Annotated in this window: 53 protein-coding genes (2 of these 53 running past the window's edge); 28 read left to right on the top strand and 25 right to left on the bottom strand. The window is 62.5% G+C overall.

The window, feature by feature from the left end; translation table 11 throughout:
* From ACTXGA_RS12640 to ACTXGA_RS12630, 3 genes are all read left to right on the top strand, one after another.
* On the top strand, positions 1 to 437 hold the final stretch of the coding sequence (locus ACTXGA_RS12640) for a bifunctional folylpolyglutamate synthase/dihydrofolate synthase (protein ID WP_443394157.1). Its footprint begins 847 nt before the window's first position; only the last 437 of its 1284 coding nucleotides appear in the window; its start codon lies beyond the left edge, outside the window; its stop codon occupies positions 435 to 437.
* Between the two features lie 191 nt (positions 438 to 628).
* A complete protein-coding gene (locus ACTXGA_RS12635) occupies positions 629 to 1258 on the top strand; it encodes a rhodanese-like domain-containing protein (protein ID WP_443394155.1) in 630 nt (209 codons plus the stop codon).
* Positions 1259 to 1295: 37 nt separating this feature from the next.
* Positions 1296 to 2195 carry a LysM peptidoglycan-binding domain-containing protein gene (locus ACTXGA_RS12630; protein WP_443394153.1) on the top strand — a complete coding sequence of 300 codons (900 nt, stop codon included), beginning with the start codon at positions 1296 to 1298 and terminating at the stop codon, positions 2193 to 2195.
* An 82-nt stretch (positions 2196 to 2277) separates the two neighbouring features.
* On the opposite strand, the gene zapE is transcribed toward ACTXGA_RS12630, so the two are convergent.
* The gene (zapE, locus tag ACTXGA_RS12625) at positions 2278 to 3333 is read right to left on the bottom strand and encodes a cell division protein ZapE (RefSeq protein ID WP_443394151.1); all 1056 of its coding nucleotides are present in this window, start codon (positions 3331 to 3333) and stop codon (positions 2278 to 2280) included.
* Positions 3334 to 3444: 111 nt separating this feature from the next.
* On the opposite strand from zapE, the gene ACTXGA_RS12620 reads away from it, so the two are divergent.
* Together ACTXGA_RS12620 and ACTXGA_RS12615 are read left to right on the top strand one after the other, a co-directional pair.
* A complete protein-coding gene (locus ACTXGA_RS12620; protein ID WP_443394149.1) occupies positions 3445 to 4173 on the top strand; it encodes a leucine-rich repeat domain-containing protein in 729 nt (242 codons plus the stop codon).
* An 89-nt stretch (positions 4174 to 4262) separates the two neighbouring features.
* The gene (locus ACTXGA_RS12615) at positions 4263 to 5504 is read left to right on the top strand and encodes an MFS transporter (RefSeq protein WP_443394147.1); all 1242 of its coding nucleotides are present in this window, start codon (positions 4263 to 4265) and stop codon (positions 5502 to 5504) included.
* 74 nt (positions 5505 to 5578) lie between these two features.
* Here ACTXGA_RS12615 and ACTXGA_RS12610 read toward each other — a convergent pair whose 3' ends face one another.
* From ACTXGA_RS12610 to ACTXGA_RS12585, 6 genes are read right to left on the bottom strand one after another with little or no spacing between them, the layout of a single operon-like run.
* Positions 5579 to 6499 carry an alpha/beta fold hydrolase gene (locus tag ACTXGA_RS12610; RefSeq protein WP_443394145.1) on the bottom strand — a complete coding sequence of 307 codons (921 nt, stop codon included), beginning with the start codon at positions 6497 to 6499 and terminating at the stop codon, positions 5579 to 5581.
* On the bottom strand, positions 6496 to 7404 hold the full coding sequence (locus ACTXGA_RS12605; protein ID WP_443394143.1) for an ornithine cyclodeaminase family protein: 909 nt from the start codon (positions 7402 to 7404) through the stop codon (positions 6496 to 6498). Before ACTXGA_RS12605 ends, ACTXGA_RS12610 begins: the two co-directional genes overlap by 4 nt.
* A complete protein-coding gene (locus ACTXGA_RS12600; protein WP_443394141.1) occupies positions 7401 to 8021 on the bottom strand; it encodes an HAD family hydrolase in 621 nt (206 codons plus the stop codon). The genes ACTXGA_RS12605 and ACTXGA_RS12600 overlap by 4 nt, the downstream gene beginning before the upstream one ends.
* A complete protein-coding gene (locus ACTXGA_RS12595) occupies positions 8018 to 8473 on the bottom strand; it encodes a YaiI/YqxD family protein (protein WP_443394139.1) in 456 nt (151 codons plus the stop codon). Before ACTXGA_RS12595 ends, ACTXGA_RS12600 begins: the two co-directional genes overlap by 4 nt.
* A 20-nt stretch (positions 8474 to 8493) precedes the next feature.
* A complete protein-coding gene (fghA, locus tag ACTXGA_RS12590; RefSeq protein ID WP_443394137.1) occupies positions 8494 to 9324 on the bottom strand; it encodes an S-formylglutathione hydrolase in 831 nt (276 codons plus the stop codon).
* A 36-nt stretch (positions 9325 to 9360) separates the two neighbouring features.
* Positions 9361 to 9975, bottom strand: coding sequence for a TetR/AcrR family transcriptional regulator (locus tag ACTXGA_RS12585; protein WP_443394136.1), 615 nt, complete (start codon positions 9973 to 9975; stop codon positions 9361 to 9363).
* Positions 9976 to 10376: 401 nt separating this feature from the next.
* On the opposite strand from ACTXGA_RS12585, the gene mbfA reads away from it, so the two are divergent.
* From mbfA to ACTXGA_RS12555, 6 genes are all read left to right on the top strand, one after another.
* Positions 10377 to 11351 (top strand): iron exporter MbfA, encoded by a 975-nt coding sequence (mbfA, locus tag ACTXGA_RS12580; RefSeq protein WP_443394192.1) that lies wholly within the window; start codon positions 10377 to 10379, stop codon positions 11349 to 11351.
* A 203-nt stretch (positions 11352 to 11554) separates the two neighbouring features.
* On the top strand, positions 11555 to 13288 hold the full coding sequence (gene ilvD, locus ACTXGA_RS12575) for a dihydroxy-acid dehydratase (protein WP_443394134.1): 1734 nt from the start codon (positions 11555 to 11557) through the stop codon (positions 13286 to 13288).
* A gap of 3 nt (positions 13289 to 13291) precedes the next feature.
* The gene (locus ACTXGA_RS12570; RefSeq protein WP_443394133.1) at positions 13292 to 14017 is read left to right on the top strand and encodes a dihydroxy-acid dehydratase; all 726 of its coding nucleotides are present in this window, start codon (positions 13292 to 13294) and stop codon (positions 14015 to 14017) included.
* A gap of 101 nt (positions 14018 to 14118) precedes the next feature.
* Positions 14119 to 14880: a DUF6478 family protein gene (locus ACTXGA_RS12565; protein WP_443394131.1), complete on the top strand. Its 762-nt coding sequence runs from the start codon at positions 14119 to 14121 to the stop codon at positions 14878 to 14880.
* Positions 14881 to 14896: 16 nt separating this feature from the next.
* Entirely contained in the window at positions 14897 to 15274 is a 378-nt protein-coding gene (locus ACTXGA_RS12560) for a hypothetical protein (RefSeq protein ID WP_443394129.1), read from the top strand.
* Between the two features lie 63 nt (positions 15275 to 15337).
* On the top strand, positions 15338 to 16249 hold the full coding sequence (locus ACTXGA_RS12555) for a DMT family transporter (protein ID WP_443394128.1): 912 nt from the start codon (positions 15338 to 15340) through the stop codon (positions 16247 to 16249).
* A 26-nt stretch (positions 16250 to 16275) separates the two neighbouring features.
* Here ACTXGA_RS12555 and ACTXGA_RS12550 read toward each other — a convergent pair whose 3' ends face one another.
* From ACTXGA_RS12550 to ACTXGA_RS12530, 5 genes are read right to left on the bottom strand one after another with little or no spacing between them, the layout of a single operon-like run.
* A complete protein-coding gene (locus tag ACTXGA_RS12550; protein ID WP_443394126.1) occupies positions 16276 to 17598 on the bottom strand; it encodes an NAD(P)/FAD-dependent oxidoreductase in 1323 nt (440 codons plus the stop codon).
* Positions 17595 to 18410: an ABC transporter permease gene (locus ACTXGA_RS12545; protein ID WP_443394124.1), complete on the bottom strand. Its 816-nt coding sequence runs from the start codon at positions 18408 to 18410 to the stop codon at positions 17595 to 17597. The genes ACTXGA_RS12550 and ACTXGA_RS12545 overlap by 4 nt, the downstream gene beginning before the upstream one ends.
* Complete coding sequence (locus ACTXGA_RS12540; protein ID WP_443394122.1) at positions 18407 to 19297, bottom strand: ABC transporter permease subunit; 891 nt, start codon at positions 19295 to 19297, stop codon at positions 18407 to 18409. Before ACTXGA_RS12540 ends, ACTXGA_RS12545 begins: the two co-directional genes overlap by 4 nt.
* Positions 19297 to 20700 carry an ABC transporter ATP-binding protein gene (locus ACTXGA_RS12535; RefSeq protein WP_443394120.1) on the bottom strand — a complete coding sequence of 468 codons (1404 nt, stop codon included), beginning with the start codon at positions 20698 to 20700 and terminating at the stop codon, positions 19297 to 19299. The genes ACTXGA_RS12540 and ACTXGA_RS12535 overlap by 1 nt, the downstream gene beginning before the upstream one ends.
* Before the next feature lie 60 nt (positions 20701 to 20760).
* The gene (locus ACTXGA_RS12530) at positions 20761 to 21846 is read right to left on the bottom strand and encodes a polyamine ABC transporter substrate-binding protein (protein WP_443394118.1); all 1086 of its coding nucleotides are present in this window, start codon (positions 21844 to 21846) and stop codon (positions 20761 to 20763) included.
* Positions 21847 to 21998: 152 nt separating this feature from the next.
* Between ACTXGA_RS12530 and ACTXGA_RS12525 the strand changes: the two genes are divergently transcribed.
* Together ACTXGA_RS12525 and ACTXGA_RS12520 are read left to right on the top strand one after the other, a co-directional pair.
* Entirely contained in the window at positions 21999 to 22685 is a 687-nt protein-coding gene (locus ACTXGA_RS12525; RefSeq protein ID WP_443394117.1) for a GntR family transcriptional regulator, read from the top strand.
* A gap of 254 nt (positions 22686 to 22939) precedes the next feature.
* A complete protein-coding gene (locus tag ACTXGA_RS12520) occupies positions 22940 to 24334 on the top strand; it encodes an aspartate aminotransferase family protein (protein WP_443394115.1) in 1395 nt (464 codons plus the stop codon).
* Between the two features lie 51 nt (positions 24335 to 24385).
* Here ACTXGA_RS12520 and ACTXGA_RS12515 read toward each other — a convergent pair whose 3' ends face one another.
* Both ACTXGA_RS12515 and ACTXGA_RS12510 read right to left on the bottom strand, forming a co-directional pair.
* Positions 24386 to 24760, bottom strand: coding sequence for a rhodanese-like domain-containing protein (locus ACTXGA_RS12515; protein ID WP_443394113.1), 375 nt, complete (start codon positions 24758 to 24760; stop codon positions 24386 to 24388).
* Between the two features lie 10 nt (positions 24761 to 24770).
* Positions 24771 to 25667, bottom strand: a complete 897-nt coding sequence (locus tag ACTXGA_RS12510) for an MBL fold metallo-hydrolase (RefSeq protein ID WP_443394112.1) — start codon at positions 25665 to 25667, stop codon at positions 24771 to 24773.
* 513 nt (positions 25668 to 26180) lie between these two features.
* Between ACTXGA_RS12510 and mutL the strand changes: the two genes are divergently transcribed.
* From mutL to lpdA, 5 genes are all read left to right on the top strand, one after another.
* A complete protein-coding gene (mutL, locus tag ACTXGA_RS12505; RefSeq protein WP_443394110.1) occupies positions 26181 to 28031 on the top strand; it encodes a DNA mismatch repair endonuclease MutL in 1851 nt (616 codons plus the stop codon).
* On the top strand, positions 28028 to 29200 hold the full coding sequence (locus tag ACTXGA_RS12500; RefSeq protein ID WP_443394108.1) for a DNA recombination protein RmuC: 1173 nt from the start codon (positions 28028 to 28030) through the stop codon (positions 29198 to 29200). The genes mutL and ACTXGA_RS12500 overlap by 4 nt, the downstream gene beginning before the upstream one ends.
* Positions 29201 to 29699: 499 nt before the next feature.
* Entirely contained in the window at positions 29700 to 32357 is a 2658-nt protein-coding gene (gene aceE, locus ACTXGA_RS12495) for a pyruvate dehydrogenase (acetyl-transferring), homodimeric type (RefSeq protein WP_443394106.1), read from the top strand.
* 25 nt (positions 32358 to 32382) lie between these two features.
* Positions 32383 to 33645, top strand: coding sequence for a dihydrolipoyllysine-residue acetyltransferase (aceF, locus tag ACTXGA_RS12490; protein ID WP_443394104.1), 1263 nt, complete (start codon positions 32383 to 32385; stop codon positions 33643 to 33645).
* Between the two features lie 10 nt (positions 33646 to 33655).
* On the top strand, positions 33656 to 35392 hold the full coding sequence (gene lpdA, locus ACTXGA_RS12485) for a dihydrolipoyl dehydrogenase (RefSeq protein ID WP_443394103.1): 1737 nt from the start codon (positions 33656 to 33658) through the stop codon (positions 35390 to 35392).
* A gap of 181 nt (positions 35393 to 35573) precedes the next feature.
* Here lpdA and ACTXGA_RS12480 read toward each other — a convergent pair whose 3' ends face one another.
* Genes ACTXGA_RS12480 through ACTXGA_RS12465 form a run of 4 tightly spaced genes read right to left on the bottom strand, consistent with a single transcriptional unit; the run spans position 35574 to position 39900 of the window.
* A complete protein-coding gene (locus ACTXGA_RS12480; RefSeq protein ID WP_443394101.1) occupies positions 35574 to 36809 on the bottom strand; it encodes a Tm-1-like ATP-binding domain-containing protein in 1236 nt (411 codons plus the stop codon).
* 3 nt (positions 36810 to 36812) lie between these two features.
* Entirely contained in the window at positions 36813 to 38333 is a 1521-nt protein-coding gene (locus ACTXGA_RS12475) for a tripartite tricarboxylate transporter permease (protein ID WP_443394099.1), read from the bottom strand.
* An 11-nt stretch (positions 38334 to 38344) separates the two neighbouring features.
* Positions 38345 to 38884: a tripartite tricarboxylate transporter TctB family protein gene (locus tag ACTXGA_RS12470; RefSeq protein ID WP_443394097.1), complete on the bottom strand. Its 540-nt coding sequence runs from the start codon at positions 38882 to 38884 to the stop codon at positions 38345 to 38347.
* Positions 38885 to 38937: 53 nt separating this feature from the next.
* On the bottom strand, positions 38938 to 39900 hold the full coding sequence (locus tag ACTXGA_RS12465; protein ID WP_443394095.1) for a tripartite tricarboxylate transporter substrate binding protein: 963 nt from the start codon (positions 39898 to 39900) through the stop codon (positions 38938 to 38940).
* A 105-nt stretch (positions 39901 to 40005) separates the two neighbouring features.
* Between ACTXGA_RS12465 and ACTXGA_RS12460 the strand changes: the two genes are divergently transcribed.
* Together ACTXGA_RS12460 and ACTXGA_RS12455 are read left to right on the top strand one after the other, a co-directional pair.
* Complete coding sequence (locus tag ACTXGA_RS12460) at positions 40006 to 40800, top strand: IclR family transcriptional regulator (protein ID WP_443394093.1); 795 nt, start codon at positions 40006 to 40008, stop codon at positions 40798 to 40800.
* A gap of 15 nt (positions 40801 to 40815) precedes the next feature.
* Positions 40816 to 42171: an aminotransferase class III-fold pyridoxal phosphate-dependent enzyme gene (locus tag ACTXGA_RS12455; protein ID WP_443394091.1), complete on the top strand. Its 1356-nt coding sequence runs from the start codon at positions 40816 to 40818 to the stop codon at positions 42169 to 42171.
* 9 nt (positions 42172 to 42180) lie between these two features.
* On the opposite strand, the gene ACTXGA_RS12450 is transcribed toward ACTXGA_RS12455, so the two are convergent.
* Complete coding sequence (locus ACTXGA_RS12450; RefSeq protein ID WP_443394089.1) at positions 42181 to 42990, bottom strand: ABC transporter permease; 810 nt, start codon at positions 42988 to 42990, stop codon at positions 42181 to 42183.
* Between the two features lie 117 nt (positions 42991 to 43107).
* Here ACTXGA_RS12450 and ACTXGA_RS12445 point away from each other — a divergent pair, with 117 nt between their 5' ends.
* On the top strand, positions 43108 to 43701 hold the full coding sequence (locus ACTXGA_RS12445; RefSeq protein ID WP_443394088.1) for a GcrA family cell cycle regulator: 594 nt from the start codon (positions 43108 to 43110) through the stop codon (positions 43699 to 43701).
* Positions 43702 to 43756: 55 nt separating this feature from the next.
* Here ACTXGA_RS12445 and ACTXGA_RS12440 read toward each other — a convergent pair whose 3' ends face one another.
* Positions 43757 to 44653 carry a mechanosensitive ion channel family protein gene (locus tag ACTXGA_RS12440; RefSeq protein ID WP_443394086.1) on the bottom strand — a complete coding sequence of 299 codons (897 nt, stop codon included), beginning with the start codon at positions 44651 to 44653 and terminating at the stop codon, positions 43757 to 43759.
* A 79-nt stretch (positions 44654 to 44732) separates the two neighbouring features.
* Here ACTXGA_RS12440 and rimO point away from each other — a divergent pair, with 79 nt between their 5' ends.
* Positions 44733 to 46091, top strand: coding sequence for a 30S ribosomal protein S12 methylthiotransferase RimO (gene rimO / locus ACTXGA_RS12435; RefSeq protein WP_443394190.1), 1359 nt, complete (start codon positions 44733 to 44735; stop codon positions 46089 to 46091).
* 287 nt (positions 46092 to 46378) lie between these two features.
* On the opposite strand, the gene ACTXGA_RS12430 is transcribed toward rimO, so the two are convergent.
* The gene (locus ACTXGA_RS12430) at positions 46379 to 46774 is read right to left on the bottom strand and encodes a DUF6524 family protein (protein ID WP_443394084.1); all 396 of its coding nucleotides are present in this window, start codon (positions 46772 to 46774) and stop codon (positions 46379 to 46381) included.
* Positions 46775 to 46916: 142 nt separating this feature from the next.
* Between ACTXGA_RS12430 and ACTXGA_RS12425 the strand changes: the two genes are divergently transcribed.
* Positions 46917 to 48212 carry an adenylosuccinate synthase gene (locus ACTXGA_RS12425; RefSeq protein ID WP_443394082.1) on the top strand — a complete coding sequence of 432 codons (1296 nt, stop codon included), beginning with the start codon at positions 46917 to 46919 and terminating at the stop codon, positions 48210 to 48212.
* Between the two features lie 9 nt (positions 48213 to 48221).
* The gene (locus ACTXGA_RS12420) at positions 48222 to 48443 is read left to right on the top strand and encodes a DUF2842 domain-containing protein (RefSeq protein ID WP_443394080.1); all 222 of its coding nucleotides are present in this window, start codon (positions 48222 to 48224) and stop codon (positions 48441 to 48443) included.
* A gap of 27 nt (positions 48444 to 48470) precedes the next feature.
* On the opposite strand, the gene ACTXGA_RS12415 is transcribed toward ACTXGA_RS12420, so the two are convergent.
* Complete coding sequence (locus tag ACTXGA_RS12415) at positions 48471 to 48929, bottom strand: phage regulatory CII family protein (RefSeq protein WP_443394078.1); 459 nt, start codon at positions 48927 to 48929, stop codon at positions 48471 to 48473.
* A 211-nt stretch (positions 48930 to 49140) separates the two neighbouring features.
* Between ACTXGA_RS12415 and ACTXGA_RS12410 the strand changes: the two genes are divergently transcribed.
* Entirely contained in the window at positions 49141 to 49728 is a 588-nt protein-coding gene (locus ACTXGA_RS12410) for a thymidine kinase (RefSeq protein WP_443394076.1), read from the top strand.
* A 139-nt stretch (positions 49729 to 49867) separates the two neighbouring features.
* Here the strand turns inward: ACTXGA_RS12410 and ACTXGA_RS12405 are convergent, their stop codons facing one another.
* Complete coding sequence (locus tag ACTXGA_RS12405) at positions 49868 to 51556, bottom strand: flotillin family protein (protein WP_443394074.1); 1689 nt, start codon at positions 51554 to 51556, stop codon at positions 49868 to 49870.
* A 24-nt stretch (positions 51557 to 51580) separates the two neighbouring features.
* The gene (locus tag ACTXGA_RS12400) at positions 51581 to 52336 is read right to left on the bottom strand and encodes an OB-fold-containig protein (RefSeq protein WP_443394073.1); all 756 of its coding nucleotides are present in this window, start codon (positions 52334 to 52336) and stop codon (positions 51581 to 51583) included.
* Between the two features lie 230 nt (positions 52337 to 52566).
* On the opposite strand from ACTXGA_RS12400, the gene ACTXGA_RS12395 reads away from it, so the two are divergent.
* Both ACTXGA_RS12395 and ACTXGA_RS12390 read left to right on the top strand, forming a co-directional pair.
* Positions 52567 to 53358, top strand: a complete 792-nt coding sequence (locus ACTXGA_RS12395) for a glutathione S-transferase family protein (RefSeq protein WP_443394071.1) — start codon at positions 52567 to 52569, stop codon at positions 53356 to 53358.
* A gap of 234 nt (positions 53359 to 53592) precedes the next feature.
* Positions 53593 to 53724: a hypothetical protein gene (locus tag ACTXGA_RS12390; RefSeq protein ID WP_443394069.1), complete on the top strand. Its 132-nt coding sequence runs from the start codon at positions 53593 to 53595 to the stop codon at positions 53722 to 53724.
* Between the two features lie 96 nt (positions 53725 to 53820).
* On the opposite strand, the gene ACTXGA_RS12385 is transcribed toward ACTXGA_RS12390, so the two are convergent.
* On the bottom strand, positions 53821 to 54387 hold the full coding sequence (locus ACTXGA_RS12385; protein ID WP_443394068.1) for a TlpA family protein disulfide reductase: 567 nt from the start codon (positions 54385 to 54387) through the stop codon (positions 53821 to 53823).
* A gap of 21 nt (positions 54388 to 54408) precedes the next feature.
* Here ACTXGA_RS12385 and argH point away from each other — a divergent pair, with 21 nt between their 5' ends.
* Positions 54409 to 55770, top strand: the 5' portion of a protein-coding gene (argH, locus tag ACTXGA_RS12380) for an argininosuccinate lyase (RefSeq protein ID WP_443394066.1). The gene runs 30 nt beyond the window's last position; the window shows 1362 of its 1392 coding nt (coding positions 1–1362); the start codon lies at positions 54409 to 54411; the stop codon falls past the right edge of the window.

Below are 55770 nucleotides of genomic sequence, written 5' to 3'. Positions count from 1 at the left end.
GGGCCGAATGGCCTGCGCGGATGCAGCGGTTGCGCAGGGGGCCACTGGCAGAGGCCGCACCGCAGGGCGAGCTTTGGCTTGACGGTGGCCACAACCCGGCAGCGGGAGAGGCGCTGGCCACGCATCTGGCGGGGCTTTCGGGCCGCAAGATGCATCTGATCTGCGGCATGCTGAACACCAAGGATGCGCGCGGTTTCCTGCGGCCCTTGGCAGCGGTGGCCGAAAGCCTGACGGCGGTGACGATCCCGGGAGAGACAAACACCCTGCCCGCGGAAGAGACCGCCCGTCTGGCCACGGAGGTCGGTCACTCGGCCATCGTCGCCGGTGACGTTCAACAGGCCATGACAGCCATCCTGTCAAAGGATCCGCAGGCCCGCATCCTGATTTGCGGATCGCTGTACCTTGCCGGTTGGGTGCTGCGTCATCACATGGCCTGACCGTGGCTTTGCGCTAAGTGTCTGAAAAACGAATCGCTTTCTGCGAATCGGATTGATTTCCCCAGAAAAAAACAGGTTGCGAATCGCTTCTCCTTGACTGATTCGCGGCGCCCCAGCTATATTTGGTCAAGCTGCTACGTCGGAACACATCAGGCTGCCGTGTTCTGCCGTATCTTGGGGGACTTTTCGCGATGCTATACCAGATGCGCTGCGCATTTGCGCTACTGCTGTGTCTCACGGTGGTGCCTGCTGCAGCGCAGGAGGTCAAGATCACGCCGGAGACTGCTTCGCGCTCGATCTGGCTCAATGGCGAAAACATCGTGATCGAACGGATTCAGGAGACCTCGAACCGGCTGGACCCTGAATTTTCCAAGACATCGCGCCCCTGTCCGCCCTTCTGCATCCACCCGATCAGCGCCGCCGAGGGCGTTATGACGGTCGGGGAAATCGAGGTCATCGATTTCATTGAAAACACGGTCGCAGAGGGCAAGGGCCTGCTGATCGACAGCCGCATGCCGGATTGGTTCCAAAAGGGAACGATCCCCGGGTCGGTAAACGTGCCTTATCCCACCCTTGAGGCCAGCAACCCCTACCGCGACCAGATCATCGAGGCCCTGGGCGGGGTCAGGGATGGTGCGGGCTGGGATTTCAGTAATGCGCTGGACCTGCTGATGTTTTGCAACGGGCCGTGGTGCGATCATGGCCCGCAGGCGATCCGCAACCTGACTGATGCAGGCTATCCACCTGAAAAGATTCTCTATTATCGGGGCGGCATGCAGGTTTGGCTGCTGTTGGGGCTGACCGTGAAGGTGCCGGCGTGACGCGGGACGGGAAAGGGAGGCAGACAGGGTGATTCGGATGATCCTGATGGGAGTGGCCTTCCTCGGCATTTCGACCGCGCTGATTGTCCTTCAGCCCGGTTCCAGACAGGCGCGGGACAGCATGGCGGGCGCTGCCGCCCCGACAGCCGTGACCCGTGCTGCCGCAACGCCGGATTCCTTTTCCCGAACCGCCTCTCCTGACGTAGCTCCCCGGGTGAATGCTGATGTTTCCAGCGTTCTGGCGGCGCTTGTGCGGGAGCCGCAACAGCCTGCGGAGCGCTTCAGGGCCGACGCGCAGGACAATCCGGCACTGGCAATCACGGCGGCTATCAAGGCTTCACAGCAACCTCAGGACGGGGATCTGGCGCAGACGACCAGAGCCATCGTTGCGGAGTTGAACCGGTTTTCGTCCCGCGGGGCCGAAGACGCCGCCCTGCTAACCATGACACAGGGCGTGCTGAGCAAATTGTCCGGCGCGACGATCGGTGACAGCGGGACGGCACAGGGCCGCCTTCGGGCGCTGGTGGCGCAATCCCTGCGCGCAGGGCAGTCGGACGCCTATCTGGACGCCGTGCTGAACGAGGCCCGCGACTCCGGGCAATTGGTGGTGCACGAAGCGCTGATCACCTCCAACGGCAAGGTCGATACGACGACATTACTGGCATCACTGGTGCAGCGATCACTGGTGCAGCGATCACTGGTGCAGCGATCGGTGGGCGTGGCGCCATCGGCAGTTGTGGCCTCGCCGCCGCGCGTGCGGTCATCCGGCCAGACTGAAACCTACATTGTGCAGCCGGGCGACAGTCTGGCGGCAATTTCCTATCGCTACTACGGCGACACACTTCGGTACACGGTGATCTTCGATGCGAACCGCGACAAGATCAGCGCCCCGGACAAGATCCGGATTGGCCAAAAACTGGCCATCCCGGTGCTCTGAATAATCAACAGGCAAGCAACGAGCATAAAACTGGGGCCGGTTCTTCCGGCCCCTTCTTTTTTTGTCCTGTGCTGTTGGGCCCTTACAATGCCCAGTCTGCCGATTGCATTTCGCGCAGGCGCGACGCGGTGCGTTCGAATTCGAAACTGCCCGACCCTTCGACATACAGCATCTCTGGCTCCGCGGCGGCAGAGGCGACAAGTTTGACCCTTGCCTCGTACAGCGCGTCGATCAGGGTGACAAAGCGCTTGGCCTCGTTGAAGTTGTGCCGCGAAAGTTGTGGGATGTTTTCCATGATCAGCACGCGGACACTATCGGCCAGCTTGAGGTAATCCGCCGGGCCCAGCATCCGCCCGCAAAGATCAAAGAAAGAGGCCCGCGCCACACCGTTGTGATAGCGCGGCAGTTCGACCTCGCGGCCCTTGACGTGCAGGGTCAGCGTTTCTTCCAATCCGTGGGTCAGTTCTTCCCACAGGGCGTCGAGCTCGGCCCGGGCTTCGGCATTGGCGGGCGTGAAAAAGACCTTGGCCCCGGCCAGCCGATCCTGCCGGTGATCGCGGTCAGAGGCCAGTTCGCGCACCTCCATCCGCTCTTTCAGCAATGCGATGAAGGGCAGGAACAACTGCCGGTTCAACCCGTCCTTGTAGAGGTCATCCGGCACCCGGTTCGACGTGGTGATCACGGTGGTGCCAGCCTCGAACAGGTTTTCGAACAGCCGCCCGACGATCATGGCGTCGGCGATATCGGTGATCTGCATCTCGTCAAAGGCGAGGATGCGCACCGCGTCGCTGACCGATTTGGCAACCGGCTTGATCGGATCTTCGACGCCGTCCTTGCGCAGGCGGTGAATCTCGGTCTGAATTTCCTGCATGAAGGCGTGGAAGTGCACGCGGCGGGCGGGTACTTCCAACGTTTCGACGAACAGGTCCATGACCATCGACTTGCCGCGCCCGACCCCGCCCCAGAGATACAGCCCCTTGGGCGCCTCGACGCTGCGCCGGAAAAAGCCGCGTTTCACCGGCTGTGAAAGGTCCGCACGCAGGCGCTCCAGTTCTGGCAGCACGGCTTGCTGCGCCGGATCCGGCTTGATCCGGCCTTCGGCGACTCGGGTTTTGTAGAGGTCTGTGACGCTTGGCATGCCTTCGCATACCGAATGCGTGGACCGTTGTGTAGAGCAAGCTTGCAGTCGGGCGCTTGAACGGGCCTTGGCGGCATGCCAGTCTGTCCGGCGGGCAATTTGCGAGGGTGCATGGCGCAGGGCGGAAACGACGCAGAATTGGACGCCGAGGTGCGGGACATCATCCAATCGGTCAAGCTGCACCGCGGCGAGGGGCTGTCCTTTCTGTACCTGGAACATCCGGGACCGTTGCGTCGGCTTCCGCCAGAGATCGGACGATTGGATTGGATGACGTGGCTGGATCTGGAGGGAACGCAGATCGCTGATCTGCAGCCGCTGGCGCCGCTCACACAGATAGAAAAGCTTGACCTGCGCATGACACGGGTCACTGACCTTTCACCCCTTTCCGGGATGCGCAGGCTGCGCAACCTGTATCTGGAAGGATCGCCAGTTGCGGATCTGTCACCGCTGGCGGGGCTGACGCGGCTAAAGGACCTGTGGTTGAACGGCACCAAGGTCACGGATCTGTCGCCGCTGGCAAGCTGCAAGGGGCTGCAGACGCTTTCACTTCGCCGCACAGAGGTGACGGACCTTTCGCCGCTGGCGGACCTGCCAGAACTGGCCATTCTGGATATAACCGAAACACAGGTTTCCGATCTGTCGCCGCTGCTGCGCCTGCCCAGTTTCTGCGAGGCCGAGGGCGACGTCGGTTTTTCATTCGAGGACACGCCCGCAGTTGCGCGCAGCAAGGCGCTGGCAAGGATTGCCGAGGAAGAGGATGATCCGACAAGGCGTGCCGAACTGGTCTTGGATCACCTCATGGGCGGGACGCGTACCAAGACTTGGCGCGGCGACGCATAAATAAAACTGAGCTGAAACATCATGTATTCGCGTTTGACGATCATGGTCCAAGAGGGCAGAAACTGCGCGTTCTGTCAGGAGCTTGTTCCATGTCCGCGCGTGCGTCTCTGTTCAATCCGGTCCTGATCACCGGCTGTGTCATCATCATGGTGACCTTTGCCGTGCGCGCCAGCTTTGGCGTGTTCCAGATCCCCATTGCCGAGGAATTCGGCTGGGCACGGGCGGAATTCAGCCTTGCCATCGCGATCCAGAACCTTGCTTGGGGCATTGGTCAGCCGCTGTTCGGTGCCTTTGCCGAACGGTTGGGGGATCGGCTGGCCATCGTACTTGGCGCGGTTCTCTATGCCGTCGGGTTGGTGCTGTCGGGGTTCGCCACTGATCCCTTCACCATGCAGGCGCTTGAGGTGCTTGTGGGCTTTGGCATCGCAGGCACCGGGTTTGGCGTGATCCTTGCGGTGGTCGGGCGCGCCTCCAGCGATCAAAACCGGTCCATGTCATTGGCCATTGCCACGGCGGCAGGCAGTTCCGGCCAGATCATCGGCGCCCCCGTGGCCGAGGCGCTGCTGTCCATCATGAGCTGGCAAATGGTGTTCTTCATCTTCGCGGCGGCGGTTCTGTCGGTGCTGTTGACCCTGCCGGCCATGCGCGCGCCTGTCGCGACAAAGATGGAACTGGAAGAGAGCATGGGCGTGATCCTCGGCCGTGCGTTCCGTGATCCGTCGTTTTCGCTGATCTTCATCGGGTTCTTTTCCTGCGGCTATCAGCTTGCCTTTGTCACGGCGCATTTCCCGGCTTTCGTGACAGAGATGTGCGGACCGATCATGGCAGGCGGGGTGCTGCATTCCATCGGGGTGACGACGACCTCTGCACTGGGGGCGTTTTCCATCGCGCTGATCGGGGTGTTCAACATCGCCGGGACGCTGACCGCGGGGTGGCTGGGCAGCCGGTTTTCCAAAAAATATCTCTTGGCGCTGATTTACACCGCGCGGACCGTCGCGGCGGCGGTGTTCATCTTGTTGCCGATCACGCCGGGCAGCGTGTTGGTGTTCTCGGCGGTCATGGGGTCGCTCTGGCTGGCGACGGTGCCGCTGACCTCAGGCCTTGTCGCGCATCTCTACGGGCTGCGCTACATGGGAACACTGTATGGCGTGGTGTTCCTCAGCCACCAGATCGGCGGCTTCATGGGGGTTTGGCTGGGCGGGCGTCTGTATGACATCTCCGGCGATTACACGCTGGTCTGGTGGATCGGCGTGGGTGTCGGTGCGCTGAGCGCGCTGGTGCATCTGCCGATCCGCGAAAACCGGACCGGCCCTGTGGCTGTGGCGGCGTAGGGCAAGGGGGCTCTGCCCCCGTCTCCTTGCGGTCGACTTTCCCGAGGTATTTGAAAGCTCAAAGAAGGACGGGATCAGTTCATCCGGGCGATGGCCTGCGCCAGTTGGCGCGTATGGGTGTATGGCAGGCCGTGGCCCGCGCTGTCGATGACCTCTTGTCGGGCATTGCGGTTCCACAGGGCGAGGGTGTCCTTGGCGCGGATCGGGATGGTGCGGTCCTCGCGGCCCCAGATGGCCGTGACTGGCGTGCCGTTGGCGGCAATCCGGCGATGCTCAACCTCCAGCGGGCGACCAAGCTGGCCGCGCAGGGAGGAAAGGACAGAGCGCAGGTAGCCGCGCCGGTCGAGTTGCGCGAGTTGCCTGTCGGCGATGTTCTCCACCGATCCGGGCTGGTCGCGTTCGGCCTCGATCCCCGTGCGCAGTTGCGACGGGTAACCGAGGTGAAAAGCCCAGTCGCCCAGCAGCGGCACGTCGCGTGTGAAGCGGGCCAGCTGCCCGAGGTCGTGTCCCATCCCGGCCGGAGCAATCAGTATGACGCGTTCTGTGCGTTCGGGGTGTGCCGCGGCAAAGCTGGCGGCGATGGCGCCGCCCATGGAATAGCCGATCAGGGTCACAGGAGCGTCCACGCCCTGATGGTCCAGCAGATCGCGCAACTGCCGGGTAAAGAATTGCGCCGTGTTGCGGGCGCATGGCGCATCCGAAAACCCGCGTCCGTACAGATCATAGGTCAGGACCCGATAGCCAGCGGTGAGCAGATGAGGGGTCAGCCCCTCCCAGACGAATGAAGGCGTCGTCAGCCCGTGGATGCACAGCGCCACGGGTGCCTCTTTTGGCCCGGACCATCGGTAATGCGTCTTTCCTTGCGACAGATCGGCGAATGCGCCGGTCGCCTTGTCGCGGAGGGCGGCGATGGGTTTGCGCCGATATTCGAGATATCCGGGTAGGGCGGTGGCGGAGAGACCAGCCAGGGTCAATGCGCCGCCAAGAAAGGTCATGCCGCCCGCCAGGCGTCGAGGATGTAGCGCGCGCACATCAGGTCCAGATGCGCGCCGCCGCCATTCTTGAACAGGGTGATTTCATCGTCGTTCTGCCGCCGAAACCGGCCGGGGGCGTAATAGTCGGCGATGATGTCATCACTTGTGATCACCCCATTGGCGATAGGGATTTTCAGCTCTCCGATATGGCCAACAGTGGTGTCGAAGCTGTCCACGAAGAGGCGGCAGCGTTGGATGGCTGTGTCGTCAGCCTCTCTCATGTCGGGGCGATAAGCGCCAATGAGGTCGATGTGCTGGCCGGGCTGAAACCAATCGCCTTTCAGGACCGGGTCGGTCGACATGGTGGCGGAGCTGACGATATCTGCATCCCGCACGGCCTGTTCCAGATCTTCGGCCCATTTGATCCCGCGTTCATTGGCAAAGGCGCGGGCCTTGTCGGGAGTGCGATTCCAGACGGTGAATTCGGCCTTGGGGAAGCCCGCCGAATAGGCCTCGATCAGCGAGGCGCCAACGGTGCCTGCGCCGACGATCAGGATCTTGCGGCTGTCCGGTCGGGCGAGTTTGAGCGCCGCGCAGAGACTGTCGCCCGCGGTCTTCCACTTGGTGACAAGGTGGAAGTCGACCACAGCTGACAGGCTGCCATCCCAGTCGTCGAACAGGTTCACGGCACCGCCGATCATCGGCAGGCCCCTGGCCGGGTTGCCCGGGAAGACCGTGGCGGCCTTGACCGCGATGCCCAGCCCGTCGATCCATGCAGACCGATTGAGCAGGGTGTCATCGCCGCGGTAGAGAAAGACATCCTCGATTTCCGCCTTGGGGCGCTGGTGGCCCGCATCGAAGGCGCGGGTCAGGGCAATCCAGTCCAGGTGTTTCTCACCTTCGTCAAAGGGGATGATGGTGGTCATCGCGCCTCGCTTTCGGTCAACAGGCCCTCTGCGACCAGCCGATCCGCCCAGCCGTCCGGCCCGGTGAAGAGATGCCCATTCCAGCCGCGCGCCTCTGCCGCGGCGATGTTGTCGGCGCGGTCGTCGGCAAAGAGCAGCGCCTCTCCCGGCAGGCCAAGATGCTCCTCGACCATTTCGTAGATGCGCGCCTCTGGCTTGATGACGCCCATGTGGCCGCTGACAAAGGCGTGGTCGAATTCGTTCAGGAAATCATAGGCCGGGGTGGCGATGGTCCATGTGCCGATGCCGAAGTTGGTCAGCGCGTGGACCGCGTGCCCCTTGGCGCGCAATGCCCGCAGCAGGCGGACAGATCGGGGGATCGCGGGTTTCGCCATTTCCAGCCAGTCATCGTGCCAGAGCCGGATTTCTGCGGCCCAGGCGGGGGTTTTCTGTGCCCAGTCATAGACGGTCTGTCGGAAATCGCCGCCGCGGTCGATGATGTCGTTCATGCCGTGCAGGTCGAGTTCGGCGAACATGGCGCGGCGGCGGTCCTCGCCGATTTTCGCGTCGTAATAGCGTTCCGGTTGCCATTCGATCAGGACGTTGCCGATGTCGAAGATCACTGCCTGTACGGTCATTTCGTCTCTTTCGCCGCCTGTCGCAGCGCCCGTTCCAAAGCGTCGAGGAAACGGCTGCGGTCGGCCTTTGTAAACCCCTTGCCAGAGCCCTGCCGAAAGGGATCAGCGGCGCGCAGATCGGACATGAGATCGCGCATGGCAAGCTGCTGGCCGATGTTGGCCTCTGTCAGGGCGCTGCCGTCATGGCGCAGCACCAGCGCACCCGCCGCGACGCATTTCGCAGCCAGCGGGATATCGGCGGTGATCACCACGTCGCCGGGGCCCGCATTGTCTGCGATCCACTTGTCCGCCTCATCGGGACCTTCGGCGACAATTTTCAGCGTGACCAGAGGATTGCGCGGCGGGCGCAACCCACCGTTGGCGACCAGCACCATCGGCAGACGGTGGCGGGTGGCCACCGTTTCGCACTCGGCCTTGACCGGGCAGGCATCGGCATCAACGTATAGGGTCATGTCATGCACCCACGCCCGGATCAGGCATGCAGAGCCTCCGCGTGGAAAGCGACGTGATCTTCCATGAAGGTCGAGACGAAGAAGTAGCTGTGGTCATAGCCTTTCTGCATCCGGAAGATCCCGTCTTGACGCCGCGCCGCCATCGCCTCTGCCAGCGCCTCGGGTTTCAGCAGATCGAGGAATTGATCGTTCGCGCCCTGATCGATCAGAACCGGCCCGTCAAATCCTGTCTCGCGCATCCGCAGCGAGGAATCATGTTTGGCCCATGTGGATTCATCATCGCCAAGGTATGCCGAGAGCTGCTTGCGGCCCCAGTCGGACGCCGTCGGATTCGCGATGGGGGCAAAGGCAGACACAGAGGCAAATCTGCCGGGGAGGTTCATCGCCAGCGTCAGCGCGCCGTGACCACCCATGGAATGCCCGGTGATGGCCTGACGATCCATGTCCAGCGCAAAGTTTTCACCCACCAGTGCGGGCAGTTCTTCGGCCACATAGTCCCACATGCGGAAGTGCGGGGCCCAAGGCGTCTGCGTGGCGTTGACATAGAACCCGGCACCCTTGCCAAGGTCATAGGCCTCGTCGTCGGCCACGTCCTCGCCGCGCGGCGAGGTGTCGGGAAAGATCAGTGCAATGCCCTGTTCTGCGGCCCAGGACTGTGCGCCGGCCTTGATCATGGCGTTTTCGTGCGTGCAGGTCAGGCCCGAGAGATACCACAACACGGGCACCGGGACGTGCGCCGCCTCTTCGGGCAGGAACAGGCCAAAGGTCATTTCACAGGAACAGGCGGCGGAGTCGTGTGCGTACACACCTTGGACACCGCCAAAGCATTTGTTTTCGGATAGGGTCTTCATGTTCACTCCACAGGGGCGGCCGTGGGGGTGGCGCGCTTATGCGCCGTAACGTGCCATGAAGGTGTCGACAGCGCCATCCACCACGCGGGAAATTTCGGCCTCGGAAAACTTGTCCTGAATTCCAAAGACCGCCTTGGGCCAGAGATCGGCCTTGCAGAGTTCGGCAAACTGGTCCGAGGCAAGGTCGATATCCGGGATGGTCAGTTCTCCCCGGTCGCAGGCGGCGCGCAGGTAATCGGTCATGACCCGGCGCATGATCATCGGGCCGCTTTGGTAGAACTGGCGGCCCAGCTCGGGGAACCGCTCGGATTCCGCCACGCAGATCTTGAAGATGCGCTGGCCGAGGTCCGAATAGATGAAGTCGAGGAATTTGCGCCCGGCCTGTCCAAGAACCTCACGCGGCGACTGACGCTGGTCGATTGCCAGCACCGCTTCGTCCGCCTGATGCCGGCACTGGTCGGTGGCGACCTCGATGAACAAGAGACGCTTGTCCGGGAAATAGCTGTAAAGGGTCGCCTTGGAGACGCCGGATTGGCGGGCAATTTCATCGACGCTGGCGCCTTCGAAACCGTCGCGCAGGAAAATTTCGCGCGCGCCTTCCAGCACCTGATCGAATTTGCGCCCCTTCCGGACGAGTGACTCTGTGGTCATTGCGGTCTCCTTGCGACATCAACCATAAACCGATCAGTTCAGTTTGAGCAAGGAAGGGTCGCGTTAGGTCACTTGCACTCTGTGGATGTGTTGCATCCTTTGGTCGACAAATCGGGCTGCGGGCTGGGCGTTGGGAAACTGAGGTTCGGTGTGAAGTCCGGAGTGATAAAGGCCTGCGCCTGTGTGGACATAAGGGCGGTTGCCGTGGCGAGGGCTAGAATGATGCGGGTCATGGGATTCTCTAGCAATTTAAACTGAACCGTTCAGTTCAATCATAGAAAGCAAAGTGCAATGTGCAAGTCCAGACTTTCCGCCTGCGGCAGATTGGGCAATGTCGGAAAACCGGACTTGAGGGTACTTAAAGAACAGCAGTTTAGAAGTGTTCTAAAACGGGGATGACCATGCTCAACCTTGGCTATCGGCGGCAGTTCCGCGACCTGAGCGAACAAGAGGTGCTTGCGCTGGCGATCTCCTCCGAAGAGGACGACGCCCGTATCTATCGCAGTTTCGCCGAACGTCTGCGGACGGAATACCCGGACACTGCGGCGGTGTTCGACGGCATGGCCGAGGAAGAAGACGCGCACCGCCGGGCGTTGATCGACATGCATACACGGCGGTTCGGCAATGTCATTCCGCTGATACGGCGTGAGCACGTGGCGGGCTTTTATGCGCGCAAGCCGGTTTGGTTGACCGAGAACCTGTCGCTGGACCGGATCCGCGAAGAAGCGGAGAACATGGAGCGCAGTGCCGAACGCTTTTACCTGATGGCGGCGCAGAACACGCAGGACGCGGACACCCGAAAACTGCTGGGCGATCTGGCTGCGATGGAGGCTCAGCATCAAGGCGCAGCGCATGAGCTGGAAGAAAAGCACCTGGGCGAAGAAGCGCGGGACAATGAAGATGACCGTGCAAAACGCCAGTTCCTGCTGACTTGGGTGCAGCCCGGTCTTGCGGGGCTGATGGATGGGTCTGTGTCGACGCTCGCGCCGATCTTTGCCACAGCCTTTGCCACCCATGACCCCTGGACCACCTTCCTTGTCGGTCTGGCGGCCAGTGTCGGGGCCGGGATCTCGATGGGCTTTACCGAGGCCGCCTCGGACGATGGGGCGCTGTCCGGACGGGGGTCGCCGTTCAAGCGCGGCATCGCCTCTGGCGTGATGACGACGCTCGGCGGTCTGGGCCATGCGCTGCCCTATCTGATCCCACATTTCTGGACCGCGACGACCATCGCCCTGATCGTTGTTTTCATCGAGCTTTGGGCCATTGCGTGGATTCAGAACAAGTTCATGGAAACGCCCTTTTTGCGCGCGACTTTCCAGGTGGTGCTCGGCGGGGCGTTGGTCTTTGCTGCCGGGGCGCTCATCGGCAGCGGATGACGCCGGGGCGCCGCTCTTTCAGCAAGCTGAAAATCGCCCCGCCCGCCGTCCCACCGGCAATCGCGCAGTAGGACCGGGTCATGGGAAACGCGTGGCCGCGCCCGGCATTGTGAAACGGTATACCATCCGGCGCTTGACGCTTGTGCCGCCTGAAACCCTTCGCTATTCCAAGGAAAAGCCATTCCCCGGGAGGAGCCACGCAGATGCTCAAGCGTCCATTCGACAAAACGAAACTTCCCAGCCGCCATGTGACCGAGGGGCCCGAGCGCGCGCCGCACCGGTCCTATTATTACGCGATGGGCATGAGTGAGGCGGAGATCCACCAGCCGCTGATCGGCGTGGCGACCTGCTGGAATGAGGCCGCGCCCTGCAATATTTCCCTCAACCGGCAGGCGCAGGCGGTCAAGCTGGGCGTCAAGGAAGCCTCCGGCACGCCGCGTGAATTCACCACAATCACCGTGACCGACGGCATCGCCATGGGTCACGAAGGTATGCGTTCTTCGCTGGCCTCGCGTGAGGCGATTGCCGACACCGTTGAATTGACCATGCGCGGCCATTGCTATGACGCCATCGTCGGTCTGGCGGGGTGCGACAAGTCGCTGCCGGGGATGATGATGGCTATGGTGCGTCTGAACGTGCCGTCGGTCTTCATCTATGGCGGGTCGATCATGCCGGGCCGGTTCAAGGGCAAGGACGTGACTGTCCAAGATGTGTTCGAGGCGGTTGGCCGACACCAGGCGGGCGCGAATTCCGACGAAGAGTTGAGCGCGCTGGAAAAGGTCGCCTGCCCTTCGGCCGGCGCCTGCGGCGGTCAGTTCACCGCGAACACCATGGCCTGCGTGTCCGAGGCAATCGGCCTCGCGCTGATGAATTCGGCCGGAGCGCCCGCGCCTTATGAAAGCCGGGACCAATACGCGACCGCCTCTGGCATCGCGGTCATGAACCTGCTGGAAAAGTCCATTCGTGCGCGGGATGTGGTGACGCTGAAAAGCTTGGAGAACGCAGCGCGTGTCGTGGCTTGCACCGGCGGCTCGACCAACGCCGGTCTGCACCTACCGGCCATTGCCCATGAAGCCGGGCTGGAGTTCTTCCTCGACGACGTTTGCGAGATCTTCAAGGACACGCCTTATTTCGTCGATCTCAAACCCGGTGGTCAGTATGTAGCCAAGGACCTTTACGAGGTCGGCGGCGTTCCGGTTGTGATGAAGGAACTGCGTAAGGCGGGCCTGATTCATGAGGATTGCATGACCGCCTCGGGCCGCGCCATCGGCGAAGAACTGGACATGATCGAGCGGGAAGCGGATGGCAAGGTGATCTACCCGATCGAGACCCCGATCACCAAGACCGGCGGCGTTGTCGGCCTGAAGGGCAATCTGGCGCCGCAGGGTGCCATCGTGAAGGTTGCGGGTATGAGCCCGGAAGAACAGGTCTTTTCCGGCCCGGCGCGTGTGTTTGAGTGCGAGGAAGACGCCTTTGAGGCTGTAAAGGCACGGGCCTACAAGGAAGGCGAGGTCATCGTGATCCGCAACGAAGGCCCGGCAAGCGGCCCGGGTATGCGCGAAATGCTGGCGACCACGGCGGCGCTGTCCGGTCAGGGCATGGGCAAGAAGGTGGCGCTTATAACCGACGGCCGTTTCTCTGGCGCGACGCGTGGTTTCTGCGTCGGCCATGTTGGTCCCGAGACGGCGGCCTGCGGACCGATCGCCCTGATTCAGGATGGCGACGTAATCACCATCGATGCCATCAAGGGTGAAATCAGTGTCGACCTGACCGAAGAGGAAATGGCCGCGCGCAAGGAAAACTGGAAAGGCCCGCGGGATACGATCTATGCCTCCGGCGCGCTGTGGAAGTATGCGCAACTGGTGGGTGAGACCTATCGCGGTGCCGTGACCCATCCGGGCGGGGCCGAGGAAAAGCACGTCTACGCGGACCTCTAAGCGATGGTGGCGGCGCGACTGATCCTCAGTGCCGCCACGGCACTGGTACTGGCGGGGTGTCAGGCCCCCCAGTCTGGCACCAAACCCGACGCCGGGGCCGCCGAGGCCCGGGCTCGAAAGGGGCTCGCAGCCTTCTTTGCGCGCCCGGACCAGTCTAGCGAGACTCCCAAGGCGCCCCTGAAGAAAGCCGGTCTTGCGGGCGGAGACGTGATCGTGGCCGGGCCAGACGGCTATTGCATCGATCCCCAAACCAAGCGGGCAGGCCCCGAGCGCGGTTTTGCCGTTATCGCCTCCTGTCATATCCTGAACGGCGGCAAGACGGGGGCGCACGTGTCACCGATGCTTGTGACCGTGACCGTGGGGCCCCGTGGCGATACCGGGGATCTCCCGACGCCGCAGGCGCTGGCCCTCGCGTCGGAGGCCACCTTGCTGGATTGGAATATCGCCCGTGATCGGGTCAGTGCGCATCTCGACTCCGGCAGCAACGTGATGTTCGAAGGTGCCGATACCCGCTATTGGCGTGGGGCCTTCCTGCAGGGAGAGCGACTGGTCGGGCTTGCCCTTTATGCACCAAAGGGAAGCAATCTGGCCGACTCTGGCGGGGCAGAGATGCTTGGCCGTGTCAAAGACGCGATCGCCCGCAACAGCGCCAGCCCGCAACGCAGCGCCTCTCAGCCCAGACGCCCGATCCAAACCGGCGGATTCCTCGGTCGCTTGTTCAATAATTAAAGTTTGCAATTATAGTTTCTCACATAGAAACAGACCCGGGCTCCAACGGCTTGGGTGACGCAAGCTATGGGCGATGATCTGGGGGGCAAATGGGCAACGACATGCGCAGCGTGATTGGCAAGGCGGTACAGTCGGCGGGACTGCGTCGCTGGGCCGATCTTGCCCGTTCGGCAGGGGAGACCGACCTGCCGATATTGCGCCGCCAACGCACCATGGCCCGCCGTCTGAAAGCGCATCTGGATCACTTGATCCACGTCGCTGACATGCGGCTGGCCCTGCCCCTGATCGGAAATCAGGCCTTTCCCCGCCCGGCTGACGCCGATTGGGCATGGCGCCCCGAAATCTGGAGCGGGCCGCTGCCGGTTTCGGGCCGCGCCGCGATTACCAACAAGGTCCAGCTGGGACAGGAGGCGACCCTGTTCCATGACTGTCCGCGCAGCGAGATGACCCTTCGGCAAATCCGCAATACTCGCGAAAAAGACCTTGCCGCCTTTGGCCTTCAATTGGATGTGTTCGAGTTTCGCGGATCCTACCTGTCCCTTGCGCTGGAATTGCCCCCGGCGGCGGTGCAGGGGCTGACGCGGCAGCATCTGATCCGGCTGGACACCATCGTGGAAATGGAGGTGCCGCTGGAAATGTTCGCACGTCTGAACATCCGGCACGGCCCCAACACCGAACAGGTGGTGCGCGAAATCCCCCTGCATCAGGAGCAGATCTTCGTGGAATTTGATCTGGCCTATACCCGCCTGAACGAAAAGCGGATCGAGAAGTTGTGGCTGGACCTGATTTTCGAAGGTCCGCGCATGAACGAGGTGATCCTGCGCGACCTGACCTTCAGCCGCCGCAAACGGGCGGCCATGTGACCCGGAAAGACCGAGCATGAGCGATTTCACACTGACCAAGACCCGGTTCCGCGATGGCCTGTGGGAAGGATTACTGGTGGCAACGCCCGGCATTGAGACCATGCCGGAAATCAATGCCAGTTGCGAAACCCGGCCCATTGCGGGCGTGACCGTTTCCGACACCTCCGAAACGGGACGTTGGGTGGTCGAGGTGCCGGTGCCGGTTGAGGTGCTGGGCGATGGCGTGCGGACCGTGATGATCCGGGACGGACGCGACGAAACGGTATTGCAGAGCTTTTGCGTGATCGCCGGAGAGGCGCTGGACGATGACATCCGCGCCGAAGTGGCGTTGTTGCGGGCGGAATTGAACCTTTTGAAACGGGCCTTTCGCCAGCATTGCCGCGACAGCAGGTGAGTAAGGGACATTGACCTTTGGGCCGTCGCGGGCCAATCTCGCGTCATTCCCGAAGGAGCACACATGTCCCCGCTGCGTGGCATCGCGCTAAAGCTGTTTTCTGTCGTTTTGTTCACTGTCATGGCCTCGCTGATCAAGGCGAGTTCGGCCCATGTGCCAACCGGAGAGGCGGTGTTCTTTCGCTCGTTCTTTGCCATGCCGATCATCGTTGGATGGCTGGCGATGCGCGGCGATCTTGACACCGGGTTGAAGGCCGAGCGCCCCTTGCTGCATGTCTGGCGGGGTCTCATTGGCGTTACGGCGATGGGCTGCGGATTTGCGGCGCTGGGGCTATTGCCATTGCCAGAGGTCACGGCCCTTGGCTACGCCGCGCCCTTGATGACGGTGCTTTTGGCGGCAGTTCTGTTGGGCGAACGTCTGCGGTTGTTCCGGATGTCGGCGGTCTTGCTGGGTCTGATCGGGGTGACGGTCGTTCTATGGCCGCGTCTGACATTGGACGACGTGGGCGGATCGGCCACCCTGGGCGTTGCGCTGGTGATGGCCTCGGCGGTGATGCGGGCGCTGGCACAGATCCAGATCCGCCGCATGGTTGCGGTCGAGCAGACCTCGGCCATCGTGTTCTATTTCTCGCTCACAGCCACGTTGTTTTCCTTGCTGACCATCCCGTGGTGGGTCTGGCCGTCACCATCCGTCATCGGCATGCTGATCGCGGCGGGACTGATTGGCGGGGTGGCGCAGATCATGCTGACGTCGGCGTATCGCTATGCCGAAGCGGCCGTTGTCGCGCCGTTTGATTATGCCTCGATCCTCTTTGCGATCCTCTTCGGCTACTGGTTCTTCGAAGAAGTCCCGACGCCGATGGTGTTGAGCGGCTCTGCATTGGTGGTTCTGGCGGGTGGGATCATCATCTGGCGCGAACGCAAGCTGGGTCTGGAACGCGGCAAGGCGCGTCCAAACATGACACCGCAGGGGTGAGACGCGGTTCGCTTGTTGAACTGTTGTCAAACGTCGAAGGTTTCGGCCCATAGATAGGCTGGCGTCAGCAGGCTGCGACGATGGCGGCCCAAGGGAAAGCGCGGCGGCTCTGTACTCAGCCAGTCCGGTGCCGGTCCTTCCGATCTACGCCCCAGCACCCGATCCGCCAGCAAACACCCGGCATAGGACCCCATCGCGACGCCATTGCCGTGAAAGCCCAGACCGGCGAAGAGCCCGTCATGCCCGGGCACCGTGCCCACAAAAGGCGTCAGATTGCGCATCAGGCAGACAAGGCCGGACCATTCGTGCGTGATCTCGACCTCCTGCCACGTCGGAAAGAGCCTTGCGAAATTGGCGCGGATCCGGCGGGAAATGGCCTGTTGGGCACGATCAGTTGCCCTCAGCCCGCCGCGCATCCCGAACAGAAACCGGCCATCCGGCATCAGCCGAAAGTAGTGCAGCAGAAACCGCGTGTCATAGGCCATCTGCGCCGACCACCAGCCTGCCGCCTCCTGCTCTGCCCGCGTCAGCGGGCGGGTGACGATCACGCTGGATTGTGCGGGCAGGGTGCGCGCGCGCAGCCAATGCGGCAGATCCTCATGGCTGTAGCCATTGGTGGCGAGAACCACCTTGTTCGCCTGAACTGATCCGCAGGGCGTGCTCAGATGCCAACCATCGCCGCCGCGCTTCAACCCCGTGACCGGAGTTTGGCCGTGCAACCGCGCGCCCGTCGCTGCCACGGCTTTGGCCAGACCGGCATGGTATTTGCGCGGATTGAGGGCAAAGCCGATGGGCAGGGTCATGGCTCCGAACCACGGCCCGCCCAATCCCTGCGTTGCCAATTCCGTCCGGTTCAGAATCTCGGGCGTCACGCCGTAGGCCTTGCCAGTCGCCTCGGCGTCGCGGCGCAAGGCGTCAAACCGTCGGGCCGTATGGGCCAGCAGGGTTTCCCCCTGCGAGTGACGGTCCACGTCCCAGCTGTGTCGCTGGATCAAGCTGTCTACATGGGCCACGGCGGCCTTTTCGGCCTCGTGCCAAGCCTGAGGTGCCTCTGGCCCGAACCGGCGGGCCAGCAGGGTGTCGGAAGCCTTGGCCCCACCCAGACAGCAGAACCCGCCATTCCGCCCGGAGGCGCCCCAGCCGGGGTGTTCTGCCTCCAACACCAGGACATCGACACCGGCCTCGGCCAGCGCCAAGGCCGCATTCAACCCGGTGAAGCCCCCACCGATGATCGCAACATCGACACGCTGCGCGCCTTCAAGCTGGGGCCAGACCAATGGTGAAACCGTATCCGCCCAGAAACAGGCCTCCTGCGGACCGTAGGCGGCAGGTTCGAATATCCGGGTCACGCGCGGACGGCTGCCTGTTCTTCCCGCGCGCGGCGCAGGGCGCCCTGTTTCGACACCAGCGAGGCGGTGATCACACCTACGGTGATAAACCCGATCAGGATGGTCGACAGCGCGTTTATCTCTGGACTGACGCCCAGACGTACGGCGGAAAAGACCTTGATCGGCAGGGTGGTTGCCCCCGGTCCGGTGGTAAAGCTGGCGATCACGAGGTCATCCAGCGACAGCGTAAAGGCCAGCAGCCAGCCAGAGATCACGGCAGGCGCGATGATCGGCAGCGTCACCAGCATGAAGGCCTGCAGGGGGGAGGCGCCAAGATCCAGCGCCGCCTCTTCAAGCGACCTGTCGAAATTGCTGAGGCGTGAAGAGACGACCACCGACACATAGCACATGGCAAAGGTCGTATGCGCCAGCACCACGGTGAATACGCCCCGGTCCAGCCCGATGCCGATGAACAGCAACAGCAGCGACAGGCCCGTTATGACCTCCGGCATGACAAGCGGTGCGTAGATCATGCCGGAAAACAGCGTCCGCCCGCGAAACTTGCCGCCATTCACAAGAACATGCGCGGCCATGGTCCCAAGGACCGTGGCCATCGTGGAGGAGAAGAACGCAACCTTCAGCGTGACCCAGGCGGCGTCGAGGAACTCCTCGTTCTGCAGCAGTTCCCCGTACCATTTGGTCGAAAAACCCGCCCAAACCGTGACGAGGCGGCTTTCGTTGAAGGAATAGACCACCAGCAGAACCATCGGCAGGTAGAGGAAGGCAAAGCCAAGGGTGAGGGAGGTGGCGTTGAACCAGCTGAAGCGCCTCATTTGCCCGCCTCCCGTGCCTTTTCCTCGGACCTTTGGAACAGCACGATGGGAATGATCAGCAACAGCAGCAGGATCACCGCCACCGCCGAGGCCACCGGCCAGTCGCGGTTGGAGAAGAACTCCTCCCACAGCACCTTGCCGATCATCAGGGTATCCGACCCGCCCAGCAGAGAGGGGATCACGAATTCACCGATGGTGGGAATCAGGACAAGGAAACAGCCCGCGATGATCCCGTTCCGGGAGAGCGGGATCGTTACCAGCCAAAAGGCCGCGAACCGCGAACAGCCAAGGTCTTCGGCGGCTTCCAGCAGGCTTTCGTCCATCTTTTCCAGCGCCGAGTAGATCGGCAGGATCATGAAGGGCAGGTAGGTGTAGACGATGCCGATATAGACCGCCCAGTTGGTGTTGAGGATGGTCAGCGGCTCACCGATCACGCCCAACCACATCAGGAACTGGTTCAGCACACCTTCGTTCGACAGGATGCCGATCCATGCATAGACGCGGATCAGGAACGAGGTCCAGAACGGCAGGATCACCAGCATCAGCAGCGTCGGCCGCCATTCCTGCGGGGCACGGGCCATGCCATAGGCGATGGGATAACCCACCAGCAGCGTCACCAGCGTGGCAATGGCCGCAATCTTGGCGGAGCTGAGATAGGCCTTCCAGTAGAGGTCATCCTCTGTCAGCCAGACGAAATTCTCGAAATCAAGCTCGGCAAAGAAACTGCGGATCCCGGCCCAACCTGCGGCGAGATCCAATTGCGGCATGTAAGGCGGGCGCGCCAGCGCCACGTCCGACAGCGAGATTTTGAGGACGATCAGGAAGGGGACGAGGAAAAGCGCCAGCAGCCAGAGATAGGGAATGGCGATCAGGACGGCGCGCCGCATCAGCTATCCTCCAGCACGACACCGGCGGTGGTGGTGAAGCTGAGCCAGACCTCATCTTCCCATGTGATGCCCCGCCGCGAGATGCGGCGCGTGTTCGCGGCCTGCGCCTTGATCATCAGGCCGCCTGCAACTTCGACGTGGTAGGTGGAGATATTGCCGAGGTAGGCAATGTCGATCACCTTGCCCTTCATCACGTTGGGCGCGTCGGGACGATCCTTGGAGATGTTGACCTTTTCCGGACGCATGGTCAGCACGACCTTCTGCCCGGACAGGCGTGTGTCTCCGTTCGATGCGATAAGAGGCGTTTGGTCCTCTGCCCAGTCGATGGACAATCCGCCGGGAGGCATGTCGGCCGGAGCCGTGGTGGCATCCGCAGGTGCGGCGGGTGCGCTGGTGGTGGTTTCCTGTTCTGTGGGCGCAGGCAGACGGGCTGGCTCATCCTCGATCCACTTGCCGATGATCGGGGCAAGGACACGGTCATGCAGAGCGCGGCCAAGGTCGTTGGGCTGCGGGGCGCGGTCCTTCGTTACCGGGGCGGTGGTATCTTTGACGGCTGCGGTTGCGGGTGCAGGCTGTGGTTGGGGCGCTGCTGGTGCTGACGGGTCCGGGGCCGCGACCGGGCGGGCGGTGGCGATGCCGCGGATCAGGTTCACGTCGCCGATGAAATCGGCCACGTAGACCGAATTCGGCGCCTCGTAGATCACGTCCGGGGTGGCGACCTGAACGATCTTGCCCTCATCCATCACGGCCACGCGGCTGGCCACTGTCATGGCCTCTTCCTGATCGTGGGTCACGATGATGAAGGTGGTGCCGGTCTTTTCCTGAATGTCCATCAGTTCGAACTGCGTTTCCTCCCGCAGTTTCTTGTCCAGCGCGCCCAGCGGTTCATCCAGCAGCAGCAGCTTGGGGGCCTTGGCCAGTGAGCGGGCCAGCGCCACGCGCTGCCGCTGACCGCCGGAAATCTGGTGCGGCTTGCGATTGGCAAAGCGGTCAAGTCGGGTCAGGCGCAGCATCTCCTTGACGCGCGCGTCGACCTCTTCCTTGCCCTTCTTTTCGCGCCGCAGGCCAAAGGCAATGTTGTCGTAGACTGTCAGGTGCGGGAACAAAGCATAGCTCTGGAACATCATGTTCACGGCACGCTTGTTCGGGGGGACGTGGCCGATATTGACGCCGCCCAGCAGGATCTGGCCTTCGGTCGGTTCCTCGAACCCCGCCAGCATCCGCATCAAGGTGGTCTTGCCACAGCCGGACGGGCCGAGCAGGGCAAAGAATTCCTTTTCGTAGATGTCCTGCGTGAGATCATCGATGGCGGTGAAATCGCCGAAGCGCTTGGTCACCCCCTTGAACTGGATCAGCGGCTTTTCCTGCGGATCGTTCCACGGGGCAAAGACGGGTTCGGCCATGTTGTACTACCGCGCAAATTGGGGGTCCGCGCCGCAGGGGCGGCGCGGAAGCTGTTCAGATCAGGTGCCGGATTTGATCTTGGTCCACAGGCGCGTCACGACGCGCTGCACCTTGGGATCATAGGGCGTGGTGGTGAAGGTGTTGTCCATCGCCGCAGGCGTCGGGTAAATCGCCGGATCGCCGATCACGTCCTCTTCGAGGAACTCTTGCGAGGCCTTGTTGCCGTTGGCGTAATAGACGTAGTTCGACGCCGCCGCCATGTTCTGCGCATCCATGATGAAGTTCAGGAAGGCATGGGCCCCGTCGGGGTTCGGCGCATCGACCGGAATGGCCATCTGGTCAAACCACATCTGCGCACCTTCGTCGGGCGCATAGTAGCTGATGACCACACCATTGTCGGCCTCTGCGGCGCGATCACGCGCCTGCAGCACGTCCCCGGACCAGCCGATGGCCACGCAGATGTCACCGTTGGCCAGCGCATTGATGTATTCCGAGCTGTGGAACTTCTGGATGTGGGGGCGGATCGGCAGCAGCACCTCTTCGGCGCGTGCGATCACGTCCGGGTCATGGCTGTCGGGGTCTTCGCCAAGGTAGTTCAGCGCCGCGGGGATCATTTCCGCCGGGGCGTCCAGCATGTGGATACCGCAGGCGGCCAGCTTTTCCGCGTTCTCGGGCTTGAACACCAGGTCCCAGGAGGTGACCGGTGCGTCGTCGCCAAGGATTTCTTTGACCTTCGCCTCGTTCACGCCAAGGCCGGTGGTGCCCCACATGTAGTTGATGGCATATTCGTTTCCGGGGTCATACTTGGCCGTCCGGTCCGCGATCACGTCCCACATGTTGTCCATGTTCGGCAGCTTGGACTTGTCCAGCGGCTGGAATGCGCCCGCCATGATCTGGCGTTGCAGGAAGGTGCCGGTGGGCACAACCACATCATAGCCAGAGCCGCCCGCCAGCATCTTGGTTTCCAGAACCTCGTTGCTGTCGAAAACGTCGTAGACCAGTTCATAGCCGGTTTCCTGCTCGAACTTTTCCAGCAGGCCTTCGTCGATATAGTCGGACCAGTTGTAGACCCGCACCTCCTCGGCTGTGGCCAGTCCGGCCGTCAGCGCAAGGGACGCTGTGATCGTCACAAGGGTTTTGGTCATGGTGTTCTCCCGTTGGTGGCGAGGGTCTTTTGCGCCTCGTCCCCAATTTTTGATCATAAGTTGCGCTGCAATGCAACTTGGGCGATGTTTCCACGGGCTGCGGGCCTGTGCAAGAGAGGCCGCCTGCTTGGCGGGCAAAGGGGAGGCAGGTGATGACAAATGTGGCAGAGCCAAGATCGCAGGCAGGTTTGCCCGCGCACGAACAGGTCTACCGGGCGCTGCGCGAGGCGGTTCTGTTTGGTGCTCTTGCACCGGGAGAGCCCGTTACGATCCAGGGGCTGGTCGAGCGGTTGGACGCCGGAATGACACCCGTGCGAGAGGCGATCCGGCGGCTGACCGCGGAGGGCGCGTTGCAGGCCATGGGAAATCGACGGATTCAGGTGCCGGTGCTGGGCAGGGAGGCTGTCGAGGAACTGACCGTGGCGCGTCTGGCCATCGAACCCTTGCTGGCGCGGCGCGCGGCCGTACGGGCCGGACCCGAAGATGTGATGCAGTTGTCGTCGATCGATGATCGGTTGGACGGGGCAATCGCACGCGGCGATATCGAGGGATACCTGCGAGAAAACCATGCCTTTCACGAGGCATTGAACAGCATCGCCGATGCGCCGATTCTGCAGGACATGACAAACATGCTGTGGCTGCGGTTTGGGCCGTCGCTGCGCGTGGTCTGCGGGCAGATGGGAACGCGGTACTTGAAGGACTGCCACAAGGATCTGGTGACCGCTCTGCAGGCGCAGGACGCCGCCGCCGCCGCGCAGGCAATCGAGGAGGACGTGGGGCAGGGGATGGAGATGATCCTGCGCAGTCTGACCGATGGGGAGGCAGAGGCCGCACCGTGAATGGCGCTAAAGAGAAGTGCGCGGCCCCGGTACTTTGTGGGAACGAAAATGAGCTGTTCTGATACGGCGAACGAGCCGCACTTTGCCGGGTCATTTGAACTTTCTGCCGCGTTTACACGGGTGTCGCCGCTGACTTTTCTGCGGAAGGGCCCCCTCAGATATGGGACGCTCTCGCCGGGGTGCGGGCACCCTGATTCGATTGACAATCCATGATTTGATCATATTGTCGACGCGACCGCTTCAGGAGCCTTCGGATGACCATCCTCACCCCCAATTCCCCCACCGCAGAACTGCAGGCATTGGACGCCGCGCATCACATGCATCCCTTCACGCATGGCGCCGGTCTGGCTGAAAAGGGGGCGCGGGTGATCACGCGCGCAGACGGATGCTGGCTGACCGACAGCGAGGGCAATCGCATCCTCGATGGAATGGCGGGGCTGTGGTGCGTGAACGTGGGCTATGGCCGGACCGAACTGGCAGATGCCGCGCATCGCCAGATGCAGGAACTGCCGTTCTACAACACCTTCTTCCAGACCACGCATGTGCCTGCGCTGAACCTTGCAGCCAAACTGGCGGAACTGGCGCCAGGCGATTTGAACCACGTCTTTTTCGCGGGCTCCGGATCAGAAGCGAACGATACCAACCTGCGCATGGTCCGCACCTACTGGGCCGAAAAGGGACAGCCCGAACGTCAGGTCATCATCTCGCGCTGGAACGCCTATCACGGGTCTTCGGTCGGCTCCGGCAGCCTTGGCGGTATGAAGGGCATGCACGCGCAGGGCGGCATGCCGATCCCGGGCATTCACCACATCGACCAACCGCACTGGTACTCCGAGGGCGGGTATCACACGCCCGAGGCGTTCGGGTTGGAGCGCGCGCAGCAGTTGGAAACGGCGATCCTCGAAATCGGTCCGGAAAAGGTCGCCGCCTTTATCGCGGAGCCGGTGCAGGGCGCGGGCGGTGTGATTATTCCGCCGGAAACCTACTGGCCCGAGATTCAGCGGATTGTCGACAAATACGGCATCCTGCTGATCGCGGATGAAGTGATCTGCGGTTTTGGCCGCACCGGCAACTGGTTTGGCAGCCAGACCATGGGTATCCGTCCCGACATCATGACCGTCGCAAAGGGGTTGTCCTCGGGCTATCAGCCGATCGGAGCCTCCATCGTCAGCGACGAGGTGGCCAAGGTGATCGAGAATACAGAGTTCAACCACGGCTACACCTATTCCGGCCACCCGGTCGCCTGTGCCGTGGCGCTGGAAAACCTGCGCATCCTCAAAGATGAGGGCATCGTCGAAAAGGTGCGCAATGAAACCGCGCCCTACCTGAAGGAACGCTTCGAAAGCCTGTCCGATCATCCCTTGGTGGGAGAAGTCAGAATTGTCGGCATGATGGGAAGCCTCGCACTAACGCCTGACAAGGTGACGCGCGCGCCGTTTGCGGGCGAGGCAGGCACCGCCGGGTTCATCACGCGGGAACGTTGCTTCGCGAACAACCTGATCATGCGCCATGTCGGCGACCGCATGATCATCTCACCGCCCCTGGTCATCTCTAAGGAAGAAATCGACGTCCTGATCGAGCGGGCGCGGCTGAGCCTTGATGAGGCACATGAAAAACTGAAGGCCGATGGCCTGATGCAGGCCGGCTGATCACGCTTGATTGGGCGGGTGTAGACCCGCCCTTGGCCCCTACTTGCGGGTTCAGCCCACGCGCTGGGGCGCGCCAGTGCCCATATTGGTGCCGATATAAGCCTGTTTGGCGGCTTTCCACGCGCCGAACCCGCCATCCATATGCGCAATCTGGTGGAGCCCGGCATCGATGGCTGCCCGCGCCACCCGTTCAGAGCGCGCCCCGGATCCGCAGTGAAAGACGATCCGCTTGTCGGATTGTCCCGGCAGGGCGTCCGCCTTGAAAAAGGCCATCGGCATCAGCAGCGCGCCTTCGATGTGCTCGAACATGTACTCCTGCGGCGTGCGCACATCGATCAGAACGATGGATTTGTCCGCTATTCCCTTGGCGACTTCGTCGACTGTCCAGGTTTCGAAAATCGCGTCTCCGACTGTTTCGGTCTTCATATTGGTGTCCTCAGAACTTGTTGGCCGGGATCTTGAAATAACTGTGGCCGTCCGGCTCTGCAGGGGCAAGCCGTCCCGCGCGCAGGTTGACCTGCAAGGCGAACAGCATCCGGTCCGGCAGGGAGAGCGAGGCATCCCGTTCATCGCGCAGCTTGCGAAAGTCCGCCTCTGTTGTGCCGCCGCCGACATGCGGATTGTTGGCACGATGGTCGGCAACCGTCGCCTCCCATGCGGGGTCTTCGCGGTTTTTGACCGGCGGATAGTCATGGCCAACGAAAAGGCGGGTCTGGTCCGGCAAAGCGAGGATCTGCATGAGCGATCGGTACAGATCGGCGGAGGAGCCTCCGGGAAAATCCGCGCGGGCAGTTCCGGCATCGACATGCATGAAGGTGTCATGCACAAAGGCCGCGTCGCCGACCACATAGGTGATGGAGCCAAGCGTGTGACCGGGGGAAAGCATCACACGCACGGGCAACTCACCAATTTCAAAGCTGTCGCCATCGGCAAACAGGTGGTCAAAATCCCGGTCGGGCTGAAAAGCGTCCGGGAGGTTGTAGATTTCGCGCCAGAGCGAGGCGATCTCGCCCACCTTTTCGCCGATGGCATTGGGTGCGCCGGTCTGTTCCCTGAGCCACGCCGAGGCCATGAGGTGATCGGCGTGGGGGTGAGTGTCCAGCACCCAGGCCACTGTCAGGCCCTCCGCCTGCACGAAATCCAGCACCTCGCGGGCACTGTCGGTGCGGGTGCGGGCATGTGCTGGGTCGAAGTCCAGCACAACATCGATCAGCGCGGCCTGCCCGGTCGCGGGATCTGCGGCCACATACATGATGGAGCCGGTATCGACGTCGTAAAAGCCGGTGACATCCGGGGAGCCGGGGCCGGTAGACGGGCTGTGACGTTTGAACATCCTGTGATCTCGTCCTTTGTCCTGCTGAAGTATTCTGATGTCAGAATGTCAACGCGGTGCAGACGGATCTGTTCCCGGGTGCCCGGAACCGTGTTGCGAAGCGCAGCAAACGGCAGGTTAACCGTAAACGAGGACGTTCAACAAACGAGAGGGCCGGGCGGTGATGGCGTTCGGCGGATCGGACGGGCCGGTCGGCCCCTCCCCGGCTATGCGCCGGGGAGCAGAAATTTATCGGGATTTCTTGATGGCCGATACCGGGCGAAAGAACGTCCGGGCGAAACACTCGCCATACAGTGCTGCGATGGTTTCGAAGGTGATCAAGGGAACCAACATGTCTGACTCCGTTCATTTGACTGTTGCAATCATTAACGCAACAATCTTTCGAATAAAAGGTTCCTCGTGTTCAAATATTTCGATACCTTCGTCGTATTTCGTGAACGCATCTGTAACGGTTAGCCTGCACGTTTCAGGACCCCTTTTCAGAATCAAGGTGGGTCTGCTAAGTCTTGTGTCATGAACACGGTAGACCGCAATATCCGCCCGCAAATCCGACAGTTGGATGAGGCTGCCATCAACCGCATCGCCGCTGGTGAGGTGGTGGAACGCCCTGCCTCTGCGGTGAAGGAAATTGTCGAAAATGCCATAGATGCCGGAGCGCGGCGGGTGCAGATCGACGTGGCCGACGGCGGAAAGACGCTCATCCGGGTGAGCGACGACGGTTGCGGGATGAGCACCGACGACCTGCCGCTGGCCCTGTCGCGGCACGCCACCTCAAAGATCGACGGGACGGATCTGCTGAACATCCACTCCTTCGGCTTTCGCGGAGAGGCATTGCCCTCTCTTGGTGCCGTGGGGCGCCTGACCGTGCAGAGCCGCGCAAGCGGCGAGGCGGCGGCAGAGATTACGGTTTCCGGCGGGCAGATGTCCGCGGTGAAACCTTGCGCGCTGAACGCCGGCACGGTGGTCACCCTGCGCGATCTTTTCTTTGCCACCCCGGCGCGGCTGAAATTCCTGCGCTCGGACCGGGCAGAGATGCAGGCGATCTCGGACACGGTAAAACGGCTGGCCATGGCGGAGCCCTCGGTCGGTTTCACCCTGCGCGACGTGGGCGGGGGGCAAGAGCGCGTCACTTTTCGGGTAGAGCCGGAAACCGGCGATCTGTTCGACGCGCTGCGTGGGCGGCTGGGCCGGATCATGGGGGCGGAATTTGTCGACAACGCGCTGGCGATCGACGCAGAACGAGAAGAGGTGCGGCTGACCGGATACGCAGCGCTGCCCACATATTCCCGGGGCGCCGCGGTGGCGCAGTTCCTGTTCGTTAATGGCCGCCCGGTCAAGGACAAGACGCTGATCGGGGCGCTGCGCGGGGCCTATCAGGATTTCCTGTCGCGTGACCGTCACCCGGCGGTGGCCTTGTTCGTGGATGTTGATCCGCACCGGGTGGACGTGAACGTGCATCCGGCGAAATCCGAGGTGCGCTTTCGCGAACCGGGTGTGGTGCGCGGGCTGATCGTATCGGCCCTGCGGCATGCCCTGGCAGAGGCCGGGCACCGCGCCTCCACCACGGTGGCGGGCGCGACTCTGGGCGCAATGCGGCCGGAGGCACCAGAGACGCCGCGCATTTACCAGATGGATCGCCCCTCTCTGGGGGCGCGGCAGGTCAGCTACACGGCGCAAGCGCCAGGTTTTGCCGATTTCCGGGACAGCTATTCCGGGCGCGTAGTGGACACCATGCCGCCATCCGTTCCGGACCCGCACTATGCCGATGTGGACGCGCCGCTTTCCCATCCGCTTGGCGCGGCGCGTGGGCAGGTGCATGAGAATTACATCATCGCCCAGACCGAGGACGGCATTGTGATCGTCGACCAGCACGCCGCGCATGAGCGGTTGGTCTACGAAAAGCTCAAGAAGCAGATGGCCGACAAGGGCGTTCCCGCGCAGGGGCTGCTGATCCCCGAGGTGGTGGACCTGTCAGCGGATGACGCGGCCCAGTTGCTGGCACGGGCCGAGGATCTGGAGCGTATGGGCCTGCGCATCGAACCCTTTGGCAACGGCGCGGTGGCGGTGCGCGAGACGCCCGCCATCCTTGGAGAGGTCAACGCAGAGGCTCTGATCCACGACATTTTGGACGAACTGTCGGACCTTGGCAGCAGCGGGCTGTTGCAGGAACGGATCGAAGCCATCCTGTCGCGCATGGCCTGCCATGGCTCTGTCCGCTCTGGCCGGGTGATGCGCGCCGAGGAAATGAACGCTCTGTTGCGCGAAATGGAGGCGACGCCGCATTCGGGGCAGTGCAACCACGGGCGGCCGACCTATGTGGAACTGAAGCTGACGGACATCGAACGGCTGTTCGGCCGCACATGATTCAGATCGGCGGGGCAACCTATTCGCTGGACGATCCGCAAACATTAGCGCCGCTGGGCGCGGCGGCTTTTGCCTTGTTGGTACTGTTTCTGCTCTGGCAGGCGGCGCGCGGGGCGCGGAGGGCGGCGCGGCTGTCCGAGCCGCTGCTACAACATGTCAGCCACCTGTCGGCGCGGGTTCAGGGGCTGTCGGATGGGCAGGAACGGCTGGCCGGCGGGCTGCATCATGTGTCAGAGGCGCAGGTGGGCAGCCAGACCGCCATGCTGGAGATGATGGAACGGCGGTTAGCCGAGGTGCAGGAGCGGATGGGCGAGTCGTTGCATGGTTCTGCCCGGCGCACGGCACGCAGTCTGGGTGAATTGCAGGAACGCTTGCAGGCCATCGACAAGGCGCAGGCCAATATCACCAAGCTGTCGGGCGACGTTCTGGGCCTGCAGGATATCCTGTCCAACAAACAAACGCGTGGTGCCTTTGGCGAAATCCAGTTGCGCGAAATCGTCGGCCGGGCGTTGCCTGCGGATGGCTATACTTGGCAAGCAGTGCTGTCGAACGGGCGGCGGGCGGACTGCCTGATCCACCTGCCGCAGCCGCCGGGACCGATTGCCGTGGACGCCAAGTTTCCGCTGGAGGGCTACGAGGCCTTGCGCCGTGCCGAAGGGCAGGATGGGCGTGCACGGGCGGCGCAGGCGTTCAGGCTGTCGGTGCGCAAGCACATCCGCGACATCTCGGACCGCTACATCATCGAGGGCGAGACAGCAGATGGCGCGCTGATGTTCCTGCCGTCCGAAGCCGTTTATGCGGAATTGCACGCGCATTTTCCCGAAGTGGTGCGCGAGGGGTTCGACGCTCGCGTCTGGATCGTTTCGCCGACGACCTGCATGGCGACGTTGAACACCATGCGGGCGGTGCTGAAGGATGCCCGGATGAAAGAGCAGGCCGGCGCGATCCGGCGGGAGCTGTCCCTGTTGTACGGCGATGTCGAGCGGCTGTCGGGCCGGGTGGCCAACCTTGACCGCCATTTCGGGCAGGCCGCCCGCGATATCGAGGAAATCAAGATCAGCGCCGACAAGGCGGGCAAGCGTGCGCACCGGCTGGACCGGTTTGATTTCGAGGACATGGAAGAATCGGCGCCCAGCCGGGTGCTGCGCCTGACCGATCCGGCCGAATAACCGGCGTCCGGTACTCCCTTTTGTCGGTCGAACCTTGTTGGGGCCACGTATGTGGCGCCCCGAATTGGGGTCTATGCCGCGATCAAAACTCATGTCATGTTAGCGCCCAAACTGAATTTGGATAGACGCTTGAACCAATTGGGGTCCAAGGGGTTATACTGAAAAGAGAATCACGGGGGAGCGAAGGAACCGGGACGCATGCAGGGCACTGTCGTGTCCGCGTCCGGCGAATATGACACATGCCCCGCACTGGGGTGAGGGAGGAGGTGTCCTTACGCTCGGTAGATCGTTTAGATCTAAACAATTGCCATGCATCCAGCGCATGGACGTTATGCACTCATGCGACTGCCGTAACGTCCACAGCGCTGATAAACGACACCCTAAGCGTTGGGAGGAACGTGGCAGGGCGCCAATACGTGCGTCAGTTCCCGCAATCTCCCAATTTGTTTAAGGTTGAACCATATTGCGCCACGGTGGCGCGCAGAAGGGAAGAGGGCCTATGAAAGACACCCCCCAGGACGTCGATCCCGTCGAAAGCCAGGAATGGCAGGACGCGATCGAGGATGTGATTGAACGCGACGGTGCCGACCGCGCGCATTATCTTCTGGACAAGGCGGTACAACGGGCGCGTGCGGCGGGGGCCAAGCTGCCGTTTTCCGCCACCACCCCCTATCAGAACACCATTTCGCCGGATGACGAGATCGACATTCCCGGCGACACCGAGATGGAATGGCGCATCCGCACCATCAACCGCTGGAACGCCATGGCGACAGTGGTCAAGCGCAACAAGGAATCGAGCGAATACGGCGGGCATATCGCGTCGTTTGCCTCTTCCGCTGCGCTATATGACATCGGCCTGAACCATTTCTGGCGGTCGAAATCCGCGATCCACGGCGGTGACCTTGTATTTTTTCAGGGCCACGTGATTCCGGGCATCTACGCGCGCTCCTTTATGGAGGGCCGTCTGTCCGAAGATCAGATGAAGAACTTCCGTTCAGAGGTTTCGGGCGAGGGCCTGTCATCTTACCCGCACCCCTGGCTGATGCCGGAATACTGGCAGTTCCCGACCGTCAGCATGGGACTCGGCCCGCTGATGGCGATCTACCAGGCGCGCTTCATGAAGTACCTCGAGAACCGGGGCCTGATCGAAAAACAGGACCGCAAGGTCTGGGCCTTCCTCGGCGACGGTGAAATGGACGAGCCGGAATCGCTGGGTGCGATCCATCTGGCAGCGCGCGAGGGGCTGGACAACCTGATCTTCGTTGTGAACTGCAACCTGCAACGTCTGGACGGGCCGGTGCGCGGCAACTCCAAGATCGTACAGGAGCTTGAGGGCAACTTCCGCGGCTCCGGCTGGGACGTGATCAAGCTGCTCTGGGGGCGTGGCTGGGATCAACTGCTCGAGCAGGATACCTCGGGCAAGCTGCGCCAGTTGATGGATGAGACCATCGACGGCGACTACCAGACCTTTAAATCGAAGGACGGTGCGTACATCCGCAAGCATTTCTTTGGCAAGTACCCGGAGACGGCGGAACTGGTGAAGGACTGGACCGACGATCAGATCTGGGCCCTGCGCCGCGGCGGTCACGATCCGAAAAAGGTCTACAACGCCTTCAAACGCGCGACCGAGGCCGAAGGCCAGCCGACCGTCCTGTTGGTCAAGACGGTCAAGGGCTATGGCATGGGCACCGCTGGCGAAGGCCAGAACACCACCCACCAGCAGAAGAAGATGCAGCTGGATCAGCTGAAGGCCATGCGCGACCGGTTCAAGATCCCGGTCACGGACGAAGAGCTGGAAAAGGACATTCCCTTTGTCGCGCTGAACAACGCGCAAAAGGCCTACCTGGCTGAACGCCGCAAGGAATTGGGCGGCGCCTTCCCCAAGCGGGAAACGGAATCGCCCAAGCTGGAAATTCCGGGGCTTGAGTCCTTCAAGGGGCAGCTGGAATCGACCGGCGACCGCGAAATCTCCACCACGATGGCCTTTGTCCGCATCCTGACCACGCTGCTGCGTGACAAGAAGATCGGCAAACAGGTCGTTCCGATCGTGCCGGACGAAAGCCGCACCTTCGGGATGGAAGGCCTGTTCCGCTCTGTCGGCATCTACAACCCGAAGGGCCAGCAATACACGCCCCAGGACCGGGATCAGATGTCCTACTACAAGGAATCGGAAAGCGGTCAGGTGCTTCAGGAAGGCATCAACGAGGCCGGCGCCATGGCTGACTGGATCGCGGCGGCGACCGCGTATTCCAACCACGGCGTTCCGATGATCCCGTTCTACATCTACTACTCGATGTTCGGGTTCCAGCGGATCGGCGATCTGGCATGGGCGGCGGGCGACAGCCGTGCACGCGGCTTCATGCTGGGCGGCACCGCGGGGCGGACCACGCTGAACGGCGAAGGCCTGCAGCACGAGGACGGCCACAGCCATATCCTTGCCGGGACCATCCCGAACTGCATCAGCTATGACCCGACCTTCAGCTATGAGGTCGCGGTGATCGTGCAGAACGGGTTGCAGCGGATGTTCGTCGATCAGGAAGACGTCTATTTCTACCTGACGCTGATGAACGAGAACTATCAGCACCCGGACATGCCGATGGGCTCTGAAGAGGGAATCATCAAAGGTCTGTACCGCTTCAAGAAGACGGCCAAGCCGGCCAAGAAGCACGTCAACCTGATGGGCTCTGGCACGATCCTCGTGCAGGCGATCAAGGCGGCACAGATGCTTGAGGACGACTTTGGCGTCACCTCGGACATTTGGTCGGCGACCTCGTTCAACGAACTGGCCCGCGATTATCAGGACTGTGAGCGTCACAACCGCCTCAACCCCTTCGCGGAAGAGCGGGTGCCCTACATCACCCAGACGCTGACCAACGCGCAGGGGCCGATCATCGTGGCCACCGACTACATGAAGAACTACGCAGAACAGGTCCGGGGCGCGGTCAAGCAGCGCTTTACCGTTCTTGGCACCGACGGCTTTGGCCGCTCGGACAGCCGGGTGAACCTGCGCCGTTTCTTTGAGGTGGATGCAAACCATATCGCGGCTGCCGCGATGGTGGATCTGTTCCGCGAGGGCGTCGTTTCCGACAAGGATCTGGAAGCGGCACTGAAGAAATACGACATCGACGGCGGCAAGCCGAACCCGCGTCTGGTCTGATACGCGGCACGAGGAGAACTGACGAATGACTGTAGAAGTTAAAGTGCCGGATATCGGCGATTTCAGCGATGTGCCGGTGGTGACCGTCCTGGTGAGCGTCGGCGACACGATTGCCGAAGAAGACCCGATCGTCGAATTGGAATCCGACAAGGCAACGATGGAAGTGCCGTCCTCTGCCGCCGGTGTGGTGAAGGAAATCAAGGTCGCCGAGGGTGACAAGGTGTCCGAAGGATCGGTGATCCTGATCGTCGAAGGCGCAGGCGCCCCGGCGGCCAAGGAAGAACCCAAGGCAGCCGCACCCGCTGCGGCTGCTGCGCCTGCGGCGGCCCCTGCTGCGGCGGCTCCTGCGCCCGCGCCGGTGACGGACGCGGGGTTCTCCAAGGTCCACGCCTCTCCGTCCGTGCGCGCCTATGCACGCCGGGTCGAGGTTGACCTGAACAAGGTGAACGGATCGGGCCGCAAGGGCCGCATCCTGCGCGAGGACGTGGAAAAGGCGCTGAAGGCACAGACCGTTCCGGCGGCGGCCGCCGGTGGTGCCGTGTCCGGCGGCATGGGCATTCCTCCGATCCCGACGGTGGATTTCTCCAAGTTTGGCCCCATCGAAGAGATCGAGATGCCCCGCATCAAGAAGATCTCTGGCCCTGCGCTGCACCGGTCGTGGCTGAACATCCCGCATGTCACCCACAACGATGAGGCTGACATCACCGAGCTGGACAAATACCGCAAGGAGATGGACACCCACGCAAAGGAAAACGGCTATCGCGTCACGCTGTTGTCCTTTGTCATCAAGGCGTCGGTCAGCGCGTTGAAAACCCATTGGGAATTCAACTCGTCGATCCATCCCGACGGCGACAAGCTGATCAAGAAGGACTTCTACAACATCGGCTTTGCGGCGGACACGCCGAACGGCCTGATGGTCCCGGTGATCAAGGACGCGGATCGCAAGGGTCTGGTCGATATCTCCAAAGAGCTGATGGAGCTGTCCAAGGCCGCGCGTGAGGGCAACCTGAAGTCCAAGGACATGCAGGGTGCAACCTTCACCATCTCGTCGCTTGGCGGGATCGGCGGCACCTCGTTCACACCCATCGTGAATGCGCCCGAGGTGGCGATCCTTGGCCTGACCCGGTCCAAGATGGCGCCGGTCTGGAACGGTGAGGAATTCGTTCCGCGCCTGATGCAGCCGCTGTCGCTGTCCTATGACCACCGTGCCGTCGACGGCGCCTTGGCCGCGCGGTTCACCGTGACGCTCAAGACGCTCTTGGGCGACATGCGCAAGTTGATGTGGTGAGGTGAACACGATGGACGTCAAAGTACCTGATATCGGTGATTTCACCGACGTGCCCGTGGTTTCCGTGCTGGTCAGCGTGGGCGACGTGGTCAAGGAAGAAGACCCGCTGGTAGAGCTGGAGTCGGACAAGGCCACGATGGAAGTGCCCTCTCCCGCTGCGGGCAAGGTGGTTTCGATTGCCGTGTCCGAAGGCGACAAGGTGTCCGAGGGATCGGTCATCCTTGTGCTGGAAGGCGCGGACGCCGCCGCAGAGGCCCCCAAAGAGGAGGCCCCTGCCGCCGAGGCGCCAAAACAGGTCGCCGCCACCGGCACGGCCTCTGGCCCCGGTGACGTGCATGCCGAAGTGGTTGTTCTGGGCTCTGGTCCCGGTGGCTACACGGCGGCCTTCCGTGCCGCCGACCTTGGCAAGAAAACCGTGCTGATCGAGAAATACGATCGGCTGGGCGGTGTCTGCCTGAATGTGGGCTGTATCCCGTCCAAGGCGCTTCTGCACGTCGCCAAGGTCATCACCGAGGCTGAGGAAATGGGGGCGCATGGTATCAGCTTTGCGAAACCCCAGATCGATCTGGACGAGCTGCGCGCCTTCAAGAACAGCGTTGTCGGCAAGCTGACCGGCGGTCTGGACGGGTTGTCCAAGGGTCGCAAGGTGCAGGTTGTGCGCGGCTACGGCAAGTTCACCGGGCCTAACATGATCGAGGTTCAGGGCGACGATGGCGTGACCACCGTTTCCTTTGACCAGTGCATCATCGCCGCCGGGTCCGAGCCCGTGGCGCTGCCCTTCATCCCGCATGACGATCCGCGGGTGATCGACAGCACCGGTGCGCTGGAACTGGCGGACATCCCCGGACGGATGCTGGTTCTGGGCGGTGGGATCATCGGCCTGGAAATGGCCTGTGTCTACGACGCGCTGGGATCGAAGATCACAGTCGTCGAACTGATGGACCAGATCATACCCGGCGCCGACAAGGACATCGTCAAGCCGCTGATGACCCGCATCAAGGGCCGGTATGAGAACATCTTCCTCAAGACCAAGGTGACGGCGGTCGAGGCGTTGGACGAGGGTCTGAAAGTGACCTTCGAGGACGACAAGGGCGAGCAGTTCAGCGATACCTTCGACAAGGTGCTGGTCGCCGTGGGCCGCAAGCCCAACGGCAAGCTGATCGATGCCGACAAGGCTGGCGTGGCTGTGGATGATCGCGGGTTTATCGCGGTCGACAAACAGCAACGCACAGGCGTGCCGCATATCTTCGCCATCGGCGACGTGGTGGGCCAGCCGATGCTTGCGCACAAGGCCGTGCACGAGGGCAAGGTGGCGGCAGAAGTCTGCGCCGGACACAAACGGTTCTTCGACGCCAACCTGATCCCGAGTGTTGCCTATACCGATCCCGAAGTCGCCTGGTGCGGCGTGACGGAAAATGACGCCAAGGCGAAGGGAATCAAGTACGAAAAGGGCGTGTTTCCTTGGGCGGCGTCGGGCAAATCCCTGTCCAACGGGCGGTCCGAAGGTGTGACCAAGCTGCTTTTCGATCCCGAAGATGACCGGATCATCGGCGCCTGCATCGTGGGCACCAACGCGGGCGACCTGATCTCGGAGGCGGCGCTGGCCATCGAGATGGGCGCGGACGCGGTGGACCTTGGCCATACGATCCACCCGCACCCGACGCTGTCGGAGACGGTGAACTTTGCCGCCGAGATGTTCGAAGGCACGATCACCGACCTGATGCCGCCGAAAAAGCGCAAGAAATAAGATCGCCTTCCGGCGATCTGGGAGAGGGCGGGGTTTTCCCCGCCCTTTTTCTTTGGGTGGGGGTTTCTGGGTTCACCTAGGAACAGTCCCCTGCACCCGGAGGTGGCCGTGGATCAGGCCAATCATGTCGCCCTGACTTGAGCGGACGGGTTCGTGCGGCACGCCTCGGAGGGCGAGGGCGTCAACAGTTGGAAACGGTACCGTCCGCGCACCATTGGTCAAAGGTTTCCAACACCTTGTCCGAAAAGGCGGCGTCGTTGATATGCGCGTCCAGTTCCGTGAGGGTCACGTTTGGGGGGTAGCATTTGCGCATTTCGGCGATAAAGGCGGCAAGGCCATCGGCATCGTGCAACGGGCCGCCGGGGCGGTCCCATTCGTTGCCACCCTGCGTGGGCAAGATGATGGTCACCGGCGCCTTGGCCTGCGCCAGCCGGTCACAAAGTGCGCGCGCCATGTCCCGGCGCTGGTCCGCGGTCATCATGACGGAGGAGAGCAGGCGGTTGTGGGCGTGCACCTCCTGACCAACGAGTTTTGGCGGGACCTCTTGCCAGCCGACAAAATCGACAAGGTCGTAGCAGCCGATGGAAACGAGCTGCGGGATCCCAGCCTGTCCCGCGTTGGTCATGCGATCGGCCCCTGCGGTGATTGTGGAGCCCATGATATGGTTGCCCACTTCCTGCGGGGCGAAATCCATGACGGCGGCAAAAGCCCCCTGTGCGGCAAGGCTTTCGAAGGCCCGGCCGCCCATCCCGGTGGCATGAAAGACCGCGACCTCGAAGCCGCGTTTTTCCAGTGCCGGTTTCAGTGTCACCATGTAGCGCAGCACGGTCTTGCCAAAGGACGTCATGCCGATCAGCGGGCGGTCGCGACGGCAAGGCTCGACGGCGCGGGCAGCCCCCAGAACCGCGCCGGCAGCCTGGGAAAGCGCGGCCTTGCAGACGGAATTGAGCCCATAGAGTCCCCCGGCCCAGAGGATCATCTGAACGTCGGCAGGCAGGCGTTCGGCGGGGATCAGCGGGGAAAAGCTGACGGTCGAGACGATGTATTTCGGCACGCCCAGCGGTAGGGCGGAACAGACGTCCAGCGCCAGATCGGTGCCCATGGTGCCGCCAAGGACGATCACCCCGTCGATACTTCCGTTGGACTGCAGGCGCGCAGTCAGCAGCGCGGCCCCTTTTGCCATGATCTGCATGGCGCGATTCTCATCTTCCCCATCGATGGCCTCCTGGATCGTGTGGCCGCCTTCCTGCGCGACCTGATGTTTGGAGATGTCGCAGGGGGCCGAAGGATCGCCCAGCACACTGACATCCATCGTCAGGACCTTGCCGCCCTGATCGCGGATCACCTGCGCGATGTAATTCAGTTCATCGTCCTTGGTGTCATAGGTGCCGACGATCAGGATGGTGCGGTCGCTCATGATCTATTGCCCCATGTGCGTGTTGTGGATGTCGTGGTCTTCCTCTGCCTCGCCGGCGGCGTGTTCGCGGAACACGGTACGGATGTGCAGCGCGATCACGCCGAGGATTGCAAGGAAGAGCATAAAGGCAATGGGTCGGTCGATCATGTCCCACGGGGTCTTGACCCGCGCCATGGCGCTGCGCAGCTTCACCTCCATGATCCCGCCAAGGACCATGCCAAGGATGATCGGCACGATGGGCAGGTTCAGCCGTTTCAGGATCAGCCCGAAGACCCCGAAACCCGCCGCGATCATGCAATCGGTCAGCGAATTGCGCAGGCTATAGACGCCGACAAAGCTGAGCAAAAGGATCATCACGCCAAGGAATCGCGTCGGGATGCGGATGATCCGGGTCAAGAGGTTGGTCGACACCATGAGAAAGCAGATCACGATGACGTTCAGCAGGATCAGCGCAAGGTAGAGCGCGTAAACAAAGTCCAACTGGTTCTGGAACAGGGCCGGACCGGGAATGACGTTGTGGACGTAAAATACCGACAGCATCATGGCGGTCAGTGCCTCACCCGGGATACCTAGCGCCAGCAGCGGGATCATTGCGGCGGCAGGGACCGCGTTGTTCGACGCCTCCGAGGCGATCAGCCCCTCTGGCGCGCCCTTGCCAAAGTCTTCGGGCGTCTTGGAGGTCTTTTGCGCGTAGGTGTAGCTGAGAAACTGCGCGGTGAACTCACCCACTCCGGGGATCATGCCCATCAGGACCCCGATACCGGACGAGGCGGTGGCGACCCGTTTGTGCCGCGCCACTTCGCGAAAGCCGGAGGTCAGAGAGCCCGACAGCGGTTGCGCCTTGGGGCTGTTGTCCTTTTCCACCAGCAGCAAAAAGGCCTGCGACAGTGCGAACAGGCCCAGAACCACGACGATCAGGTTCACGCCCGAGGCCAGCCATGTCTGATCGAAGGTATAGCGCTGCGTATAGGTGACGGCGTCCAGCCCGATGGTCTGCAGGAAAACCCCGAACATCGCCAGCATCCCGGCGGCGAAGACCTGACCGCGATGGGCCAGAACGACAAGGATGATGCCCAGAAGCGCAGCAAGGAATATCTCACGTGAGCCGAACATGGGCGCCACCAGCGCCAGAACGGGCGACAGGAAAATCAGGCACAAGATACCGAATATGCCGCCCCAGAAGCTGGCCGAATAGGCGATGGAAAGGGCGCGCCGCGCCTCTCCGCGCTGGGACATGGGATAGCCGTCATAGGTGGTCAGCGCGTTGACCGCCGTTCCGGGCGTGTTGATCAGGACGGCGGGCAGCGCGCCGCCGTACATGCTGGACCCGTAGATGCCCAGCAACATGGTCAACCCGACAATGGGCTCAAAGGCAAAGGTCGCGGGCAGCAGGATCGCGATGGCGACAGCCGGGCCGACACCCGGGATCGCGCCGATGATGACCCCGCCGATCGAGCCGATCAGCAGCGCCACCACCACGTCCCAGCGCATGAGAAGTTCCGCCCCGGCGAAAAGCGTTTCCATGAAGCGGTCCTTCAGAAATAGGTCAGCATGAACTGACGGATGCCGTCGGGCAGGTATTCATACGCCGCGCCGCCGGGCAGTTTGACCTGCAGGAACGCCTTGAACAGTACCACGATGGCCAAGGCCGTCAGCGCGCCCCAGCCCAGCGTCCTCAACGAGCCATATCCGCAGCGGATCAGCAGCAGCACGGCCAGAATGACGGTCGATGGCAGGTAGCCCGCGAAAGGCACGACAATGGCGTAGAGGACAAACCAGCCCGCGAATTCCAGTGACCGCACCCAGGTCCAGACCTCTTGCCAGCGCCCGTGCAGGCGTTCGGACAGCGCGGAGCCAATCAGGTGCAGTGCGGCGAACAGGCTCATGCCGATCAGCGATACAGCCGGCCAGAACCGCGGCTGAGCAAAGAGCTTGCCGTTGGCTTTCCACGTGGTCTCTGCCGCGATTTGCGACAGTAGGATCAGCGAAAAGGCCAGAAAGACCCAGGCAAAGACGATATCGCCGGGCCGCCGGTAGCGGCGGAACATGGCTTTCAATGTCCGGAATCTGGTCAATCCTGCCCCCTGTCATGAAACGGGCGGCCACTGGGGCCGCCCGAAAAGACCGATCACTCGGCCAGCATCCCTTCGATGCGGCCCATGGTCTCGATGTCCTTGGCGATTTGCGCTGTCACCGCCTCGGCGTCCTGCCAGTAGACCAGCGCGCCGGTTTCAGCGGCCAGCTTTTGCGCGCGCTCGGACATGACGGTTTCGCGCGCGACGGCGATGATCTTGTCGCGGGCCTCGGCGGGCGTGTCCTTGTGCACGAACAGACCGTTCCACAGCGAGACGTTCAGGTCGGGTGCCAGTTCGGCAACGGTGGGGGTGTCGGGCGTCAGCGGGATACGCTCCCCTCCGATCGAGGCCAGCACCTTGACGCTGTCGAGGCAGGGCAGGATCAGCTGCAGCGTGGTGTTGATCACGTCCACGTCGCCAGAGGCCAGCGTGTTGCAGTCCAGCGCATCGAAGGCCGCGTCGGCAGCGTAGGAAAAGCCCATCTCCTTGGCCAGCGCCATGGTCACCTGTGTCGGCACCAACGGCGCGCCGAAATGGCCCAGCACAACGTCGTTGTCTTTGGCGTGGGCTGCCAGGCCGGCCATGTCGTCATAGGGGGCATCACCGCTGACCGCGATCACAAAGGGGTAGGTGAGGAAGTTGCCCAGAGGCTCGAACGGATCAGGGTTCAGTGCCGGAATGCCCAGTTGCGGGCCCACGACCGGGATGGCGATCAGGAAAGAGCCGATGGTGTATCCGTCACCGGGCTTGTTCGCCACTTCGACCGCGCCGGGGAAGGGGCCGCCGCCGCCACCGGGTTTGTTCACCACTGCGGCGGGGACGCCATAGGCTTTCTGGAAATCCTCGGCGATCATCCGGGTCAGTACGTCTTCCAGATCGCCCGGAGGCCAGGGCACCACGAATTCGACGGGCTTTTCCGGATATTCGGCCTGCGCGGCCAGCGGCAGCGCAAGGGCCAGCGCGGCGGCGGTCGAGATCAGTTTCTTCACGGGTCGTCCTCCTGATGGATGGTTCATTATTTGAACCTGTGGTTGTAAAAAATTATTGCTAATCCAATGATCACCTGTCAACGTTTGTCTGGCCCGAAGGGACGATTACTGGCCGAGGACGCGCAACGACCGATGGGAACGATCACGAAAGCGCTTGAAATGCTGAATTATTTCTCACGTGAGAAACCCGAGATCGGGCTGGGCGAATTCGTGCGTCTGACCCGGCGTGACAAGGCGACGGTGCATCGCCATCTGGGCGAGTTGGTGGAAAACGGATTCCTGGAGCAACACCCGGCCACACGGGCCTATCGTCTTGGCCCCGCGATTCTACGGCTTTCGGCGGTACGTGAGGCGACCCATCCGGCGCGGCGGCTGATCCGGCCCATCGTGTCCGATCTGGCGGATCGGATCGGTGAATTGGCCCATGCCTCCCTGTTGCAGGGCGATCAGTTGTCACCGGTGTTTCATGATGACCCAAAGCGTTACGGCACGCAGGTGCATTTCGACGAGGCCGAGATGTTGCCCCTGCACGCGACTTCTTCGGGGCACGCGGTATTGGCATTTGCCGACCCGGCGCTGGTCGACCGGGTGCTGACCGCCCCGATGGCGCGCTTTACCGACCGCACGCAGACTGATCCTGAAAGCCTGCGCGCGCAGATCATCAGTGCCCGGGACACTGGAATCGGCAAGGCAGAGCGCACCTTTGACGATGAAGTGACCTCGGAAAGCGTCGCGCTGTTCGACGCCTCTGGCCAGCCCGTCGGTGCACTGGCGGTCATCATTCCTGCTGTGCGCGCGTCAGATGAGAAATGGACACTGATTCGCCCCCTGCTGATCGAAGCGGCGCAGGCCGCCACGCAGTCGTTGGGCGGGTCCTTCCCCGCTGACCATCCCCTGAAAGAGCCGGTTCCGACCGCGGACCGCTGACCCGAGAGGCCCGATATGAAAGACGCCAATTTCCTCAAGGAACACAACGCCCGCACCGTCTGGCACCCGATGGCGCACCCCGCCGACAGTCAGGCCAATCCGCCCGACATCATCGTCGAGGGTGAGGGTGTTATGATCACCGATGTCGATGGGCGCCGGGTGGTGGATGCCGTCGGTGGCCTGTGGAACGTGAACCTTGGCTACTCCTGCGCGCCGGTGAAAGAGGCGATCACGCGCCAGCTGGACAAACTGCCCTATTATTCGATCTTCCGCGGCACCTCGAACGACGCGGTGATCGAACTGGGCGAGATGCTGCGCGCGTTTTTTGCGCCGGATGGACTGACGCGTGCTTTCTACACCTCAGGCGGATCAGATTCGGTTGAAGTGTCGTTGCGGCTTGCACGGCAATACCACAAAATCCGGGGCGAGGCCGGGCGGGTAAAATTCTTGTCGCTGAAAAAGGGCTATCACGGCACCCATACGCTGGGGGCAAGCGTGAACGGCAATGCCAACTTTCGCACCCAATACGAACCCTTGATGTCGGGCTGTCACCACATTCCCGCGCCTTATCCCTATCGCAATCCGTTCGGCGAAAGCGATCCGGCGCGGTTGGCGCAACTGTGCCTTGCCGCGCTGGAAGATGAGATCAGGTTTCAGGATCCCTCGACCATCGCGGCCTTCATCATGGAGCCGGTACTGGGCGCGGGCGGTGTGATTCCGCCGCATGAAAGCTTCATGCCCGGCGTGCGGGAAATCTGCTCGAAACAAGGCATCCTGCTGATCGCTGATGAGGTGATCACGGCCTTCGGGCGCACCGGGTCGTGGTCAGGCTCGCGCCACTGGGGCGTGCAGCCGGACATGATGTGTACCGCCAAGGCGATCACAAACGGGTATTTCCCCTTTGGGGCAGTGATGATTTCCGAACAGGTGGCCGGGGTCTTCGAAAGCGACAGCAGCGGGCGTGCGGCAATCGGATCGGGCTATACCTACTCGGGGCATCCGGTTGGGGCTGCCGCCGCAATCGCCTGCCTCAAGGAAACCGAGCGCCTGCAGGTCAAGGACAACGCCGCCGAACGGGGTGCGCAGATGTATGCGGGGCTGCTGGCCTTGCAGGAGAAATACGATTTGATCGGCGACGTGCGTGGCGGGCACGGCTTGATGTGCGCGCTGGAACTGGTCTCTGACCGGGCAAACAAGACCCCCATCGACAAGGGGACCGTCGGCAAGGTGCATCGTGCAACCTATGACGCGGGCACGATGATCCGCGTGTCGGGGCCGAATATCATTCTGTCGCCGCCTCTGGTCATCTGTGCAGAGGATGTAGATGTGATCCTGTCCTCGCTCGACGCGGGATTCGCGGCGGTGTCATAGAGCGGGGGCTCAGGCCTTCAGCCGGGTGCCGCGCCGGAAGAGATACCACGCCAGAAGGCAGGCCAGAGCCGTCGACAAGACCGCGACTGCAAGGCCAAGCGCGGGGTGCGAATCCGACACCCCGATGATTCCCCCGCGCGCGCCGTCGATCAGGTAGAAGACCGGGTTCACGTGGGTCACTTGGTACAACCCGCGCGGCAAGGCCTCGACCGAGTAGAAAGTTCCCGACAGAAAAGCCAGTGGCGTGATGATGAAGTTTGTGATTGCCGCCATCTGATCGAATTTCTGCGCATAGATGGCTGCGATCAGCCCCAGCGCCGCCAGAAAAGCAGACCCCATCGTGACGAAGGCCAGCGCCAAGAGCGGAGACACCGGCACGATCCCCAGGAGCAGCCAGAACGCCAGCAACAGCGCCGTCGCCACGCAGAGTCCGCGTGCGGTGCCGCCGATGACATAGCCCAGCACCAGTTCACCGGACGACAGGGGCGGCATCAGGGTGTCGACGATATTGCCCTGCACCTTGGACACCATGAGCGAACTCGACGTGTTGGCAAAGGCGTTTTGAATCACCGTCATCATCAGGATGCCGGGCGCGATGAAGGTGGTGAACGACACGCCCATCACGTCGGCGCGCTGCGGACCGATGGCGATGGTAAAAATCAACAGGAACAACCCCGCCGTCACCAGCGGCGCCACGAGGGTCTGCTTCCAGACCGCGGTGAACCGCAGGATTTCGCGCTGGCACAACGTCCAGAAGCCCAGCCAGTTCACGCGCCCGAACCGGCGTGTACCGGGGGCAAAGCTCTGCGTCGTGGACATGAAATCTCCTATTGCCTTGGAGCGCCTTGTAACTTGGCGCGCGATGATTAGTATACCCCCGTCACTCAATCTTCAGGCGGCCCCGGTTGTGGCCGCTTTTTTCGCTGGGGGAACCCGATGTCGTGGACCGATGAACGCGTTGAACTGCTCAAAAAGATGTGGTCGGAGGGCCAGTCGGCCAGCCAGATCGCCAAGGAACTGGGCGGGGTGACGCGCAATGCGGTGATCGGCAAGGTGCACCGCCTTGGCCTGTCGAACCGCGCAGGCGCCGCTCCGGCCGCGCAGCCCGAGGCCAAGCCGGAACCCAAGCCGCAGCCGAAACCAAAGGCGCCGTCGAAACCGGCCGCCGCGGCCGCCAAGCCGGACCCCGCGCCAGAGCCCAAGCCGCAGCCCGTCGCCGCGTCGACCACGCCCGCCGTGTCGCCGGCGCGCAAACAGATCATCCCGGCGGGGCAGCCACTGCCGCCGCAGCCCTCGACCAATGAGATCAGCCCAGAGGCGCTGGCCAAGGTCAACGAGGTCGAGAAAAAAGCCAAGAAGCTGACGCTGATGGAACTGACCGAACGGACCTGCAAATGGCCCGTGGGCGACCCCGCGACAGAGGATTTTTGGTTCTGCGGTCTGCCGGTTCAGCAGGGCAAACCCTATTGTGAGGCGCATGTGGGCGTTGCCTTCCAACCGATGAGTGCGCGGCGCGACCGTCGCCGCTGAGGCGGAGAACGCCAAGACTCAGTTGCAAAAGGCGCCCCGCAAGCGGCGCCTTTTTCTATTGTCCGCTGGCCTCCTGCCGTAGTGTAAGCGGTTCATTGAATGTCAGTGTGCGATAGGGGAAGGGGATCTCGATCCCTGCTTCGTCCAGGGCGCGCTTGATGGCCGACACGGCTTTGTCACGGCTCTTGTGTTCCTCGATCGGCGGGGATTTCACCCACCAACGCACCATGAAATCAACCGAGGAAGAGTTGAATTCGGTCGCAAAGATCTGAACCTCGCGGTCGCTCTCGGCCTCGCCGATGGCGGCCATGGCCTTTGCAATGACCTCGCGTGCGGCGTCCAGATCCTCGCCGTAGGCGACACCGATGACGACGGAAATCCGCCGCAACTCCTGATCGGTCAGGATCTTGACCGGGTTCTTGAACAGGTAGCTGTTCGGCAGCAGGATTAACTCGCCAGACCGCTGCCGCACATAGGTGTCGCGGATTGTGATCCGTTCGACCCTGCCTGAAACGCCTTCGCATTCGATATCGTCCCCGTGGCGCATGGGCTTGCGCAGCAGGATCAGGAACCCGGCCAGGAAGTTTTCGAAAATATCCTTGAAGGCAAGGCCAATGGCGATGGACCCGATGCCAAGACCCGCCAGCAGCTTTGTCGGAGTAAGGTTGGGAAAGATCACCGTCATCGCGATCAAGAGCCCCATCGCCCAAACCAGAAGGCGCGCCAATTTGGTGACCGCTTCGGTCAGTGACGGGCGCGCCCGTGAGCGGCGGAGCAGTCGGCTGGCGAGGGTTCCTGTGCCCCAAGCGACCAGCCCTGTCAGCAACAGGATGACAAGCGCGGCAAGCAGATTGGGCAAAAGCGCAATTGTGCCCTGTATCAGCCCCCGCATCTGATCCAGCACGATCTGCAGGGGTTCGATGCGCTGGAACATATCTGTCGTTTCTTCCATCTGTACCTCCGGTCAGATGAATAACGACGCAATGCTTCAGGGGGTTCCGCCGGGCCTTGGCGTGGCGTATACGCCCGCCATGCAGAATCCCCCTGACCTGCGCCCGGACCTTGCCCGCGCGCGCGTGACCGAAACCGCCCGTCCCGGCCAGCCGACCATCGGCATGGTCAGCCTTGGCTGCCCCAAGGCGCTGGTCGACAGCGAACGCATCCTGACCCGCCTGCGGGCCGAGGGCTATGGCATCTCGTCCGACTACAGCGGCGCCGATGCGGTGATCGTCAATACCTGCGGGTTCCTCGACAGTGCCAAGGCCGAAAGCCTTGACGCCATCGGCGAGGCGCTGAGCGAGAACGGCAAGGTCATCGTCACCGGCTGCCTGGGCGCAGAGCCCGAGTACATCACCGGCGCGCACCCCAAGGTGCTGGCCGTGACCGGACCGCATCAGTACGAACAGGTGCTGGACGCGGTCCACACCGCCGTGCCGCCCGATCCCGACCCCTTTATCGACCTGTTGCCCGCCAGCGGCGTCAGCCTGACGCCCCGGCATTTCAGCTATCTCAAGATTTCCGAGGGCTGCAACCACGCCTGCAAGTTTTGCGTGATTCCCGACATGCGCGGCAAGCTGGCCAGCCGTCCGCATCGCGCCGTGCTGCGCGAGGCAGAAAAGCTGGTCGAAGCGGGAGTCAAGGAACTGCTGGTCATCAGTCAGGACACATCGGCCTATGGCACCGACTGGAAAGACCGCGAGACGAAATTCCCGCTGCTGGACCTTGCGCGCGACCTTGGCAGCCTCGGCGCATGGGTGCGGATGCACTATGTCTATCCGTATCCTTACGTGCGTGAGCTGATCCCGATGATGGCAGAGGGGCACATCCTGCCCTATCTCGACATCCCGTTCCAGCACGCCCACCCGGACACGCTGCGCCGCATGGCACGGCCCGCCGCCGCGACCCGCACGCTGGATGAAATCGCCGCATGGCGCGCCATTTGCCCGGACATCACCCTGCGATCGACCTTCATCGTTGGTTATCCGGGCGAGACAGAGGCAGAGTTCCAGACCCTGCTGGACTGGCTGGACGAGGCGCAACTGGACCGGGTTGGCTGTTTTCAATACGAAAACGTCGCCGGTGCGCGCGCCAACGCGCTGCCCGACCACGTGCCGGAAGAGGTCAAGGCCGAGCGCTGGGCGCGGTTCATGGAAAAGGCGCAGGCGATTTCCGAGGCCAAGCTGGCCGCGAAGCTGGGTCAGCGGATGGACGTGATCGTCGACGACGTGGACGAGGACGGGATTGCCACCTGCCGCACCAAGGCGGATGCGCCGGAAATCGACGGCAACCTGTTCATCGACGAAGGCGCCGGGCACCTGCAGCCCGGTCAGATCGTGACGGTCGAGGTGGACGAGACCGGCGAATACGACCTGTGGGGGCGGTTGGTCTGAACGGCACCGTGCTTGGGGGCAGAGCCCCTCTGCCGGGCGGTTCCCGCAAAAGCCTCAGACGGCTTGGCCAAGAATCTTGCCGAGGTATTTCTTGCGCAAGGGGGCGGGCAGGTTGACGATCAGCGGGTTGTCATGACCCGTCAATCCGAATTCGGCTGGCATTCTATTCCGCAGGGCAGAACGTCATCGTACCAACGTTTGTTGATTGCCGCCGCTTCCGGATGCTGCATGTTGTGCAGACCGAAGGCGGTGGAACAGATATTCGGGATGGCGGGTCTGTAGGGGCGTTACTCTTCGACGTCGTCCATATCCACCTGCCCGGACAGGCGGCGGCGGATGATCGACCAGCTGAGCCCGGTGCCAAGCACCAGCGAGAGCGCAAAGATCCCGATCCAGGTCGAAAGCTTGGGGTCCGAGAGATCAAGCAGGCCGTAGTAGACCAGCGCCCAGAGAATCGCCCCCACCAGCGCCAGCACCAGCAGCATGCCGAAGACCCCGATGGAACGCAGGGTGGCGCGCAGGTAGATGATGTAGCCAATCAGCAGGACAATCCCGAAGAGCACCACCAGCGGCAGGTTGGTATCGAAATTTTCCATCGCCCAGCGGACGTAGTTGAACGGCGAGGGATTGTAGGTTGCGGCCAGCAGGACGAAGGCAAACAGCCAGCGCAGCAGAAAACTCATCGGGATACCTCCGGAACTCTTGTGGTCTTGCTGCCTTGTCGGGGCGCATCTGTCCAGAGGCTTGCGGCGATTTTGCTGTTTCACACCGGCGGGCGGGCGCGTATACCGGCGCGGGTTTGCATGACCGTTGAAGGGGGAAACCATGGCAAATGTGGTCGTCGTGGGCGCTCAGTGGGGCGACGAGGGCAAGGGCAAGATCGTGGACTGGCTGTCAAGCCGCGCGGACGTCATCTGCCGGTTCCAGGGCGGACATAACGCCGGTCACACGCTGGTTGTGGACGGCAAGGTCTACAAGCTGCACGCGCTGCCGTCCGGCGTTGTGCGCAAGGGCAAGCTGTCCGTGATCGGCAACGGCGTGGTTCTGGACCCTTGGCACCTGATCAAGGAGATCGAGACAGTGCGCGCGCAGGGCGTGGAAATCACCCCCGAGACGCTGATGATCGCGGAAAACACACCGCTGATTCTGCCCATTCACGGCGAACTGGATCGCGCCCGTGAGGCGGCCTCGCGCCCCGGCGCAAAGATCGGCACCACCGGTCGCGGCATCGGCCCGGCCTATGAGGACAAGGTGGGTCGTCGTGCGGTGCGGGTGGCGGACCTTGCCGACGATGCGACGCTGGAGGCGCGGGTGGACCGGGCGCTGGCGCATCACGATCCGCTGCGCAAGGGCTTGGGGATCGAACCCATCGACCGCGATGCGCTAATCGCGCAGCTGCGCGAAATTGCCAAGGAAGTCCTGCAATACGCCGCTCCGGTCTGGAAGATCTTGAACGAGCGTCGCCGGGCCGGGCAACGAATCCTGTTCGAAGGGGCGCAGGGCGCGCTGTTGGACGTGGATTTCGGAACCTACCCCTTTGTGACCTCCTCCAACGTGATTTCCGGACAGGCGGCCACCGGCACCGGGATCGGACCGGGTGCAATCGATTTTGTCCTGGGCATCGTCAAGGCCTACACCACCCGCGTCGGCGAAGGCCCCTTTCCGACCGAGCTGAAGGATGAAGACGGCCAGCGGTTGGGTGAGCGCGGTCACGAATTTGGCACTACCACCGGGCGCAAACGGCGTTGCGGCTGGTTCGACGCGGTTCTGGTGCGCCAGACCTGCGCGACCTCGGGCGTCAACGGCATCTCGCTGACCAAGCTGGACGTGCTGGACGGGTTCGAAAAGCTGAAGATCTGTGTCGGTTACGATCTGGATGGCAAGCTGCTGGACTATCTGCCCTTTGCCGCCGACGAACAGGCGCGCTGTGTGCCGGTCTATGAAGAAATGGAAGGCTGGAGCGAGTCGACCGAAGGTGCACGCAGCTGGGCCGATCTGCCCGCGGCGGCGATCAAATACGTGCGCCGGGTCGAAGAGCTGATCGGATGTCCGGTGGCCTTGCTGTCGACCTCGCCCGAGCGGGACGACACCATCCTTGTCACTGACCCCTTTGCGGACTAGCTGACGCCCATGGCCCTGTCACACAAGACCCGCAAACGTCTGTCGCTGTTGATCCTCATCGTGGGGATGCCGCTGTATGTCGTGGCGGCGGTGACGGTGGTGAACTGGCTGGACCGGCCGTCGATACTTGTGGAACTCATCGTCTACGTGGCACTTGGGTTCCTATGGGCGCTGCCGTTCAAGTTCATTTTCAAAGGGGTCGGCCAGCCCGACCCCGATGCACAGGACTGAACCGGACGCGGTGCCGGGTCGTGGTGATCAGCCGGACTCGTCCTCGAGGTTCAGCTTCATGTTGATCAGAACCTTTTGAATAGCGACGGTTTCCTTCAGCAGGCGCTTTGCCTCGTTGTTGGAAATCACGCCGTCCTCGATGGACTGGTTGTATTCGGCCATCAGCATGGCAAAGCGCTGCGACAGCGCGATCACGTCCGAATTCACGCCGCCGCTGCCTTCGGAATTCTTGCGCGAGTCGTCGAATTCCAGCGAAATGCCCTTCAGCTCGGCCAGCGCGGCGGTGACATGCGGATAAGACGCGGCCTCTTCAAGCGCGGCAACGGCGTCCACCGGCATGAAACGATCCGCATGTTCGGGATAATCCGAGTAGTAGCGGCCAAGGGTGGCCTTTGACTTGCCGGTAAGTTCGCAGGCCGCTTCGATGCCCACGTCCTTGACGAGTGCTTCGATGTGTTTTTTGAGATATCGTCCGACGATCGACATTTAACACTCCCTCGGCCCGGTCCGAGCGAAGACCGGGGAATTTTTATACTGTCCTCCCATTACTCGGGAGCGCAAGCTATGTCATGTGCAAAACCCGGTCCGGTCAACCGTCCGGCACCTGTTTACCCTGCGTAAGATGCCCATTTCTTATGCTTTGGACGATTATTCGGCGGGCTTGCGCCGGACACGACCCTGCGGCATCTAGCGATCCATGGCAAAACTTCACTTTCACTATGCGACGATGAACGCGGGTAAATCGACCCTGCTTTTGCAGGCGGCGCACAATTATCAAGAGCGCGGCATGGAGCCCTATCTGATGACCGCGGGGATCGACACGCGGGCCGGACAGGGGCAGATCGGGTCGCGGATCGGCTTGGCGCGCCCGGCGGATGTCTTTGGCCCCGAGGATGACCTCTTCGCAATGATCGAGGCGCGGCTGGCGCGCGGGCCGGTGGCCTGTATCTTTGTGGACGAGGCGCAGTTCCTGTCGCGCGAACAGGTCTGGCAATTGGCGCGGGTGGTCGACGATCTGCGGGTGCCAATCATGGCCTATGGGCTGCGGGTGGATTTCCGCGGGGAGCTGTTTCCCGGGTCGGCAGCGCTGTTGGCCTTGGCGGACGTGATGCGTGAGGTGCGCACGATCTGCCATTGTGGCCGCAAGGCGACGATGGTGATCCGGCAGGGCCCGGATGGCGAGGTGCTGAAGGACGGCGATCAGGTTCAGATCGGTGGCAACGAAACCTATGTCAGCCTGTGCCGGCGTCACTGGCGCGAGGCGGCGGGAGATCTGTCCGGCTGATCCACGGCGGACGGCGCGGGTGGTGATTGGGCAGGGGGCGCTCTGCCCCCTCTTGGCCTGCGGCCAATTCACCCCCGACGGTATTTTCAAAGAGAAGAAGCGGGGGTGGCAGGGCCCCGGTGTGAGGCCCTGCGGTTGACTAGTGTTGGGTCTTGTCGCCCGATTCCGGCAGATCGTCGGCCGGCGGTTCTGCGGGTTCGGCGATGGGGGTCGCAGGTTTCGAGGCCATCAGCCCCTCGACCGTGCCGTCCATGGTCATGCCCAGTTCCTCGCCCAGCTTTTTCAGCGCGGGCATCTGCACGGCCATGCCCATGATCGAGTCGAGCGCCTGGTTCACCGGGGGTTTGTCGCCGGTGCTGGCGCTGCCTGCGCTGCCGTTGCCGCCGCCCATGCCCGACAGGTGGTGAATGCGGATCGAGTCGATCTTTTCGGCGGGGCGCACGGCCTCGGCGAGGATCTTGGGCATCGCTTCGATGCGCGCAAGGTCGGTTTTCATGGCGATCAGTTCGGCCGAGAGAACGTTTTCGGCGTCGGCGATGGCGCGTTTGCCCTCCGCCTCTGCTAGCAGGTCCAGCTTTTTCGCCTCGGCGCGGATGGTGATGGCGTCGGCGTCGGCCTGCGCCTCTTCGCGGCGGGCGGATGCGCGGTCGCTTGCGGCGTCCTTTTCGGCGGCGGCGGCAAGGCGGATCTTGGTTGCCTCGCGTTCGGCCTCACGCGCGGCCTCGATCAGGGCGATCTGCTTGAGACGCTCTGCCTCGGCCACTTCCTTGGCGGTGGTCACCGCCTCCATCGCCTTGGTCGCCTCGGCGCGGGCGAGGTCTGCCGATGCCCGGGCGCGGCTTTCTTCCTCGGACTTTTGCGCGATGATGATCTGGCGTTCCTGTTCGGCCACTTCGAGTTCGCGTTCCTTGGCGATCTCGGCCTCGCGGATTTTGCGTTCGCGTTCGATCTCTGCGCTGCGCACCGATTCCTCACGCGCAATCCGCGAGCGTTCGGTTTCGCGTTTGCTGTCTTCGGTCCGGGCGGCGATTTCGGCCTCTTGCGCCATGCGCATGGTCTGGATGCGCTGCACCTGTTCGATGCGGGCCTGTTCCTCATCCTGTTCGATGCTGATCTTCTGGCGCTCGGCCTCCATCTCGGCGCGGCGCACGGCGACGGCGGCCTCGGCCTCGATGTTGGCGCGTTCCTTGCGCGACTTGGTGATGACCTCTGCCAGACGGCGCATCCCCACGGCGTTGAAGGCGTTGTTTTCATCCAGCGCCTCGAACGGGGTCTGGTCCAGCGCGGTGAGCGAGACCGATTCCAGCGACAGGCCGTTCTTGGTCAGGTCCTCCGACACCGTGTTCTGCACCTCTTGTACAAAGTCGGCGCGGTTTTCGTGCAATTGGTCCATGGTCATCTGGGCGGCGACGGAGCGGAGGCTGTCGATCAGCTTGCCCTCGATCATCTCGCGCAGTTGGTCGATATGGAAGGTCCGGTCGCCCAAGGTTTGCGCGGCGCGGGCGATGCCCTCTTCGGTCGGCATGACGGAGACGTAGAATTCCACGCCCACATCGACGCGCATCCGGTCCTGGGTGATCAGCGCGGCCTCGCCGTTGCGCTGCACCTCCAGGCGGAGGGTTTTCATGTTGACGGGGCTGACCTCGTGGAACAGCGGGATGACAATGACGCCGCCGTCCATGATCACCTTCTTGCCGCCCGCGCCGGTTTTCACGAGGCTGACTTCGCGGGTGGCGCGGCGATAGAGGCGCGCAAGCACAAGCATGATGAGCACAAGAAAGGCCAGGGCGGCCACGACGATAATCAGAATGGGTATCAAGTTGTCCATTATGGTCCCCTATGTGTTGAAATATCAGCTCAGCGCGACCAGCAGATAGCCGGACTCGTAGCGGTGGCGCAGCACCATGACCTCTGTCCCCTGCGGGATCTGCACGTCATCGCGCAGCGGTTCGGCGCGCAGGTAGTGGATGTTGCCGAAACGGTCGGTCACGCGGACCTCTGCCGGGCGTCCACGGGCGGCGGTGCCTTGGGTCACGACGCCGGTGCGGCGGCCAAGATGGCGTTCGGACAGCGCCTCGGTTTCCATCTTCGGCAGCAGGTTGGCGAAAAGCGTGCCGAATTGCCGGGCAAACCAGATGGCCGCCGCCGCGCTGGGCAAGGAAGCCAGCCATGTGGGCAGGGGCGCGCCGAAGACGCCGTTGGCCACGGTCTGGATCACCAGCCCCGACAGGCCGAAGGACAGCAGGATCGCAGCCAGCCAGATCAGCGCGGGCATCTTGCCGAACCCCAGCCATCCGGAGAGCGATCCGGCGCCGTCGGGCACACCGTCGGGCACATCCGTGTCGGGCGCGTCCAGGTCCAGTTCTGCCAACTCCAGATCGCCGATATCGATGTCGGTGCCGTCAAGGCCAAGGTCGATCTCCATGTCACCGAGATCGGGCAGGTCGACGTCCAGATCGGGGGCGTCCGCGTCCAGCCCGTCAGCCCCGGCGCCCAGAAGGGTGCCGCCAAGCAGGCCAAAGACGACTTCGAGCGCCAGCAGACCGAACAGCAGCGCAAGGGCGAGGGTGAACGGGAACATCCCGTCCGAAAAGATCATGTCGAACATGCGGGTTCCGAAATTATTGTATGCGATTGTATGCAGAACATATGGTGAGCTCACGAAGTCGTTACAAGAGGGTCGGACCCCAAAATCGGCCCCCAAGGTAACGCGGTGATGGCACTGTGGCGCAAAAAACAGGCAGTTGGCCAGTGGGGAAAGCCCGACCTGCCGTTCTGGCGTTTTTCCGGCGAAGCTGCTTTTCTGGTCCCACGTCCAAGACAGGGGGAGCACAGCGTATGTCCAGGCCCATCGTCTATCACATCCCGGTTTGCCCGTTTTCGCAACGGTTGGAAATTCTGTTGTCCCTCAAAGGGATGGGGGATGCGGTCGAGTTTCGCGTCGTCGATATCACCAAGCCGCGCGATCCCGAACTGCTGCGCAAGACGCGCGGCACAACCGCACTGCCGGTGCTGGAAACGGCCGAAGGGCGCATCCTGAAGGAAAGTCTTGTGATCCTGCGCTACCTTGACGAGGTGCTGGGCGATCCGGTGCGCCGGCGCGATCCGTTCGAACACGCGGTCGAAAGCATGTTGGTCGCGAAAGAGGGGCCATTCACCGGCGCGGGGTATCATTTCGTGATGAGCCGCGATCCGCAGGCACGTGACACGCATCTGGACAGGATGCTGGGCCTGTATCGCGATCTGGATGGCTTTCTCTGTGAGCACAACCCGGACGGCACATGGCTGTTCGAGGATTTCGGACTGGCCGAGGCGGTGTTTACGCCACTGTTCATGCGGTTCTGGTTTCTCGACTATTACGAAGGTTTCGAATTGCCGGAAACCGTGGATTATGCCCGCGTCTCGCGATGGCGGGCGGCTTGTCTGGCGCATCCCGCAGCGCAACAGGTCAGCAAGGATGAAATCGTCAAGCTGTACTATGACTATGCGCTGGGGGCGGGGAACGGTGCGCTCCCGGAGGGGCGGACGCGGTCCAGCTTTGTCTTTGAGCCGCATTGGCGCAACCGTCCGATGCCACCCCGGGACAAATACGGGCAGGCGGCGACGGATGCAGAGCTGGGGCTGGTCTGACGGGGATTCGCCGCGCTGTCCAAATTGGGTCTGATTCGTGGCCGTTTGGCGGAGCGCGATGCGAATTGTGGCCGGACTGACCGTCGTTCTGGAAACAACCTTGATGCCGATATGCGGACTGTTCCGACTATAGGGGGGATTTCGGGGAAAAGAGGCGTGAACCGTTGCGAAGCGCCGTGGAATTGCCCATTTTCAGACTTGTCGGTGGGGGCTGACAAACCGGAGTAACGCAGAGTGCTGCTGACGATATTTGCCTTTGCCGTGGTGGCCGTGATGAGCCTGCACGTGACGATGCCCCGCCCCGCGCGGATCAGCCGTCAGGTGGCCGTGGCCCGGAACCACCAGAGGCAACTCTACCTGCGCTGACCCCGACCCTAATTCTCTCTCTCTCTCTCCGTGAAAGACCCCGCCCGGCATGCGCCTGGCGGGGTTCTTTCCTTTTTGGGGCGGTGGTTACGTGCCTCAGCCGTCGGTCCCGGTGGCCATCAAGGCGCGCAGCACCTCGCGCGCCTCGTCCGAGGACCAGTCCGCATCGCCGGTCATGCGCGCAACTTCCATCCCTTCGGGATTGAGGATCACCGTGGCGGGCAGACCCAGAACCCCCATGCTGCGTGCAAGCATGGATTTCGGATCGCGGTGCAGCGGCAGGTTGTCGACGCCGATCTCATCGAAGAAATCCTTCATCTTGGCCGGCGGGTTGCGCGAGGTGGCCACGGTCACGACCTCGAAGGTCTCGCTTCCCAGTTCCTCCTGCAGAGCGGAGAGCATCGGCATTTCCTTGCGGCAGGGTGCGCACCACGTCGCCCAGAAATTCAGAACCACCCATTTGCCCTGCCAGTCCGACAGGTTCAGCGGTTGTTCGTCAAAGGTCATGAAATCGGCCTCGCCCCCGGCGCGCGGTTCATCCAGAAACACCAGTTTGCGCATGTCGCCGGTCGCGGCGGCCTTGGCGGCCTCGACATCCGCCAGCGCCGGATTTGCAAGCACCACAGCGGCAGTATAGAGAACCGCAAACGTGAGACGTATCATAAGACCTCCGAAGGACAGTGCATGTCTGACAAGACCTCGAACCAGATGTGGGGCGGCCGCTTTGCCGCCGGGCCCGATGCCATCATGGAGGCAATTAACGCCTCCATCGGTTTCGACAAGCGGTTGGCGGCGCAGGATATCGCCGGATCTCGTGCCCATGCGGCCATGCTTGCCGCGACAGGTATCCTAAGTGATAGCGATGCCGAGGCGATCCGGGAAGGATTGCTCACGGTCTTGTCAGAGATCGAAAGCGGCAATTTCGCCTTTTCGACCGCGCTGGAAGACATCCACATGAACGTGGAGGCGCGGTTGAAAGAGGTGATCGGCGAACCGGCAGGGCGTCTGCACACCGGGCGCAGCCGGAACGATCAGGTGGCGACCGATTTCCGCCTCTGGGTGCGGGATCAGCTGGACGCGGCCGAAAGCGGCCTGCTGGCACTGATCGACGCGCTGCTCGCACAGGCCGAGGCAGGGGCGGACTGGGTGATGCCGGGTTTCACCCATCTGCAGACCGCGCAGCCGGTGACATGGGGTCACCACATGATGGCCTATGTCGAGATGTTTGGCCGTGACCTCAGCCGCGTGCGCGATGCCCGCGTGCGGATGAACGAATCCCCCCTGGGCGCCGCGGCGCTGGCGGGGACGGGTTTCCCGATTGACCGGCACATGACGGCAGAGGCTCTGGGCTTTGACCGGCCGATGGCGAACTCGCTGGATGCCGTGTCGGCCCGTGATTTCGCGCTGGAATTCCTGTCGGTCGCCTCCATCAGCGCCATGCATCTCAGCCGCTTTGCGGAGGAACTGGTGATCTGGTCCTCGGCCCAGTTCCGCTTTGTCACCCTGTCGGACCGGTTCAGCACCGGGTCGTCCATCATGCCGCAGAAAAAGAACCCGGACGCGGCGGAACTGATCCGCGCCAAGATCGGGCGCATCTTTGGCGCCAATGTTGCGCTGATGATGGTGATGAAGGGTCTGCCGCTGGCCTATTCCAAGGACATGCAGGAAGACAAGGAACAGGTGTTCGACGCGGCCGACAACTGGATGCTGGCGCTGGCCGCGATGGAGGGCATGGTCCGCGATATGAGCGCCAATACCCCCGCGTTGGAAACCGCCGCCGCGCATGGCTTTTCCACCGCAACCGATCTGGCCGACTGGCTGGTGCGCGAAACCGGCCTGCCGTTCCGCGATGCGCACCATGTGACCGGCAGCTTGGTCGCCAAGGCCGAGGCCAAGGGATGTGACCTGCCGGATCTGTCGCTGGACGAGATGCAGGAAGTGCATGGGAATATCGACGCTTCGATCTATGATGTTCTGGGCGTGCACAACTCGGTCCGGTCCCGCACCAGCTATGGCGGCACCGCGCCGGATCAGGTGCGCGCGCAG

It is taken from the genome of Antarctobacter jejuensis, assembly GCF_052266595.1.
GTDB lineage: Bacteria > Pseudomonadota > Alphaproteobacteria > Rhodobacterales > Rhodobacteraceae > Antarctobacter > Antarctobacter jejuensis.
The sequence above is the reverse complement of the archived record's forward strand: the minus strand, read 5'-3'. Positions and strand labels throughout refer to the sequence as shown.

Excerpts from the sequence above, each read along its gene's own strand:
- ACTXGA_RS12635 (WP_443394155.1), top strand. The coding sequence starts at position 629 with ATGCTATACCAGATGCGCTGCGCATTTGCGCTACTGCTGTGTCTCACG.
- ACTXGA_RS12630 (WP_443394153.1), top strand. The coding sequence starts at position 1,296 with ATGATCCTGATGGGAGTGGCCTTCCTCGGCATTTCGACCGCGCTGATT.
- zapE (WP_443394151.1), bottom strand. The coding sequence starts at position 3,333 with ATGCCAAGCGTCACAGACCTCTACAAAACCCGAGTCGCCGAAGGCCGG.
- ACTXGA_RS12620 (WP_443394149.1), top strand. The coding sequence starts at position 3,445 with ATGGCGCAGGGCGGAAACGACGCAGAATTGGACGCCGAGGTGCGGGAC.
- ACTXGA_RS12615 (WP_443394147.1), top strand. The coding sequence starts at position 4,263 with ATGTCCGCGCGTGCGTCTCTGTTCAATCCGGTCCTGATCACCGGCTGT.
- ACTXGA_RS12610 (WP_443394145.1), bottom strand. The coding sequence starts at position 6,499 with ATGACCTTTCTTGGCGGCGCATTGACCCTGGCTGGTCTCTCCGCCACC.
- ACTXGA_RS12605 (WP_443394143.1), bottom strand. The coding sequence starts at position 7,404 with ATGACCACCATCATCCCCTTTGACGAAGGTGAGAAACACCTGGACTGG.
- ACTXGA_RS12600 (WP_443394141.1), bottom strand. The coding sequence starts at position 8,021 with ATGACCGTACAGGCAGTGATCTTCGACATCGGCAACGTCCTGATCGAA.
- ACTXGA_RS12595 (WP_443394139.1), bottom strand. The coding sequence starts at position 8,473 with ATGACCCTATACGTTGATGCCGATGCCTGCCCGGTCAAGGCCGAGTGC.
- fghA (WP_443394137.1), bottom strand. The coding sequence starts at position 9,324 with ATGAAGACCCTATCCGAAAACAAATGCTTTGGCGGTGTCCAAGGTGTG.
- ACTXGA_RS12585 (WP_443394136.1), bottom strand. The coding sequence starts at position 9,975 with ATGACCACAGAGTCACTCGTCCGGAAGGGGCGCAAATTCGATCAGGTG.
- mbfA (WP_443394192.1), top strand. The coding sequence starts at position 10,377 with ATGCTCAACCTTGGCTATCGGCGGCAGTTCCGCGACCTGAGCGAACAA.
- ilvD (WP_443394134.1), top strand. The coding sequence starts at position 11,555 with ATGCTCAAGCGTCCATTCGACAAAACGAAACTTCCCAGCCGCCATGTG.
- ACTXGA_RS12570 (WP_443394133.1), top strand. The coding sequence starts at position 13,292 with ATGGTGGCGGCGCGACTGATCCTCAGTGCCGCCACGGCACTGGTACTG.
- ACTXGA_RS12565 (WP_443394131.1), top strand. The coding sequence starts at position 14,119 with ATGCGCAGCGTGATTGGCAAGGCGGTACAGTCGGCGGGACTGCGTCGC.
- ACTXGA_RS12560 (WP_443394129.1), top strand. The coding sequence starts at position 14,897 with ATGAGCGATTTCACACTGACCAAGACCCGGTTCCGCGATGGCCTGTGG.
- ACTXGA_RS12555 (WP_443394128.1), top strand. The coding sequence starts at position 15,338 with ATGTCCCCGCTGCGTGGCATCGCGCTAAAGCTGTTTTCTGTCGTTTTG.
- ACTXGA_RS12545 (WP_443394124.1), bottom strand. The coding sequence starts at position 18,410 with ATGAGGCGCTTCAGCTGGTTCAACGCCACCTCCCTCACCCTTGGCTTT.
- ACTXGA_RS12540 (WP_443394122.1), bottom strand. The coding sequence starts at position 19,297 with ATGCGGCGCGCCGTCCTGATCGCCATTCCCTATCTCTGGCTGCTGGCG.
- ACTXGA_RS12535 (WP_443394120.1), bottom strand. The coding sequence starts at position 20,700 with ATGGCCGAACCCGTCTTTGCCCCGTGGAACGATCCGCAGGAAAAGCCG.
- ACTXGA_RS12530 (WP_443394118.1), bottom strand. The coding sequence starts at position 21,846 with ATGACCAAAACCCTTGTGACGATCACAGCGTCCCTTGCGCTGACGGCC.
- ACTXGA_RS12525 (WP_443394117.1), top strand. The coding sequence starts at position 21,999 with ATGACAAATGTGGCAGAGCCAAGATCGCAGGCAGGTTTGCCCGCGCAC.
- ACTXGA_RS12520 (WP_443394115.1), top strand. The coding sequence starts at position 22,940 with ATGACCATCCTCACCCCCAATTCCCCCACCGCAGAACTGCAGGCATTG.
- ACTXGA_RS12515 (WP_443394113.1), bottom strand. The coding sequence starts at position 24,760 with ATGAAGACCGAAACAGTCGGAGACGCGATTTTCGAAACCTGGACAGTC.
- ACTXGA_RS12510 (WP_443394112.1), bottom strand. The coding sequence starts at position 25,667 with ATGTTCAAACGTCACAGCCCGTCTACCGGCCCCGGCTCCCCGGATGTC.
- mutL (WP_443394110.1), top strand. The coding sequence starts at position 26,181 with ATGAACACGGTAGACCGCAATATCCGCCCGCAAATCCGACAGTTGGAT.
- ACTXGA_RS12500 (WP_443394108.1), top strand. The coding sequence starts at position 28,028 with ATGATTCAGATCGGCGGGGCAACCTATTCGCTGGACGATCCGCAAACA.
- aceE (WP_443394106.1), top strand. The coding sequence starts at position 29,700 with ATGAAAGACACCCCCCAGGACGTCGATCCCGTCGAAAGCCAGGAATGG.
- aceF (WP_443394104.1), top strand. The coding sequence starts at position 32,383 with ATGACTGTAGAAGTTAAAGTGCCGGATATCGGCGATTTCAGCGATGTG.
- lpdA (WP_443394103.1), top strand. The coding sequence starts at position 33,656 with ATGGACGTCAAAGTACCTGATATCGGTGATTTCACCGACGTGCCCGTG.
- ACTXGA_RS12480 (WP_443394101.1), bottom strand. The coding sequence starts at position 36,809 with ATGAGCGACCGCACCATCCTGATCGTCGGCACCTATGACACCAAGGAC.
- ACTXGA_RS12475 (WP_443394099.1), bottom strand. The coding sequence starts at position 38,333 with ATGGAAACGCTTTTCGCCGGGGCGGAACTTCTCATGCGCTGGGACGTG.
- ACTXGA_RS12465 (WP_443394095.1), bottom strand. The coding sequence starts at position 39,900 with ATGAACCATCCATCAGGAGGACGACCCGTGAAGAAACTGATCTCGACC.
- ACTXGA_RS12460 (WP_443394093.1), top strand. The coding sequence starts at position 40,006 with ATGGGAACGATCACGAAAGCGCTTGAAATGCTGAATTATTTCTCACGT.
- ACTXGA_RS12455 (WP_443394091.1), top strand. The coding sequence starts at position 40,816 with ATGAAAGACGCCAATTTCCTCAAGGAACACAACGCCCGCACCGTCTGG.
- ACTXGA_RS12450 (WP_443394089.1), bottom strand. The coding sequence starts at position 42,990 with ATGTCCACGACGCAGAGCTTTGCCCCCGGTACACGCCGGTTCGGGCGC.
- ACTXGA_RS12445 (WP_443394088.1), top strand. The coding sequence starts at position 43,108 with ATGTCGTGGACCGATGAACGCGTTGAACTGCTCAAAAAGATGTGGTCG.
- ACTXGA_RS12440 (WP_443394086.1), bottom strand. The coding sequence starts at position 44,653 with ATGGAAGAAACGACAGATATGTTCCAGCGCATCGAACCCCTGCAGATC.
- rimO (WP_443394190.1), top strand. The coding sequence starts at position 44,733 with ATGCAGAATCCCCCTGACCTGCGCCCGGACCTTGCCCGCGCGCGCGTG.
- ACTXGA_RS12430 (WP_443394084.1), bottom strand. The coding sequence starts at position 46,774 with ATGAGTTTTCTGCTGCGCTGGCTGTTTGCCTTCGTCCTGCTGGCCGCA.
- ACTXGA_RS12425 (WP_443394082.1), top strand. The coding sequence starts at position 46,917 with ATGGCAAATGTGGTCGTCGTGGGCGCTCAGTGGGGCGACGAGGGCAAG.
- ACTXGA_RS12420 (WP_443394080.1), top strand. The coding sequence starts at position 48,222 with ATGGCCCTGTCACACAAGACCCGCAAACGTCTGTCGCTGTTGATCCTC.
- ACTXGA_RS12415 (WP_443394078.1), bottom strand. The coding sequence starts at position 48,929 with ATGTCGATCGTCGGACGATATCTCAAAAAACACATCGAAGCACTCGTC.
- ACTXGA_RS12410 (WP_443394076.1), top strand. The coding sequence starts at position 49,141 with ATGGCAAAACTTCACTTTCACTATGCGACGATGAACGCGGGTAAATCG.
- ACTXGA_RS12405 (WP_443394074.1), bottom strand. The coding sequence starts at position 51,556 with ATGGACAACTTGATACCCATTCTGATTATCGTCGTGGCCGCCCTGGCC.
- ACTXGA_RS12400 (WP_443394073.1), bottom strand. The coding sequence starts at position 52,336 with ATGTTCGACATGATCTTTTCGGACGGGATGTTCCCGTTCACCCTCGCC.
- ACTXGA_RS12395 (WP_443394071.1), top strand. The coding sequence starts at position 52,567 with ATGTCCAGGCCCATCGTCTATCACATCCCGGTTTGCCCGTTTTCGCAA.
- ACTXGA_RS12385 (WP_443394068.1), bottom strand. The coding sequence starts at position 54,387 with ATGATACGTCTCACGTTTGCGGTTCTCTATACTGCCGCTGTGGTGCTT.